The organism is Rhodococcus sp. TAF43 (assembly GCF_052113525.1).
GTDB lineage: Bacteria > Actinomycetota > Actinomycetes > Mycobacteriales > Mycobacteriaceae > Prescottella.
In genome coordinates this window covers 1-57,671 of sequence record NZ_JBFRDL010000018.1, presented here as the reverse complement: position 1 = coordinate 57,671, position 57,671 = coordinate 1, and the positions used below count along the sequence as shown (strand labels likewise).

Below are 57,671 nucleotides of genomic sequence, written 5' to 3'. Positions count from 1 at the left end.
ATTTCCTCGAACGGACCCCGTGGCCCGGTAGCTGTCTCCGCAGCAGGGGCGGGTACCGACGGTGTCGGCAGCGCCGCGAGATCGACCTTGCCGTTGGCACTCGACGGCAGGTGGTGGACCGCTACCACCGCCGCGGGAACCATGTAGTCCGGCAGGATCGTTCGCAATGCACGGATCACCGCGCGTGAGTCGATATCCGGGTCCTGCCGCCCGACTCGGGGCACCGCACCCACCACGTACGCGACCAGCCGACCGTCCCGCACGTCGATCGCGGAATCGACGATCTCCGGGAGCCTGGACAGTGCCGCCCGGATCTCGCCTGGCTCGATGCGGTGACCGCGAATCTGGAGCTGACCGTCCGCCCGGCCCCGGTACTCGAGCATCCCGTCGTTGCGTAGCCGAGCCAGGTCACCCGTCCGATACCGGAGTTTGCCGTCGACATCCGCCACGAACCGGACGGCACTCAGACCCGCCCGTCCCCGGTAGCCGCGAGCGACCTGCGGTCCGGAGACGTACATCTCGCCGATCGCGCCGCGCGGCACCGGCCGGAGGAGCCGGTCGAGCAGTTGCACGCCGGTACCGGGCAGTGGAACACCGATCACACTTCGACCTGCCGGCGCCGATCGGACCTCCGTCCACGTGGCGTGCACGGTGGTCTCGGTGATGCCGAACATGTTGACCGCTCGAAGGTTCCGATGTCGCTCGAGCCAGCCACGAACGCGGTCCCCGTCCAGCGGCTCACCGCCGAAGATCAGCAGACGCAGCGACAGGTCCGCCGGGTCTCCGCTCACCTCGGCCAACTGGCCGAACGCGGTCGGCGTCTGGTTCAGCACGGTCACCCGCTCAGCGACGAGCAGCTTCCGGAACTCCTCGGGGCTGCGGGCCACGAAGTGATCGACCACGACGACGCGTCCCCCGGTGGTCAACGGCCCCCAGATCTCCCACGCAGAGAAGTCGAAAGACGGCGAGTGGAACATCGTCCACACGTCGGAAGGACCGAAGCCCAACCCCGCGTATGTGTTGGTCAGGAGCGCGAGCACGTTCGCGTGGGTCACCGCGACACCCTTCGGTGTTCCGGTCGACCCGCTCGTGTAGATCACGTAGGCGGTGCGGTCGGGGTCGCATGCCACATCGATACTTCCGCATCGATCCAGTTCGCTTGCTGCGAAGTCCATGTCGAGGGTGATCGAGCGCTCCGGGGCGGCGAACCCGTCGTGGCACACCACAAGCGCAGCCTGCGCCTGGCGGATCAGCGCGTTCAGGCGCTCGGGCGGCTGGGTGACGTCGAGTGGGAGGTAGGCCGCGCCCACGCGGACCGCGGCCAGCATCGCGACGATCAGGTCGGGTGAGCGGGGCAGCGCAATCGCGACGACGTCCTCCGCCCCGATTCCCTCGCGCACGAGGCGGCGGGCGAAGGCCCTCGAACGCGAGTCGAGGTCGGCGTAGGTCACGCGATCGTCACCGCATACGATCGCGATCGCATCTGGAGACTCGGCAGCCCGCTGGGCGAAGAGCTCACCTAACGAGACTGCCGCGGTGGTGATCCCGGGATGCGAATGGTCAGCGTCCGCGCCGAGTGGGGCGCGACGCGCGTCCATCGGACGTGCGCTCAGGTCGATCGAACCGACGACGATCGTCGGATCGTCCGAGACCGCCTCCAAGATCCGAAGCAGCCACGGCGCCCACCTTGCTACGGACTCGTGGTCGAACAGTGCACGCGGGTACGTGAGGCTACCGTCGAGTCCCGCCGCCTCCCCCATGTCCGCGTCCCGCGCCCGCAGCCGGACCTCGAGATCGAACCGGGTTCGCTCACTGGACAGTTCACGGGTCGTCACCTGCAGACCGGGCAGCTCGACCTCGTCCGGCACGAAGTTCTCGTACGCGAGCATCACCTGGAAGAGCGGATGATGGGAGGTCGGGGGACGCCGCGTCAGGTGAGCGACGACTTCGTCGAACGGCAGGTCCGCATGGGCAAAGGCATCGATGTCGACGCGGCGGGTACGGGCGAGCAGATCGGCGAAGGACCGGTGCAGATCGACACGGGTTCGCAGGGTGACGGTTCCGACGAGCATTCCCACCACCTCGTCCAGGCGAGGATCGGTACGCCCGGAGACCGGCGCTCCGACACTGATGTCGTCTGTACCGGCCAACTTGCCGAGCAGCACGGCCAGCGCCGCGTGCAGCACCATGAACAGGGTCGAGTCGTACTCGCGTGCGATCTTTTCCAACGCCGCCTGCAGGTTCGCCGGCACCTCGAACCGCACGGTGCCGGAAGTTGCAGTCTCGATCGGCCCGCCACGCGGCCGGTCGCTGGGCAACGCGAGGGGCGGCGCATCCGCGTCCAGAACAGATCGCCAGTAGGAGAGATCCCGATGCGCGCGACTCTCCGGGGCGGCGGGGTCACCGAGCACGGTCCGGTGCCAGCGGGCATAGTCGGCGAACTGGATCTCGAGGGACGGCCAGTGGGGCGCCTCGCCTGCGCGGCGCGCGGTGTAGGAATGGGCCAGATCACGGGAGAGCAGCACCGCCGACAACCCGTCCACCGCGATGTGGTGGGCCACCACGGCGAGCGTGTGATGGTTCCCGTCGAGTCGGTACAACTGCAGGCGCACTGGATGTTCCATCGCGAGGTCGAACTCCGACGAGGCGAGCGCGTCCAGTTCCGATTCACACCCGCCCGGAGTGTCGACGACCGCCGGGACGGGCGCCGGGGCTTCCACGATCTGTACCGGGCCGTCGCCGTTGTCGGAGATCACGGTCCGTAGAGCCGGGTGCCGCTCCAGCACATCGCCGATGGCCCGGCGCAGAGCGACCGTGTCGAGGTCGCCCTCGAAGTCCAATGCGAATGCGATGTTGTCACTACCGGACCGGTCGACGCGGTTCAGCAGCCACATCCTCTGCTGCGCGGGGGCCAGCGGCGCGGGTCCCGACGACGCCGGCGCCGTCGGGAACTCCGGCAGATCGTCCCGGCCCCACAGAGTGGCCGCAAGTTCTGCGACAGTGGGATTCTCGAAAACATCGCGGACATCTACCCGCTTGCCGAGCACGCTGCCGAGGCGTGCGACCAGTCGAGTGGCCGACAGGGAGTCGCCCCCAAGTGCAAAGAAGTCCGTGTCCCGGCCCACTGCTTCGGCCGAGAGAACCTCCTGCACAACACGGCCGACCGTCTCCTCCGCCGGCCCGCGGAGGCCCGTGTCGGACGTCGACGGACGGGCGGGACTCGGCAACGCGGACCGGTCGATCTTTCCGGCCGTCGTGAGCGGCACTCCGTCGAGGACTTGGACGATGCCCGGCACCATGTGCCGGGGCAGTCGGTCGGCGGCGTATCGGCGCACCTGTTCGGTGTCGATGAGGCCGGAGCCGTGCACGTAGGCGACGACGATTCCCTCATGCAGGGCAACGACAGCGGCTTCCACGTCGGAGTGCCCGGCAATCGCGGTCTCGATCTCACCCAATTCGACACGGATACCACGGATCTGGACCTGATCATCGAGACGTCCCACGAACTCGAGTTGCCCGTCCGGACGCCGCCGGACCAGATCGCCGGTGCGGTACATCCGGCCGGGGCCGAACACCGAGGCCACGAAACGTTCCGCGGTCCGAGCGGGCTGCCCCAGGTATCCGCGAGCGAGTCCCGGACCGGACAGGTACAGCTCACCGACCACACCGACAGCAACCGCTCGCAACCCACGATCCAACACCGCTGCCGTCATTCCATCGATCGGCGCGCCGATCGGGGTGGAACCGCCGTTGTCGTCGAGTCGACCGATGGTCGCGACCACGGTCACCTCGGTGGGACCGTAGAGATTCAGAAGGGTCCGACCCGCGCCCCACCGGACGGCGACCTCCGCGGCGCACGCCTCTCCGCCGAGCCCGACCACACGTAGTTGGTCGAGTCCTTCGGGCGGGATACCCGACGCGACGGAGGGAGTGGTGAACCAGTGCGTGATGCGTTGCGACTCGAGAACTTCCGCCAGTGCGGGGCCGCCGAATGCTCCCGGCGGCAGGAGCACGACGGTCGCCCGGGTCCCGAACCCCAGCAGATACTCGAGGACGGATGCGTCGAACGACGGCGATGCACCGATCAACACCCGGGAGTTCTCGGTCACGGCGAACTCCCGGCGCAGCGCCGACGCGAGCGGCGCCAGGCCGCGGTGCGTCACGACGACACCCTTGGGCGCGCCCGTCGTCCCCGAGGTGTAGATCGCGTACGCCGGATTGTCCGGATGCGGGGGAACGAACCGGTACTCGCTGTTCGACGGTGCGACCGAGTTGTCCGCCTGGGGATCGATCCGCGTGACCCATTGCGGCAGAACCGCACTCCGATCGGCAACAACGAATCGTGTACCCGCGTCCGCGAGGATTGCCTCGATGCGTCGCCGCGGCTGGGCCGGGTCGACAGGTACGAACGCCGCACCGGTCCGAGCGACGGCCAACACGGCGGTCATCGCGTCGATCGAGCGTGGCAGGAGGACGCCGACGAAGTCCTCGGGACCGACACCGAGCCGCGCGAGACGGCGTGCCAGTGCCTCCGCCGCCGGACCGATGTCGACGAGGTTGCCCTCCTCGTCACAGATCCGGGTCGGACCTCCGAGCACCTCGCGCAACGTGGCAACGGCGTAGTTCGACGGCCCCCGGTCGACGGGCCCCGCGGGAAGCAGGTCGGCAATCCGCGCCGTCGGGTCCGCCACCGCAGACTCGAGCACTTCACGCAACAGCGCCGCCCACCCGCGGACGGTTCCGCCGTCCAGGATGCTCTCGTCGTAGGTGAGGCACAGTTCCACCTCGGTGCCCGGCCGCTCCCGGATGGCGACTTCAAGGTCGAATCGCGCGTCGGTCCCTGTCAGTTCGCGTCCGACGAAGTTCAGATCCGACACCCGCATCACCGGATCGTCGAAGTGCTCGTAGGTGAGCACCGCCTGAAACGCAACGCCCGCGCCCAGACKCTCCTGCACGCTGTCGAACGGAGTCGCGCTGTGCACGAATGCCTCGATGTCGTCGGCGCGGACCGCGTCGAGCAATCGGTCGAAGGTCTCCTCGGGAGTGACCTGGGCACGCAACGCGATCGTGCCGACGAACATGCCGACCAGCGCGTCCAGGGCGGGATCTACACGTCCCGCGTCCACGGTTCCGACCACGGTGTCGCGGGATCCGGTCAGAGCCGACAGGACCACGGCGAGGGCGGCGTGCACGAGCATGAAGACGGTCGTGTCGTGCTGTCGGGCTGTGCGGTGGAGAGCGTTTCGCACCTCGGCGCCGAGCGTAGTGGTGATGCGTCCGGCAGGGCCGGCCAGCGGGCCCCGGGTCCGGTCGAGGGGAAGGCCCGGAACGTCCGCGGCACCGGCCAGCGCCGACGTCCAGTGGTCGAGGTCGTCGTCCCGGACGCCGGAGTCGAGCACAGTCTGATGCCACTGCGCATAGTCCGTGTATGTGACCGGCAGAGGCGCCCATGCCGGCTCCTCGCCCGCCGCCCGTGCACGGTAGGCGCTCACCAGGTCGTTCACCAGGGGCCCGAAGGACAGACCGTCGAGGGCGATGTGGTGAGCCACGACGACGAGTACGTGATGATCGGCGTCGAATCGCTGGAGCCTGAATCGGACCGGCACGTCCGACGCGAGCGAGAACGGTCGGCTGACGAATTCTGCTGCATCGCTATCGGACTCGGCTCTTGACGTGACGTCGACGACGGTCGGAACCGTGAACGCCTCCTCGACAGGCAACACGTGCCGCTCCGGCCCGAGGTCACCGTCGTGGATCACCGTACGCAGCGGGGAGTGCCGAACCATCACGTCCCGTAGAGCCGAGGTGAGGGCATCACCTGACAGCGGTCCGCGCATCTCCACCGCGAACGGCACGTGATAGGCGGTACTGTCGCGTCGAGTCTGCGCATGTAGCCACAGCCGCCGCTGAGCGGGCGCGAGCGAGTTCGACTCCGTCGCACCCCCGACCAGCGCGGTCCGCTCGTCGACGCCGGCCACCGACCCCGCCAGCCCGGCCACCGTGCGCTGCTCGAAGACGTCCTTGACGGTGATCCGTCGACCGGTCGCAGATGCGAGGCGGCCGGCGAGCTGGGTGGCATCGAGCGAATTGCCGCCGAGCACAAAGAAGTCGGCGGACGCATCCCGAACCTCGGCGCCGAGCACCTCACCCATCGCATCGGCGATCAACGCCTCGAGCGGGCCGTGTACCGCGCGCGTGTCGGCGTCCTCTGCGGGCGGCGTCATCGCGGCCAATGCCGCGCGGTCGATCTTGCCGCCCGGCGTGAGCGGCAGGAACTCGACGACGAGGATCCTGTCGGGAACCATGTGGCGCGGGAGTCGAGCCGTCAGCCACTTGTGCAGGTCCCTCGCCGTCGGGGAGCGGCCCGATACGTAGGAGTGCAGCCGACCGTCACGTTGTACCGTTGCGGCGCCGTCGACGTCGGGGTGCGTCATGAGCGCGGCATCCACGTCACCCGGCTCGACACGGATGCCGCGGATCTGGATCTGGTTGTCGGCTCGGCCGACGAATTCGAGTTGACCGTCGACACCCCAACGCACCAGGTCGCCGGTTCGATACATCCGGTCGCCCCCGAAGACCGAGGCGACGAAGCGCTCGGCGGTGAGCCCCGGACGGGCACCGTACCCCCGTGCCAGGGCAGGACCGATCACATAGAGCTCGCCGACGACGCCCGGCGGCACCACCCGGAGTCGCCGGTCGAGCACCACCAGCGACGTTCCGTCGACAGGCCGCCCGATCGGCACGGACGGCAACCGCGTGAGGATCTCGGGATCGAGTTCTCCGCTGACCGATGCGAGGATCGTCGTCTCGGTGGGACCGTACGCATTGATCATCGTGCGGCCCTCTGCCCACCGACGTGCGACGGGAATCGGGAGCGGCTCACCGCCGGCGTCCAACATTCGCAGGTGCGGCAGCCCCACGCTGGACGTGGCCGCCAGCACGGCCGGTGCCGAAACCAGATGGGTGACGGCGCGGTCCCCCATCAGACGCGTGAGAGCCTCACCCGCAACGGTATCCGGATCGGCCACGACCAGGACAGCACCGGCGTCCGCAGCCGTCAGGATCTCCTGGATGGACGCATCGAACGTGGGAGACGCGATGTGCAGGACCCGAGAGTCCTCCGTGACGGCGTATCGCGAACGGAGCGTCGAGAGCAGTCCGGCGATCCCGCGGTGGGAGACCACCACGGGCTTCGGACGTCCGGTCGAGCCGGAGGTGTGAACGATCCACGCCGGATTGTCCGGCCGCAGAGGCCGGACGCGATCCGCGTCCGTGACCGGTTCGGTCGACCAGTCGTCGGCCGCGATATCGACGCGGATCACCTCGGGCGGCAACGCGACATCCTGCTCGGCGAAGACAACCTCGATGCCATCGAGGTGTTGCGTCAGGCGCAGCGACGGAAGATCCGGGTCGACCGGTACGTACGCCGCACCGGTCTTCGCCACTGCCCACAGCGCGAGTACCGAGGCGKGGGATCGGGGAAGTGCAACCGCGACGGCACCTTCCGGACCGCAGCCCAGCGAGATCAACCGCCGAGCGAGCGCCGACGAGCGGGCGTCGAGGTCCCGATACGTGAGTGTGGTGTCACCGCTGACGAGGGCGGCTTCCGCGCTCGCGGCGTGACGGGTGAGCGCCTCGGGGAGCAAGGTGATCTCAGCACCGATGTCGGCACCGCGGACAGGGTCGACGGGCGCCGACTCTCCAGGTCGCCCGAGGGGAAGGTCACCCACCCGTCGGTGCCCAGAGGAGACGAACTCCCCCGCGAAATCGAGGAACCGGGAATGGTGTCGCTCCAGTGAATCCTGCGAGTAGCGCGCTGGATTGGCCTCGAGATCCACTCGGGTCGCGCGATCGCCCGACCCTGGATACACGGTCAGCGACAGGTCGTCGACAGGCCCGGTCGAGAGAATATGCAGTTCACCTTCGGCCTCGCCGAACACCGAGTGCCGAGGGAACTGCATGATGTTCACGACCGGTCCGAACACCCCGCCCAACCCGGCCCCGTGGACCGCGGAGTCCGGCATCTCATCCAGCATCGCGTCGTAGCGGAAGCGCTGATGCCGCAAAGCACCGGTGATCTCCAACTGGACTCGTCGGACCAGGTCCTCGACGGTGCCCTCAGGATCGACGAACACCCGCAGCGGCACGACGYTCGAGACCGATCCTGCTGACCGGCGCAGCAAAGCGGTGGTACGGGCAGAGACCGGCAGGCTGAGAGCGATGTCATCGACGCCCGTCACCCGCGACACGTACGCGGCAAACGACGCAACGAGCGTGGGGACTTCCGGCACGGGTGCGGAATCCGCGTGGTCCAGCGCCTCGAGAAAGCGTTCCGGAAGAACACCGGCTGTGCGCAGCGCAGGTGTTGACAACGTCCCCACCCGGTCGGCCAGTGACACGACCTGCGGCAGCGCCGCCAGTCGCTCACGCCAGTACTCGCGGTCGAGTTCCTCGCGCCGGCTCCCGGAGTAGGCCTCGACACTCCTGTACAGCTCTTCGACCGGCGCGCAAGCACATTGCGGCGGCTGCACACCGCTGACCATCGCGGTGTAGAGCTCGGAGATGCGCTTGGTCAGGACTTGCGCGGCCGAGCCGTCCATCACGAGGTGGTGTGCGAAACAGTGCAGATAATGCCGGTCGTTTCCCAGCCGGATGAGCGTCATCTCCGCAAGCCGATCCGAGAACGGGTCGATCGGTCGGGACGTTCGGTCGGTCATCCACTCGATTGCCGCAGTGTGAGGATCGTCCGCACCACCGAGATCCAGAAACCTCGGCGCGTCATCGATGTCCGGGACAGGCCGCTGGTGCGGTTCGCCCTCTACGTCGACGAGAACAACCGTGCCGGATTCGATGTCGCGGGCGGCACGGTCGCATGCGGCCAGAAAGGCCGGACGATCGAGCGGCCCACGCAGATCCAGATACTGCGCGACTGTCAGGGCAGTGTCGGGCGTCAGCTGTTGAGCGAACAGAAGCGCTCTCTGTGATGGCGCAAGCGGAAACGAACGCAAGCGCGCGCACCCCCTCTTATCCGGCAGGTATCCCGACAGCTCCACCGCTGGCACGCAAGCGCGCTCGAGCGGAACCCACCCGATCCAACCTGCCTGGATCGGGTAGGAATAACTTACTGTGCGAGTGCACCATTCACCAGTTGAACGCCCGACCAATTCTCGATCCGGGTTAGCCTGCCCAGAGCACGCCGACCGAAGGGGGTCCACCACGTGGAGCAGTCCGAGCCCGAAGCCGCATCAAGGACGACGGAGATCGATCCGGCGCCCGCCCGTCTAACAAGCCGCCGCCGGACGTCACAACCTGCGGTAACGGCGCGGAAGCGGCGACGCCGCATCGCGATCGGCGCAACGTGCGCGGTCGCGATCGTCGGCGCCTGGGGCTGCTATCTCGCGTACGAGGCAACCCAGATCAAATTGAATCTTGAACGAGCATCGGATCACGCGACGCAATCGAAAGATGCACTACTGGCGGGTAACTCGGAGACAGGCACACGATCTGCGGCCGATGCGGACCGCTACGCAGACCGGGCCTATGACGCCGCCCACTCGGTCAGCTGGCGTGTCGCCGGAGCGATTCCGTGGCTGGGCAGTCCGTTCGACACGACCCGGCAGATATCCGACGTGGTTCGGGGGCTCACTTCTGATGTCCTGACCCCGGCAGCGCAGGCAGGATCGGCGATGGCACCCAGCCAGTTGATCCTCGACGGAGCACGAATCAACCTGCAGGCCCTGCGTGACGCCGCGCCCAGCCTTGCCGACACTGCCACCGCAGCCGAGGCGCTGGCTGCCGACGCTGCAGGCGTCGGCAGCACGTTCATCGGACCCATCGAGGACGCTCGCGTACAACTCCAACAGCAGACATCGGATCTGTCCACCCTCCTCGGAAACGTCTCGACCGCAGCGGAGATCGCCCCAGCGATGCTCGGCGCCGATGGTCCCCGCACCTACTTCATAGGATTCCAGACCAACGCCGAGGCCCGTGGCACCGGTGGGCTGCTCGGAGGGTTTGCCGAACTACACGCGGTCGACGGAACAGTCCGAGTCGACGAACTTGCCAGCAACCGAGATCTGCCGATCCAAGGAAAGCAACCCATAGATCTGGGACCCGATTTCGAGCGGCAGTACGGGCACAGCCGTCCCACGGTGGACTTCCGCAACAGCAATGTGAGTTCCCACTTCCCTTATGCAGCCCAGATCTGGCGCTCATTGTGGGAGCAGGAGTCCGGCGTGCAGGTCGACGGCGTGATCGGGACTGATCCGGTCGCGCTCAGCTACCTACTCGACGTGGTCGGACCGGTCACCATGCCGGACGGCGAGAAGATCACCGCCCAGAACGTCGTGGAACTGACAGAATCGACAGCATACTCACGGTTCGCGGACAACAACACCGCACGAAAGCGCTATCTCCAAACCGTGGCGGCCAAGGTGGTCGAACGCATGACCGGCAAGATCTCCCGGCCACAAGCACTGCTGGAAGCACTCGGAAAGGCCGCGAACGAGGGGCGAATCGCGGTGTGGAGTTCGGTTCCATCCGAGCAGGCGGCGCTGGCTCCAACCGCCCTGGGGCACACCGTCCCAGACGACGACGCACCCTACGCCAGTCTCGTGGTGAACAACTTGGGCGGCAACAAGCTCGACTACTACCTCGGCCGCGATCTCGAGTACGTCGCCGACGGCTGTGTGGGCAACACGCGAAAGTCCCGGGTAACCGCACGCCTCACGAACAATCTTCCCGACGGTGACTACACCCAGTACGTTGCGGGCATGTTCGACAACCCGATGGGCGCGCCTGTCGGCACCAACCTCACCAACCTATCCCTGGTTGCGACGCGCGGCGCAAAGCTCGACAAGGTAACAGTCGACGGCAAGCCCGCTTTTGCCTTCACCGGAGCCGAGCTCGGACACCCTGTTTTCGATGTTCAGTTTCCCATACCCCAAGGGCGGACTGTCGAAGTCGTGTTCGAGTTGACCGAGCCGACGAACTCCGGAGCACCACGAGTTCCGCTGCAGCCGCTGATTGATGTTGCCGCCGTCACCGTCGACGTCCCGACCTGCGATGCCTCCTGACTTCACGAACGCGCCGTCGCGGATTCACGCGCTGCAACGCATATCCGCGCGAACCTCCACCTCGAAAACTCTTGTGTTGCCATCTCTTTGTGCCGGACCAGGCCAAACGCACCGACGGCCCCCGAGACCGGAGAGTCGACAACGCCTCGACATGTGACACTCGTGCAGGAGCGATACTATGTCCGAACTACGCGGCGAGTTCCGCGCTGCTTGAATCTGCCGGGGGATCAATGAGAACTGCGATCGCAGACGACAACGCCCACGTCCATGACAGGCACAGACCCGGCACGACACTGGGGGGTGCAGTGTGGATCGCGATCGTGGCGATCACCCCGGTCCACCGGCTCCTCATGGTCTACGGCAGTCCCCAGCTGCCGTACCTGATTCTCGCCGTGATCGTCGCGTGCACACTGCTCGGTCGTATGAGACTCCCCCCTGCCGCCGGCGTCTGGATCTTTGCACTCGTATCGATCCCGCTCGCCTCCGTCATCGCCGGGACTTCTTCGAGTGTCCTGCAGAGCGCCTACGTTGGCGTGAAGCTCGGACTACTGGTAGGACTGACGCCGTTCATAATCCGCTACTACGCGATTGAAAGAAAAACGTTCATCCGCTACTCCGTCGTCGCATTCCTTACCGTGCAATCACTCTCGGCGGCCGTCGGAATTGTCCAGCTGACTGGCGGGTCAGTGGCAGGCCTACACGCCAACTCCGGTCGCGCGAACGGTCTCGCCATCCATCCCAATGTGCTGGGAATCATGGCCGGAATCGCCATACTTATCGGGTTTGTGGTAATTCACAAGACCACCGGTCGAAGTCGATTTCTCGCTTGGGCGGTGATCGTTCTCAATATTGCCGCCCTGGTCGGCAGTGGAAGCCTGAGTTCAATGCTGTCGCTGGCAGCAGGCGGAGTGGTGCTACTCGTTGCAATGCGCGCGACGGCAAAAACAGTCTTCCGGGTCGTCGCGGGCGCGGTAATTTGCAGCAGCCTCGCGATTGCACTCGGTTATGACCCGAGTTCGGTCGTCGAGCCGGTTCAGGGAAGAGTCGACACGGTTCTCGGTTTGTCTGACGGTGTTGCCTCTTTGTCGATCCGTCAGGCAACCTACGACTTCGCCATCGAGAGCATCCGCTCCGATCCTCTGATCGGCGTCGGAATGGACTCGATGCACCAGGGTACGTTCAACGGCCTGACGGTTGTCCACAATTACCTACTGAGGTCGTGGTACCAGGGCGGACTTCTACTCTTCCTCACTTTCGCAATCATCTCGATCGCGCTGCTCGTCCTGATCGGTAAGTCGCTTGCCTCAGGCCGTGACGGGCTACAATCTGCTGTCATCGCCGCCGTCATCGCATTCGGCCTGACCTCGGCATTCTACGATCAACAGCAGTACTGGCTTCCGTTGCTGTTCGCCGTTGCGGTCACGAACCTGCCTGCGACAAGAAATGCCATCCAAGAGAAAAATGCGGTCCCGTCGACCGCGGCACCACAAGACTCCAAGGAAGAAGTTCGATCATGACCGCAATCCGGCCACCACATGAGCTCACTGTCATCATCCCGGCGTTCAGAGCCGAAGGCACGATCCAACGGGCAGTCGACTCCGCCCTCGCAGCCGGAGCCGAGACCGTAATCGTCGTGGACGACGGCTCCGACGATGCGACTGGCCAGCGCGCAGAAGCGGCCGGAGCAATCTGCATTCGACAGGAGAATGCCGGCGCCGCCAAGGCTCGCACCACCGGTGCCACACACGCGACGAGCAAGTACCTGATCTTCTTGGATTCCGACGACGAGCTGATACCCACGGCCGTGCAGCGTTCCGTCCAGATCCTCGAGGAAACCCCTTCGCTCGCAGTGGCCGCCGGGACCGTGATCGGGGTCGCCGAAGGTGGAGCCGAACGTCCGTTTCCGGTGCGCTACAGCCCGGTGACCACCGAATCTCTACTGATCAACGGCTTCGGTCCATGGCCTCCCTGCGCGGCCGTCGTGCGCCGCGAAGCCTACCTCCAGTCGAAGCTGGCACAGCCCGAAGCGCTCGCTCCCCGGTTCGCGGAAGACTACGAACTCCTCATCCGGCTTTCCTTGGTAGGGGGCATTGACGTCAGAGATGAGCCGTCCTGCCGCTACAGCCTCGCCGGGGGTAAGTCCGTGCGCTCGGCGACTTCGGCGATCGAGGCCAAGGAACAGATTCGCGACCACTATGCCCGGCACCTGCATATCGAGATCGAGCAGATGTCCGAGCGCCGAATCAAGATGGCCGCGTCCGCGCGACGTGCGCGCGCGGAATGGGCCTCCGGCAACAAGATCGGCACCGCTGTGCGCTTGAGTGAGTGGTTTCTCGCCGACCCGGTCTACGCAAGTCGCAAGCTGCTGTCGAAGCCGTGGTCGCGGAACTGAATCCGGCTGATCAGGCAGCTACGACCTTCTTCTTGTCGAGGATCTTCTGCACAGCGCGGGAGGCAGTTCGGAAAGCCTCCCGCGCAAACTCCGATGTGACCCACAGAACGAGCGCATAGACCACCATCGAGACCAATCCGACGCCGATCGCGGCAATGCGATCGGAAATCGTCAACGCAGCCACTTGCCCGATAACACCGACCGGAACAGAAAACAGGAAAATACTCTTCAAGCCGGCGAGAAAGAGCGTGCCCATCTCCGTTCCAGTCACCCGTCCGCACCACCAGTACGACAAGATCCAGTTGACCCCGTAGCCCACCGAGTGGCCGACGGCGACGCCGACGGCACCCCATGGCAGTCCGGCCAGCATCGACAGGATGATCAGCGGTTGGGACACCAGGTAGAAACGGAACTGCGCACCAGTGGCACCCTTCGCCAGGAATACCCAGAACGTCACCTGATTGAGAGCTCGGAAGATCCCACCCACGGTCAATGCCTGGAATATCGGAACCATCAGATCCCAGGTATCACCGAATACGAGATTCACAATAGGATCGGCTAGGCCGAACAGGACACCATAGGCCACACCCAGAACAACTCCGCCCATGAGTTGGCCGGTCTTCAAGAAGGAATTGAATCTCTCCCGCTGGTCCGCCACTCGGGTGAGGATTGGGACCGCGACCCGGGTGAGTGGCGCCGAAATCTGGTTGATCGGGACCATCAAGAGTTGATACGCCCGACTGTACATGCCGAGGTCGGCCGGCMCCCAAAAGTATCCCAACGAAAGGTTGTCCACATTTCGTGTGAAATACGCTATCCCCTGGGTACCGAACAACCCCAACCCGAAGGACAACAGGTCTCGAACCGATCCTTTTCGGTTCGGCAGTCCGGGGAACCATTTGGCGGTGATCATCGCCAGGATCAGGCCCGAGACCGCAGTCACCAACTGCTGGCAGACCAGAGCCCAATAGTCGGCTTGCACCCACAGCACGAACGCCACTGCCGAGGCCAAGCCCAACGCCACAGGCAGTGTGTCGACCAGTGCCAGCATCTTGAAGTCGAGTCGGCGGTTCAACTCCGCGCGAAACTGGGTGGCGACTCCGTTGACAATGAACACGAGCGACGTCCATCTGACGATGTCGCTCAGTGCATCGTTCGAGAATGCCGACGCAACCAGTGGCGCAACGAGATACGTGACTGCCGCCAGGAGGAACCCGAGGACCGTGTTGATCCAGAACAGGTTGGACTGCTGCCCCTTCGAGAGGTTCTTCTCGCGGGCCGCAGCCGTCGAAAGCCCAAAGTCCCTTGCCAACTCACCGAAGGCAACCAACGACGCGACGATGGCGACAAGACCGAAGTCTTCGGGGCTCAACAGACGTGCAAGCACCACGGTGCCCGCGAACATCACGACAATCCGAATCAGCTGGCCGGCGATCGTATAGGAGGCGCCGCGCGCTGCGGTCGATGCCAGCGGCGCCGATTCAGCGTGACTGTCATCGACGAGATCTCTTGGACCCGCGCTCATCTCTTGCTGCCGAACATCTCTCGCCCGACCGACCCCAATCGGTTGCGCGCCTCGTCGACGGCTTGGACCAGACTCTCACGCATTCCCGCCAGATCGGTCTCGCTCAACACGTCGAACTCTCGCGCTGGACGTCCCTCTTGGTTCCCAGTCCACTCCAGACCGACTGCTCCGAAGTGCCGACGGATCTTTCCTGCTGACGTCTCGACCCAGCCGAGCGGCAGTGCACCCTCTGTCGCACCCACGATCAGTCCATGCAGCCGGTCTCCGACCACCAGTGCGCAATCCGCGTAGATTCCCCGAACCTCGGCCTCACGTGCCGAGTGATCGCCGTCCTCCCATCCCGACACCGAACCACCGATCTCGCCTGCCAACCACTCAGCCATTGCGGCGTCACGATGAACCTGAACCACGACGACCGGGGTGAGACCATGCAAACTGGCAGTCTCCTTGATCCACGAGATCCATTCGGAGGAGGGACGTTCACGATCCCCGCGGATCACGACGGCCAATCGCGAACGAGCGTCCGGCGCCTTCCACTCACAAGTGGCGGTGCCGAGTGCGAATGCCCAATCAGGAGCAACGCCACTTCTCGAGGCAACCACAGCCTGGGATTCGCTGTCTCGGAAGCGCACGTAGTCACAGAGACTGGCCACTAGTCGGTAGGGCCAAGCCAAGAACCTCCGGCGCTCCGGCTGCGGCACTCCGGCGCCGACCCAGATTCCGCCCCCTCCCCGAGGCTTCGTCCACAGGATGAGTATCGCGAGAGTGAGCATGCGGAGAGCTCCCTTGCGGGAGACCGGAACCTCCCCTGCGTTCAGGGCCACAACAGTCGGCCGGGACATGCCCGAGCGCAGTGCGGCCGAATACCAATCCCGATAGCTCCGAAAGACTCTCTCCGACGCTGCCAGTCCCAGTCCGGCAAGAAACTCGTCACTCGCCTGTCCCGTCCAGGGATTGACATCGCCGTGATCCCGCAGGCGCGCCAGGTACGCACGACGCAGGAGTGAGTCCCCGATGTTCTCGTCCTGCCCGGTGGCCCAGACGAAGACACCGGGGCCCGAGTGGCTCTGCTCGCGATCTCCAGTCATGCCCGCCCTGTCATCTCGAGGCCGTCGGACCTTACTGCACCGATCGACAGTTCTCGAATATCCGCCAGGAGCGCCTCACGCCCCACACTCGCCGATTCCAGTGCGCCACGCTGTCGCAGCCGATAGTCTTCTCGCACCGCGGCATCCGAGACCAGCTCGTCGATCTGCTTCAGGATCCGTTCAGGCTCGAACATGTTGACGTTGTGGACGTAGTCCGCAATTCCCAGATCGGCGAAGGCGCCAAAACCTTTGCGTTCGTATGCGAGATGGATCACGAAGTGTCCCGCCCTGAGCGCCATGAGAGCGGCGTGAAGTCGAACCGCGACCACGACGCGCGTTTCGGACGCAGAACCCATCAGTTCACTACGTGTCAAGATCCGTTCAGCACCAATCGAGTTCATTGCAGCACGATCGTCGTTCCCGCCGGTCTCGCTCTGAACGTAGCCGTCGAATGTTCCGATCTGACGGCAAAGGTCGAGAACCAGAGGCGGAACGACCCCCCTCACGGGGCGCGCACTCACGACGGGTACGGGTGCCGGCGCAGTGTCTCCGACCGCAGCACCGGCGCCGAGGATCGCAAGGTCCGAAGCGCGCACAGCGCCGTAGGCGCCATACTCGGCGAGGCTACGATCATCGCGGACGTAGAACCGCCGAACCTTGCTGACACCGTGCCCGATCATTCTGTACGTGAATGATTTCGCGGGACCCACACTCTGTGGAAGGTAGATCGTCGGTGTCGATGTTCGCGCCGCGGCCAGAAGTTGCGGTCCATGAACAAGCGACGTCTTCGCGGCCTCTTCCAGGTATCCCGCTCGCAGATAGCCTCCACCGACACCGACTACGAGGTCGAAATCATCGAGTCCACGCAACAATCGCAGATACGCGCGGTCGTACCCCCGCAGTCCCGGCGCCGAGTTGACGACCGTGATCCCGAGGTACTCGAATGTTTCCGGGTGTGATGCCGCAAGAGTGAATTCGACGTCCTGCCCGAGAGCTTCTCGGACGATCTCGAGCGATTCCTCCACCAGCAGTCCATCACCGGCATTCGACGCGCTGTAGCCGTGGAGCAGAGCGACCTTCACCTATCCACCACCGATCTGTAGACCTCGACGTGTGCTTCAACGCTCTTGTCCCACGAGAAGGTCGAGGCCCATGCTCGACCGCGGTCGGGTGCGGTCGTCAGCCATTCCTGGTCAGCCAACGCGTCCCGTACCGACCGCGCGATCGAATCGCGATCGATGTCTGCCGTAACCATCGCCGGTCCCGCAACTTCTCGCAGTGCCCCGCGCTCCGAAGTGATGACGGGGGCACCCGCGGCCATCGCTTCGAGTACAGGAAACCCGAATCCCTCGTACTTGCTCGGAAAGACAAAAGCGGTACAGCGCTGCATCAGCGCGATCTTGTCGTCCTCCGAGATGAAGCCGAGGTAGTGCACATTCGGGCTGGCGAGGATCGCAGCCATCGACTCGTCCGAGTCCCAGGCGGGCTTACCCGCGATCAGGAGTGGGAGCTTCGCGTCGGACAACGGCCCGCACGACATTGCCTCGACCAGTTCGACCAGATTCTTGCGAGGTTCGATGTTCCCGACGTAGAGCAGGAACTCGGCGGGCACCTTCGCCCGGAGTTCCTCTGACAACGTTCGCGGTTGGGCGAACTTCTCGCAGTCGATTCCGTGAAGAATCACCGAGATCGATTCCCGGTCCACCCCGAATACATCGGCAATATCGTCTGCGCTGGACTCGGAGACCGTGACGACTCGGTTCGTTCGCTTGATGGCCGCACCGACCCTTGCACGCCAGATCCTCTCGGCATGAGGTTTACGGACGCCCTCGACCCATTTGCTCGCCACGCCGTGAACTGTCACTACCGAGGGAGACCTCGTCGAGATCAAGGGCCCGGTATCTGCCACATAGTGGAGGACCTGGTCGGGAACCGGCGCGGCAAGCGCCTGAACAGTCTCGAGGGACAGCGTCGCGACGGGGTTGTTCGCGTAGCGCATCGACGCGACGTCGATACCGCGCTCGCGCAGGCCGGCAGCCAGCGTGCGTGCATAAGTCGTGTTGCCACCGACATGCCGCTCGAGAATGCGACCGGGCATCAGAATCTTCATGCTGCATCCTCCGGGGAGACTCCGTACAAGTGCGACAGAGCACGGTGCTGGACACTCGACGAATGGATATCGAGCGATCTTGCGGCCGTCGACTGGACCGACGCGCGGTACTCCGCATCGTGCGCGAACCGCAGGACGCTCCTTGCGGCATCGGCTGCCTCAGCACCGGCGGATGCGAACCCTAGACCACCGAGGGTGGCGATCTCCCGGGTGAGGACGGGAGTGCCCAGCGAGACTGCCTCCAGCAGTGTCATGGGAGCTCCTTCCCAGCGAGCGGGGTGAAAGTAGAGATCCGCCTCCGCCATCCGCTCGAGCGCCTCGCTGTTCGAAAGCCAGCCGGTGACAGTAACTCCGGCATCGATCAGCTCCTGCTTGAGGCGGGCATCTCCTTCACCGATCCACGTCCACTCGATCGACGTGTCCTCGATGCTGTCGACCACTCGGGCAAGAAAGGACGGGTCCTTCTGGGCCGAGATTCTTCCGACAGTCACGACGCGCGTTCGTGTGGACTTCTGCTGCTTGCCCGCGAGGGCGTACCGCGACACATCGCCCGCAACATTCGGCAGATAGGTCACGGATGCTCGGTCGGAGATCAGACGGGCCGCCGTAGCGGCTTCGTGCGGACTGATGGCAGCAATCGTGTGTGGCCTGCGACTGAGTAGGTACTCGGTGCCGAGATACCCCGCACGTACGAGCGGACGAATGTCACTGCGCAGGAACGAGTAGGAATGCGGCGTGTACACAACCCTCACGCCGGGAAAGCTGAACGCGCGAAGAGCCCCCGCGAAGCTCGAATGGAGGTGAACCACCCTCGGCTGCTTCTCTCGAATCGCTCGCCGCGCCGAGGAAATGAACTTCACCATCGATCCCTCGAGTCGAGACACTTCGACGTCGGGCAGTTCCCCGACGTCGTGTGCGCTCCTGGTCCGAACGACCAATTCGTGCCGGAATCCAGGCGAGTTCTCGATGTATCGGTTGATAGCTGTCTGGACTCCACCGCCGTAGGCTTCAGACACATGGAGCACGTCCAGGCTGTTCTGTGCGCGCTGATGTTCGACCTGCATGCCTTTCACTTTCGGACGCATCGAGCCGGCCCGAGAACCAACTCGGGGCCAGCGGATCGGGCTCGGTTCTCCGACCACCAGAATTCGAGACTTCCAGGTGAAGTCAGCATCGGCCCATCCCCCGGTAGGCCCATCCCGCGTCTCGCCACTCCTCCGGCCGCAGGCAGTTGCGTCCATCGATGATGCGCTGCTGGCGGACCAATGAGGCCAGCTTGGACGGCCGCATCTCGCGGAACTCCTTCCATTCGGTCAGGACGAGGATCACGTCAGCACCGGCTACCGCTTCCGTCACACTCGTCGCATAGCCGAGGGTCGGGAACAGCCGTCGCGAGTTGTCCATCGCCTTCGGGTCATAGACCGTCACGGTCGCGCCCTGGAGCTGAATCTGGCCGGCGACATTGAGTGCCGGAGAATCCCGCACATCGTCGGACTCCGGCTTGAAGGCGGCGCCCAGAACGGCTACGCGAGTCCCGAGGAGTGTTCCGCCGCAGGATTCGCGGGCCATCTCGACCATGCGAGTGCGGCGGCGCATGTTGATCGCATCCACCTCGCGGAGAAAGGTCAATGCCTGGTCTGCGCCGAGTTCACCGGCGCGTGCCATGAACGCCCGAATGTCCTTGGGGAGGCAGCCTCCACCGAACCCGACCCCGGCATTCAAGAACCGGCGGCCGATCCGGGCGTCGTGACCGATCGCGTCTGCCAAGACAGTGACGTCGGCGCCCGCGGCCTCACAGACCTCGGCCATCGCATTGATGAACGAGATCTTGGTGGCGAGAAAGGCGTTTGCCGACGTCTTGACCAACTCCGCGGTGGCGAGATCGGTCACCAGGAAGGGGATCTTCTCCTCCAGCAACCGGGCGTAAACCTCGCGTGCGACCTCTTCTGCGCGCCCCGGACGCTCACGGTMGACGCCGAGTACGAGCCGATCCGGGTGCAGGGTGTCCTGGACCGCGAAGCCCTCACGGAGGAACTCCGGATTCCATGCGAGATCGACGTCGACTCCCGCAGGCGCGAGTGCACGAGCCCGAGCGCCGAGTCGCTCGGCCGTACCCACTGGCACAGTGGACTTTCCGAGGATCACGGACGAACGGGTCAGGAGCGGGGCCAGCTTCTCGATTACCGCATCGACGTACGTCAGGTCTGCCGCGAACTCGCCCTTTTTCTGCGGGGTTCCGACACCGACGAAGTGCACATCCGCAAACTCCGCGGCTTCCTCGTACGACGATGTGAACCGCAACCGACCAGCCTCGATGTTGCGCTTGAGAACTTCTTCGAGCCCGGGCTCGTAGAAGGGGACCTCGCCGGCCTCGAGCTTCGCCAGCTTCGATTCGTCGACGTCCACACCGAGAACCTGGTGCCCAAGCTCTGCCATGCATGCGGCGTGTGTCGCGCCCAGGTAACCGGTACCGAATACCGCCATCGGAGTGCTCATGATCTGCCTCAATCTTCGAGTTTCGTGATCGACAAATACCGGCGTCGGACGATCGCCGGTATTTGCCGGTGGATTCGGGGATCGCGGAAGCTGCGACGGTTGGTCAGTACGCTCCGCTGCCGGCCGTGACGGCGCGGACGGTCTTGCCGACGATCAGGATGTCCTGCATCATCGACCAGTTCTCGACGTATGAAAGATCAAGTCGCACAGTCTCGTCCCAGGACAGGTCACTGCGGCCACTGACCTGCCACAGACCGGTCAGGCCCGGCTTGACGAGCATGCGGCGACGAACGGTGCCGTCGTAGGCCTCGACCTCGCGCCGCAGCGGCGGGCGGGGGCCGACGACACTCATCTCGCGGCGCAGCACGTTCACGAACTGCGGGAGTTCGTCGAGGCTGTACTTGCGCAGGAACTTTCCGACCGGCGTGATGCGGGGATCGTCCTTCATCTTGAACAGGACACCGGCGCCCTCGTTCTGGCCGAGTAGCGCTGTCACCTGCTTGTCGGCGCCGTCGACCATGGTGCGGAACTTCAACATCGGGAACGGTCGACCGTTGAGCCCGATGCGCTCCGACTTGTAGAGGACCGGTCCCTTGCTGGTGGCCTTGACCGCGATCGCCGCGACGAGCATCACCGGAGAGATCAGGATCAGCGCCGCAATCGCGAAGCACGCATCGAATGCGGTCTTCCCGAAGCGCTTCGCGCCGTGGTACCGCGGCTTCTCGACGTGGATCAGCGGGAAGCCGGCGACCGGACGCATCACCAGCCGCGGTCCGGCGACGTCCACGACTCCCGGTGCCACAACCAGGTCGACGTTCAGAGGCTCCAGATCCCATACGAGACTGCGGATTCCGTCGTGACCGAGCTGTTCGGTCGCGGTCACGACCACAGTGTCGGCACCACAGGCACGCAGTGCATCGACCACCGAGTACTCGTTACCGAGCACCGGGATCTCGCGACCGTCGACCACGACATGCTCGTCCTCGCGGTAGCCGTAGCCCGGCATGCAGACACCGACCACGCGATAGCCGGACGAAGACTCACGCTCGAAGTTTCGCGTCATCGTCAGCACGGATTGCTGGCTCCCGACAACGAGCACCGAAGTGTGGCAGTCGCCCTGGGCACGCTTGTAGGTGACGACCTTCCRCATGACCCATCGCCCGACCAGCAGTCCGGCGAGTCCGGCAGGGAAGGCGATCGCCAGGTATCCGCGGGCGATGTCGACACGGAACAGCAGGCTGAGCATGCCGATCAGCCCGAAGAGTTGGAACGTCGCGGCGACGATTCGGCGATACTCCTCGGCGCCGGCGCCGATGACACGAGTCGACCGCGTGCGGTGGATCGCGAGCATCGCGATCCACAGACCGGCCAGCGCAACGGACATCATCGTGTAGCTGAGACCGGAAATTGTTCCGGCTGCTACCGACTCGGTAGCCGTTCCGAATCGAACGACCTGCGCTGCCGCGACGGCCAATCCCACGATGGCCGCGTCGACCATCCGTAGTCGACTGACGTAGCAGTGCTGCCACAGGCTGCGCGAATTATGTTGCGGAGAAGCTTCATCCACTAGTCGAAGCGGAGCGGGACCTTCATCCAACCCCACCTCGGCTCCCGTTTCCAGGTAACGCGAAGCCGTCACGCCTTCACCTCCATCGACCATTCACATGACATGACCCCCGACGGGTCGATCTGTTGTCGAGCCCGAACTCCGCGCTCGACACGGTCGAGGCGCACAGTCCGCATCACCTGTCCCAGTCCCCCCGGCCCGGCGCACGAAGGCGACGACACCGGCTCGGGATCATCCCCCGACCCGCCGACTAGAGAGCCTGCGCGAGTCGTGAATTCACCCCTGGAACAGATGCGCATCGGGTGCGAAATGCCGCTGCACCCTCAGCTGTACGGAATCGTTCTAGCACGGCCCGATGCTCGCCAAAAGTCGAAGAGACCGACTGGAAGAGTTGGGCATTCGTCCGGTTCACGGACTCGAGGATTTGGACGAACGTCCACAATGCCGGCACACCAGGGAACAAAGTCCCTACCCGAAATTAACGGGGAGACTGACCTTTTAGCAACTACTGGTACAGCGGTACTACTCTCGGGTAACCGAATCGACCTGCGAAGACCATCCGCACCCAGTGCCTCATTGCAGCCTTCTCGGCCGGCCGTAGCAAGCCTTCCCTCCGCACAGGGGCGGCATGACCAGCCCCGCACGGACACGGAAGATCCTCTTGATTGATTCACCACCGCGGCCGAGATGGCGCCCAGCGACGCGAACCAAACGGTATGTCAATGTGTTGGAAATCACATCTTGACGATGGCGGGCGGAATGCCGAATCTGCCCACACGACGGACGCCTAGCCGCCACATACCTGAATGTTCAACTATCCCAACGGCGCTCAGAAAGCGGGCGACGAGGGCGTGGGTCAGCGCGTACGGCCGCCCGGATGCGTGGCGAAGTTCAGGTAGGCCTTGGACGGGGTCGGTCCGCGCTGACCCTGATACTTCGATCCGACCACCGAACTGCCGTACGGGTTCTCCGCAGCACTGGTGAGGCGCAGCAGGCACAGTTGGCCGATCTTCATGCCCGGCCACAGCGTGATCGGCAGGTTGGCGACGTTCGAGAGTTCGAGCGTGATGTGGCCGCTGAACCCCGGATCGATGAACCCTGCGGTGGAGTGGGTGAGCAGGCCGAGGCGTCCGAGACTCGACTTGCCCTCGAGCCGGCCGGCCAGATCGTCGGGAAGGGTGCACACCTCGAGGGTGGATCCGAGGACGAACTCCCCCGGGTGCAGTACGAACGGCTCCCCCGCCGTCGGCTCGACCAGCGACGTCAACTCGTCCTGACGGAGCGCAGGGTCGATATGGGTGTACTTGGTGTTGTCGAAGACGCGGAACAGTCCGTCGAGTCGGACGTCGACACTGGAGGGCTGCACCATCTCGGGGTCGAACGGGTCGATGCCCAGTCGTCCGGAGGAAATCTCGGCACGGATGTCACGATCTGAGAGCAGCACAGCAAGAGGCTACCGGGGCGACCATTGTGACGGGCGCGGACCTCGGCGATTGCCGGCCGACACCCGGACACTCAGTGGCATCGAACACGCACGCGGAGGCTTCTGCTACAGTTGCCGCTTGCAAGGGCCGGATCCTCGGATCACAGTAAAACCCCTGCATGCCGATGTAGTTCAATGGTAGAACATCAGCTTCCCAAGCTGAATACGCGGGTTCGATTCCCGTCATCGGCTCCCTAGGGTGTTCACCCATTTATGCCCGTTGTGTTTACCAATTGGAATAGCAACGCGGTCTCTGCCGCCCCGGTTGGTGGTTGCAGGCCTGTTTCTCGTCACCTGCGTAGATTCGACCGCTGACGGCCGGATCGTTGCAGCGGTATCCGAATGTTGGCGCCTGTCTTCTGCCGTGTTCCGTGAGGTAGGCGAAATGGGTCGGCGAGATCCGGAGATTTCGCTGGCGGGGCGGGCGGTTATCTGCCAGGCATCACATCGTCTGTGGCGGTGGGGTCGACGCGCCGCACACGCATCGACCGGCGTCGTCCGCGGTCGGTGTGGGCTGGTTCGGGTTCGCCGAGGCATCGATCCCACGGATCCGGGCGGCCGCGTTTGCTGTGCCAGTCGTGCAGGATGAGCAGGTTCAGTGCCGCGAGTGTGAATCCGGCGAGGAGCGTGTATCGGCGGAGTCCGAAGCCTCGAAAGTATCCACGGTGCACGGCCATCCGGTTGGCCTTCAGTTCAGCGAACACGCTCTCGATACCGACGCGGCGAAAGTACGAGGCTTCCCATGCGATGCTGCCGTGTTGGAACGGCATACGCCGATCGGGAAAGTCCTCGTCGGTCAGGGTGATCGTGGTGCCGCAGCCACACGGCTTCCCGCGGGTGCAGGATGTGGTCGGTCTCTTGTGGGAGGCGCGCATCGAGATGGGGTTGTTGACGCATCGGACGCGAGCTGGAGGAACCGCGGGGCCTCGGTAGCGACGTGTCCCGTCGGGTTGGCGAGCTTCGTGAGGGACGAATGCATAGGCCTGGCGTGCACGGTGGCGACGATCGACCCGGGCGCGTTCCGCTGCGCCCATGTCGTGGGAGATCGGGGTGATCTCGAGCAGACCGTCCGGCAAGCTTGTCGGGTAGAGGGTTCCGTCGACCCATATCATCAGGGTGTTCTTCCGGCTTGGGTGAAGGCCGGTTTGGGTGGAGTGCAGGTCGTAGATCGTGGTGTAGCCGAGCTGCCACACCGGTAAGGCGAACCGCTCGTTGCGCACATAGTTGTAGCCGCGGTCGGCGATCAGCTGGCGCGGCTTGGGGATCGCACCGAGCGCCCGAACAGCGCGCAAGCCCGCGACGCCTTTGTTCGAACCCGCTGGCGCGAGGGACACTGCTCGGGCAATGTGCGGCACCGGCAGATGCCTCGGCCCGGGTGTGGGCGGCACGTCGGTGATCACGTGCAGGTCGTAGCCGCAGAAGTAGATCGACTCTTCGAAGGAAGCACTGCGCCAGCCCATCCGCGCGTCCGGATCGAGGGTGTACACGTATCGTCCGTCAGCACCGACTGGCGCATTCGGCAAGTGGCGCACCGACCGGCGGGCATGCGGATGTCTCGGGTCTTTCGGCGCGAAGGGATGTTTCGGCGGCGGTGGGGCATCGGGATCGGCGTCGACGATGGGTTTGCGATACCGCACCCGCGCCCATGTCGACAGGTCGGTCGAATCCAACGCGACGGCCCCGGTCGGCGGATGGCACGACAGTGAGGCATCGAGCAGCGCCTGCGCGAACCGGCTCTCGTCCCAGTCGGGATAGTCCTCCGATGCGCACGCCCAGCGCAGTCGACGGAGCGCGTCGTTGACCATCTTGTACGAGACGTTCTGGTGGATAGGGACACCCACGTCTCGGCGCTGGGAATGGGTCCACCCGCGTACGACGTCGGTGACCTTCGTCTGCTCCATCGGCAGAAGCAGCATCGGTGTCAGGAGGTGGGCCGCAAGGAGCGCGTCAGCGGAGAACACGCGGTGCGCACCACGATGACGCTCGAACACCTCGCGCAGGAATTCACGGGCTGGAAAGTGCTCGATCACCGCGATCACGCGTTTCCACTGCCACGGTTCGCACCGATGCACCTCGGTGCTGATCTCGTGGAGACGACGGGCGCGCTGGGCTTTCACCAGAGCCTCACCTCGTTGCGCACATCCCGGCCGGCTCTGATCCAGGAGCGCCCGGCCCGTTCGTCGACGAAGGCCAGCACCTGCTCGAGCCTCTGGGCGGTTGTCAGGCCCGCGAGCGTCATGAACACCGGCAGCGGCACCGCCTGCACCACCGCAACTTCCCACGTCAGCCGCAGCCGGGCAGCGGTCAACGGCCGCAACCGATCCGGGATCTCGCATCGGTTCAACACCGTCGAGACGTACTCGACACGAGGCACCGGATCTCGGAACAGATGCCCGCCACCCGCCCGCCCGGCCGCCTCCGCGACCGCGTCCGCATACGGCGCGAGCACCGGAACCTGCCGCTCCCGCCGACCTCGAACACTGACAATCACTCGATCGCCGCGCACCCGGACATCGGAGGCCGTAACGGTGATCATCTCGGTGGCCCGCAATCCCGCTCCGAAGCCGAGCGCCAGTGCCGCGGACAAACGCTGCCTCCGCAGGGCAGTTCGCTGCCGCGGCGCCCACGCGCACAGGCGCGCAGCCTGCGCCCACGTGTACGGGCCCTGCAGTCGCGGGTACGGCAACACGTCCCGTTTCGGCTCCCACGGCGCGGTTCGGGTGATCCGACGCGAGAGCGCCGTCAAGGTTGCCCGCCGGGTACACCGGGTCGCGTCGGACAACCCCTCGACGGTGACGGCGTAGCGGTTGACCGTCGCCGGATGGAAGATCTCCTCGACGTCGAGCGGCAAGCCCTGCTCAACTGCCCATGCCACGATCGACGCCACCGCGCCGATCCGGACGCCGGTCACCTTCGGTGTCGCGGTGGAGGTAAACCCGCGGCGCGCGACATCACGCACGAACGGACCGATCGCCTCCCACAGCTGCGCGGGCATGACCGGCGTGTACCGCTCGATCACCTCATCAGGTGTCCGTGTCGCCGTCACGGGTATCCCCCCAACCGCTTCCATCCGGGTGACCCCGGCTGCGGCGCAGGAAGATGCGGAAGAAGATCCGACAACGCCTTCCCACTCGTGATCCCGGCCACCGAGAACACCTCTACCACACCGCAATCGGCCAACACGGCCGCCAGCCACGTCGACCGCAGCCGGGGCACCATCAACCGCGACAACTCCGCCGGATACTCCAACGACGCCAGCAACGCCGACGCCTGATCGCGGCCCGCCCGCCGTGACCCCACCAGTGGCCCGGACCCCGCCGCGTCTACCACCGCACGCAGGCGATCCGCCCACATGGCGCGTACCGGCACCACACGCACCGCCGCCGATCCCAACCGTACGGCGACCACTCCGTCGACATCGACAACATCGTCCGCCGTGACCGCGAACAACTCGCCCGACCGGGCACCCGCCCCCACCGTCAACGCCAGTGTCGCTTTCATCGCCTGCACCCGGAACGGCCCATTCTGCATGCCCGCGGCCTGCCAATATCCGGCGATCTCCTCGTCGGTATACGGCGGCGACAACCCCTGCCGAGAACCCTGTGCCCCCTCCGCCGGCCACGGCGCCTTCCGCGTCACCGTTCGCGCCAGGCGCCGCAACCGCGACACCTCYGCCGAGCGCGATGTGGGCGCCAATGCCCGCATCCCCACCAACCGATACCGGTCGACCACCTCCGGTGTCAGCACCGTCTCACGCTCGAGCACCATCCCCTCATCGACCGCCCACAGCGCGAACCGCGACAACACCTTCAACGCATTCGCTGCCTGGCTGTGCAACGTCGGGCCCGACAACGTCACCGTCTCCCGGACCCACGGCCCTACCACGGCCCACGCCGCGGCATCAACCGATCGCGGTTCAAAACACCTGATACACGCTGCAATCGACGCGGAATCATCGGCACGCCGCCGATAGGACGACATCACCGATCACCCGCGGACCAGACAGATCGAGGCTCGCCCGATCAGGGCGCAAAGGAGTATCGTCATGAGTGTTCACATCCTCATGAGTCACATGAGATCCAACCAAGGATCCGAGCTGACACATTTGAGGGACACCGAAGCCGACTCGGGGTCCCTCGGCGTGTGAAATCGCGCTAAGAACCACCACCCGTAAGAGGCGAACATCTCCCCACGTTCTGGCAGACGCAGAACGGGTCAGCGGTATTCAGGTGGCATTACAATCACGGTAACCCTCGCGGACCAGCGATGGAACGGTCGAATACTCATTCATGCACGGCAGCCGAAGTGCACGCCCGGCCTTGTCATGGGGCCTGTCCACGGCGGACCCTCACGCCTAGAATTGAGGGTGCGGGCCGAACGGTAAGCACCGTAGCCCGAAGCGCCACAGCAGTGGTGTAGCGCGCCTCGCGACCTCAACGGCGTCCCATCCGACACCACGGGGTCATACAGCGGGGTTAGGCATAGATGTGGCGCCGAGAAATTGGCGCCACGTATGCCCGACACGTAACACGGTGACCGGACGGAGACCAGCGTCATGGTCGGGTCACGGTCCACCACCGAAGCCGCAGGGCGAGCACTCATCACCGAACTACGATCACTTCTCGGTGCCAGACTCGTTGCATACCTGGCCAACACCAATAACACCCGCACCGTCCGTGATTGGGCAGACGGCACCAGCGCCCTCCCCAACCAGGCAATCCTCGATCGTCTCCAAGTCGCGCTCGAAGAGGCCCAACTACTTAGCGAACGAGACAGCCCTGCGGTCGCCCAAACCTGGTTCCAAGGGCGCAACCCCGCCCTCGACGACCGCCCACCCGCCCTGCTGTTACGCGAGGAGCATCTCGACCAAGCACGAGCCCTCGTTCTCGACGCAGTACAGGTATTCAAAGCACACGGCACTTGAGGAACCCTCCGTCAGGCACCGCATCATTGACCAGCTTCCGAAGTCGATGCTTGTCCTGCCTATCTACGTTGAAGGATCGTGCCGAGGCGTCCTACTACGCCGGTCGATCACGAGCGAGATGCAGACAACGGCCCGATCAGGATGCAGTTGCTGTTGGCGTTGCACCGCCGGTCCAAGGTTGCTTCGGTCAACGACAGCCCAGTCTTTGTCCTTGGTAGGCCGAGCTGCTCAGTCCTGGGTGAGCGAAGCAAGGGCAGCAATCCCGATGGGCCGATTGTGAGCAGAGGAACGAGTGCGTGACGGTCTGGACGCTGGTGATGGCCTCGCTTTCGGGGAGGTCGGTGTCAGCGCGGCGTTGAACTAACGGTTATGCGGGCGGGCTGCGGCGGTGGAGTTGTTGACGCCCCCAGACTGGGGTGGATGCGGTCGCGTTCGAGTTGGTGCGACGATCGTCAAGCAGGACAACGGAACCAGGGAAGCGTCTGCACGCCGGGTGCAGCTTCAATGCCTAGAAGTCAGGCGCTTGTCCTATCAATGAGTTTCACTTATGTTGTGTGGCAAGTAACTTGGTCATCCAGGGGAYGACCTGCCGTGCATGAGTAATCACCCCACCGTGCCCCACTTCCGGGATCACACACAGTTCGCCGTGTGGGACCCGTTCCACGACTCTCCAGGCCTGAGTGGTTCGAGAAGTGGGTCGAACGCGACGACCGAGACCGGAACCGCGATGTCTGGCAGTCGCTCCGTTCTGTGTCGCGGAGCCAGGTATGAGAATCTCATACGCGAAGGTCGCCAACTCAGCCGTAACTGCAATTCCGGGGATCATTGCGAGGCGGGTTCCGCTCCCTGCTGCGCCGCCATCCTCCAGTTGCGCGCGCTGACGCCGAAGTGTTCTCGGAACCAGCGGGAGAAGCTGTTCGGGGTGGAGAAGGCGAGCATCTCGGAGATCTCGGTCAGCGAGTAGCGGTTGTCTGCAACCAGGCGTTCGGCGAGTTCGACTCTGGTCGAGTTGAGCACGGAGGTAAAGGTTTCGCCGGATTGGGCGAGATGGCGGTGCACCGTCTTACGGTGGACGCCGAGGCTGCGTGATACCTGGTCGAGAGAGCATCGCCCAGTGGGGAGCAACAGTTCGATGAGTTCGCGGACCCGTGTCAGAACGGTTGGCGGATCGGCGGTCTCGACGGATTCGAGGAGTGCGCTCGCGTACGATCGCATCATTGGATCCRACATGCGGTTCGGTTTCCTGAGGTCGGCTGTGGTGGCGACTATTCCAGTGAAATGTTGATTGAATCGGACGTCTGAGTCGAAGACCTTTCGGTGAGTGCTGGCATCGCTGGGCGGTCCATGCTGGAAACAAACCGCGACAGGGCGCCACGAATCTCCGAGGATGGTGCGCAGCAGTTGGTAGCCCACCGTCGTCGCCAGTTCGAGAGCCTGTCGGGTTCCCACGTCTGTCTTCGTGTCGTAGTCGACGATGAGTGTCGTCAGATCTCGTCGCTCCGAGAGGCGAACATGTAGAGCCTCGTTGTACATGTGCTGGTAGCGGATGAGCGTTTCGAAGGCGCTCCGTGCGTCCGGGGACTCTCTGATACTGACGCTGAGTGGGCCGAGGTTCGAGAACCGGCGGTGCTGCGCAAGTAGAAGTGCGAAATCCTCCCGCTGGGCGGCAGTGGCCGACGCCTCGAGCACGCGAGAGATGGCCGCGGCGGGCACCCATCGGTCCTGGACATTCATTCCCGCCGGGTCGAGTCCGGCGTCGCGCAGAAGCTTGATCGAATCGATCCCCAGCGATTCTCCGAGGTCGATGTAGCCGTGAATCGCCGCGTAACGCGCGAGTGGACGGGCGTCCAAGAGAGGCCTCCAAATGGTAAGTCAAATGCCACATAGGGGTAAGTGTGACGCCGAGCTTACCGATACCTTTATGTCGTCCGCATCACACGTTGGCTCTGAGTCAAGAGTTTGTTCGAGCGAGTGTGAGTGCTGACCTGCAGGTAGAGGCGCCCCCTCGCGGTGCGTCGATGGAGTGAGGAGTCAGGACAATGGCGAAATCGATTCGCTTCTACGAGACCGGCGGACCCGAGGTTCTGAAGTGGGAAAGCGTGGAGGTAGGCGATCCGGGCCCCGGAGAGGTACGGATCCGTCACGAGGCGGTCGGCTTGAACTTCGCGGACACGTACTTCCGCACCGGTTTGTACCCCGCGCCCCTTCCGGCCGGCATGGGTGTCGAAGCGGCGGGTGTCATCGAAGCGGTCGGCCCCGGAGTGGCCCGATTCCGAGAAGGGGACCGCGTCACGTACACGGGCAGCCCACTCGGCGCCTACAGCACCGACCGCGTCATGCCCGCGGAGCATCTCATCTCCCTCCCGGACGGCATCGAGTTCGAGACCGCTGCAGCGATGACGATGCGCGGACTGACAACCTCCTACCTACTGCGTCGGATATACCCGCTGCGAGCAGGGGACACGGTCCTGCTGCACGCCGCCGCCGGCGGCGTCGGCCTCATCTTCTCCCAGTGGGCAAAGTTGCTGGGTGTCAACGTCATCGGCACGGTGTCCAACGATCAGAAGGCCGAAGTGGCCCGTGCCCACGGATGTGACCACGTGATCGTGTACACCCGGGAGAACGTGGCGGAGCGGGTGCGTGAGCTGACCGACGGAGCAGGGGTTCCTGTTGTCTACGACAGCATCGGGGCGTCTACGTTCGAGACCTCGCTGGATTCCCTTGCGCGCAGGGGACTCCTCGTGGCATTCGGGACAGCATCCGGCCCGATTCCGCCCATCGAGCCGATGAAGTTGGCGCTGAAGGGATCGCTGTTCTTCACGCGCCCTGCGCTTGCGGATTACATCGCCGAGCCGGCCGAGCGGGCAGATCTTGCCAGCGAGTTGTTCGGACATGTCGCGGCCGGGCGGATCAAGATCGAGATCAACCAGCACTACGCGCTCGAAGAAGCCGAGCAGGCGCACCGCGACCTCGAGGCGGGCAAGACCATCGGCTCGTCGGTGTTCTCCTTCTGAACCTGAACACCCTGCTTCGCAACGTAGTCGGCGCGCACCGCGAGCCTGGCGACGGTGCTGCCACCCATCACTTCCCACTTGACTCACTACTTCCAGCTTGCACAGGAGAGCGTCATGACCACCGTTGAATTCGCGTCCAGCCGAGCGGCGACCGCAACCCCGATGGACGCGCGGCCGTTGACCTGCAGCATCGGCGCCGAACTCCACGGAGTCGACCTTGCCGCGGTATCCCGCGACGACGATCTGTTCGCCGAACTGAAGTCTCTACTGCTGAAGCACAAGGTGCTCTTCTTCCGCGACCAGGGGATGAGCCGGGCCGAGCACGTCGCGTTGGCGGAGCGGTTCGGCTCGCTCGAGGACCATCCGGTGGTCGGCAGTGATCCGGAGAACCCTGGCCTGGTCCGGATCTACAAGGACCTCGACAGCCCGCCCGAGCACTACGAGAACGCCTTTCACTGCGACGCGACCTGGCGCGAGAACCCGCCGATGGGATCCGTGCTCCGCTGCGTCGAGGGCCCTGCGGTCGGCGGCGACACGATCTGGGTGAACATGGCGCTCGCCTACGAGCGACTGCCCGAGCGGGTCAAGGAACAGATCGAGGGGCTGCGCGCGCGGCACAGCATCGAGGCGACCTTCGGTGCCGATATGCCGATCGAGCAGCGCCTCGAACTCAAGGAACGGTTCCCTGACGCCGAGCACCCGGTGGTCCGCACTCACCCGGAGACGGGCGAGAAGGTCCTGTTCGTCAACGTCTTCACCACTCATTTCACCAATTTTCACACTCCCGGGAACGTGCGCTGTGGGATCGATTACGCCCCCGGCGCCGGAGACCTGTTGCGCTACCTGATCAGCCAGGCATCGATTCCCGAGTACCAGGTGCGCTGGCGATGGACGCCCAACAGCGTCGCCATCTGGGACAACAGGTCGACCCAGCACTACGCCGTCCAGGACTACTGGCCGGCGGTCCGAAAGATGGAGCGCGCCGGGATCATCGGCGATCGCCCCTTCTGAGCTCAGCACCGACACATCACGCCCGATATCCAGAAACGGAGTTACGCAATGCATTTCCATGACGATTCGTTGTTCCCGGAGGTCCAGGAGAAGCTGGTCATCACGGTGGCCCCCTACGGTCCGGAGTGGGAGGTGGACGACTTCCGCGAGGACCTGCCGCTGACGATGGAAGAGCACATCCAGAAGGCGGTCGACTGCTACGAGGCCGGCGCGACGGTGCTGCACATCCACGTGCGTGAGCTCGACGGCAAGGGCAGCAAGCGCCTGTCGAAGTTCAATGAGCTGCTCGCTGGGCTGCGCGAGGCGGTGCCGGACATGATCCTGCAGGTCGGCGGCTCGATCTCGTTCTCCCCTGAAGGTGAAGGCGCAGACGCCAAGTGGCTCAGCGACGACGCCCGCCACTTGTTGGCTACGTTGGATCCGGCTCCGGATCAGGTGACGATCGCGATCAATACCAGTCAGATGAATCTGATGGATCTGATGACCGCCGACGACCTTGCCGGCACGTCGATGGAGCGGCCCGAGCTGGCGGCGGCGTACCGGGAGATGACCGTGCCCGCCGGGCCGGAGTGGGTCGACGAGCACCTGCGCCGGCTGCAGGCCGCAGGGATCCAGCCGCAGTTCCAGCTCGGTTCGCTCGCTCAGTTGGAATCGGTCGAGCGGCTGATTCGCCGCGGCGTGTACACCGGCCCGCTGAACCTGACTTGGGTGGCCATCGGCGGCGGACAGGAAGGCCCGAACCCGTACAACATCATGAACTTCGTCCAGCGAGTTCCGGACGGGGCGATCCTCACCCTCGAGACCCTCATGCGGTCCGTGTTGCCGGTCAACGCGATGGGAATCGCGATGGGCCTGCACACCCGCTGCGGCAACGAGGACACCCTGTGGGGCCGCAAGGGCGAGAAGATGACCTCGGTCGAGCAGGTCAAGCAGCTCGTCCGGATCGCGAACGAGCTCGGCCGCGAGGTGGCCACCGGCAAGGAGGCCCGCGAGATCTACAAGATCGGCGAGACCTACCGCAACGCCGACGAGACCCTCGCCAAGCTCGGCTACGCCCCCAACCGTCGCCCCGGCCAGGTCGGCTTCACCGGACACGCCTGACCAGCACAGCTGGCACACCTGGGCGGCGTGAGCATACGAACTCACGCCGCCCAGGGCCGTTCGCGTCCGTGGACCGAGTATCCGAGATACATCGTGTCTCCACCGGACAACGGCCCAGAACCGTCTCCACCCATACCCGAATGAGCGCCGATATCCAGACGGTCCAAACATCGAGGAGAACCAAGCATGGGCCTTCCAGTCGCCGATGCCGACAAGACGGACGATCTGGCTCCACCGACCAGATTGTCCGGCATCTATCCATGGGTCGTGTTCGTGCTGACCTTCGCCCTGATGCTGTCCGACTACATGTCGCGGCAAGTCGTCAGCGCCGTGTTCCCGATCCTCAAGTCGGAGTGGGATCTGTCCGATGCAAACCTCGGATCCCTGACCGGCGTCGTGGCGTTGATGGTAGGCATGCTGACTTTTCCCCTGTCGGTCGCGGCCGACCGATGGGGTCGCGTGCGAATGCTGGTCGCATCCGCTGCACTGTGGAGTGTGGCGACGTTGTTCTGCGCGTTTGCAGGCAGCTACAGCCAACTGCTCGTAGGACGCTTCTTCGTCGGAGTCGGTGAAGCTGCCTACGGCAGCATCGGCGCTGCAGTCGTCGTGGGACTGTTCGCACCGCACCTGCGTGCGTCGCTGACCGGGGCGTTCATGTCAGGTGGGATGTTCGGCTCTGTCGCCGGCGTGGCGCTCGGCGGCGTCATCGCCGTCAACTTCGGCTGGCGTTGGGCCTTCGGAGCTATGGCGATCATCGGTCTGGTCCTCGTCGTTGCCTTCCGATCCTGTGTCAGCGAGCGACGCCTCGCCCTGTACCAGCATCCGGACGACGGGGTCCAGACACCGAGTGACGCGGGCGATGTCCGAGTGCCCTTGTCGAGTCTGTTCAAGGGCACATCGGTCATCAGCGCATACATCGGTAGCGGCCTGCAAATGTTCGTCGGCGGAGCGTTGATGACCTGGCTGCCGAGCTACGTCAACCGGTACTACGACCTTCCCCCGGACAAGGCAGCCCTGATGGCCTCAGCCTTCGTCCTGATGATCGGCGTCGGAATGATCGGCTGCGGGATGATCTCCGACAGGGTGAGCCGTGTCGACCACAGCAACAGGTGGACGGCCTCGATCGCCTTCTGCCTGGCCTCCGCAGTGCTCCTCCTCGCGGCGTTCAGTTTCGAACCTGGTGCGCTGCAGCTGATTCTCCTGGGCTGCGGTGCGTTCTTCGCCGCGGGCATCGCGGGACCTGCCGGCGCGATGGTCGCCAACCTCACCCACGCGTCCGTCAGGGCCTCCGCGTTCGGAACCGTGACGCTGGCCAACAGTCTGATCGGACTGGCTCCGGGACCAGTCGTGGCCGGCGCTCTCGCCGACCGTGTCGGACTCAATGGAGCCCTGCAGATCGTTCCCATTGCATCGGTATTCGCCGCGATCGCGCTGATCATCGGAAAGCGCTACTACGCAGCGGGGTTGAAGAGGCTCACTGCTCTCACCCAAAACTCGATCGACGATCAGAAAGTGAGCACACGATGACACTTGCGGGCGGACTCACCGTCGTGATCGTCCCCGGGCTCCGCGGACACGTCGACGACCACTGGCAGACGATCCTCGCCACCAGAATCGCAGGCACACGCACCGTCCCGCCGAGCAGCGACAGCAGCCTCAGCTTGGACGAACGGTTGGCGGCACTCGACGAGACCTTGGCCACCGTCTCTGGCCGCATAATTCTCGTCGCGCACAGTGCAGGTGTCCTCACCACGGTTCACTGGGCACAACGCCACCCAGACACCGAGCGCATTGCCGGCGCGCTGCTCGCCACGCCTCCGAACTTCGACACTCCGCTTCCGGCCGGATACCCATCCCCCGACACTCTCGCCGAGTTGGGCTGGACCCCGACGCCCCGCGGACCGCTTCCCTTCTCGAGTGTCGTTGCCGCCAGCCTCGACGACCCGCTCGCCGAGTACGCGGATGTCACCCGCCTCGCGGACTCCTGGGGTAGCCGGCTGGTGAACCTCGGAGAAGTCGGGCACCTCAATCCCGCGTCGGGATACGGCGAATGGCCCGCCGCCATCGAACTGATCGAAGAACTTGCAGCTGCTGCGGCGACTGTCGACCCGTAGCACCCACCGGCACAACGATGAAACAACCTCATCCGGAAAGGACACCCATGCTGCCCACTGATTCACCAGGTGGAATCCTGTGGAGCCCCGACTCGACTGATCGCGCCAACACCGCCCTGGCACGGTTCACCGAGTACGTTCGCGACGCTCGGGGCATCGAGATCGACGACTACGAGGATCTCTGGCAGTGGTCCGTCACCGATCTCGAGGCGTTCTGGTCCTCGGTGTGGGAGTTCTTCGGCCTCGAAAGTGAAAGTGGCTACGACGCAGTACTTGTCGATGACCAAATGCCCGGAGCGCGCTGGTTCCCGGGAGCTCAGGTCAACTTTGCCCGGGCCCTGCTCGACAGGGGAGATCCGGATGCCGCTGCAATCGTGGCCGCCGAAGAGTCGGGCGTCGTCCGGACCCTGACCAGGTCGGAACTACGTCAGCAGGTGCTCGTACTAGCGGCCGAACTCGAAGCGCTCGCAGTCGGCAGAAACGATGTGGTTGTCGGCTATCTGCCCAACACCGCCGAGTCCGTCATCGCCTTCCTTGCCGCGGCGACACTCGGAGCAACCTGGGCCTCGGTCGGACAAGACTACGCGCCGGATGCTGTCGTCGACCGGTTCTCGCAACTGTCACCGAAGGTCCTGATCGCTGCTGACGGATACACCTATGCCGGCCGTCGGCATTCGCGCATCGACGCGGTCGCACAGATCGCGGCCGGACTGCCATCCGTCACGGATGTCATTGTCGTACAGGGTCTCTCTCCGGAAGACACACTGGTCGGCACTCGGTCCGGCAGCTCGTCGCAGACGTGGCACGACTGGACAGCGGCGGTGTCCGGACGGGAGCCCCGCTCCGGCTTCGTCGATGTCGACTTCGACCACCCGCTGTGGGTGCTGTTCTCCTCCGGTACGACAGGTAGACCGAAAGGGCTCGTGCACGGGCACGGCGGCATCCTGGTCGAAACCGTCAAACAGATGGGTCTGCACTGGAGCCTCACGTCGGACGATCGAGTGCTCTGGTACACCTCGCCGAGCTGGATGATGTGGAACATGCAGGTCGCGGTCCTGCTCTCGGGAGCGTCGATCGTGTGCTACGACGGCGCCCCGACCTACCCCCGCACGGACTCGCTGTGGGAACTCGTCGCGAACACCGGCACCACATTCCTCGGCACAAGTCCCGGTTACCTCCAGGCGTGCGCCGACGCCGACGTACATCCGAAGGCCGATCACCCGCTGTCGAGCCTTCGCGCAATCGGCAGCACCGGCGCCCCGTTGAGCGAGCACCTGTACCGGTGGGCGCACGACGAAGTCGGTGACATTCCGCTGTGGTCGATGAGCGGCGGCACCGACATTGCCGGAGCCCTCGTCGGCGCCGTTCCGACTCGCCCGGTCCGCGTCGGGCGGATCTCCGGGCGATGCCTCGGTGTCGCTGTCGAAACATGGGATATGCACGGCAATCCGGTACGGGGGACCGTCGGCGACCTCGTCGTTACCAGGCCGCTCCCGAACATGCCCGTCGCGCTGTGGAACGACCCCGACGGAACGAAGTACCACGATGCATACTTCGATACCTACCCCGGTGTCTGGCGGCAAGGTGACTGGGCCACCATCTACGACGACGGAACAGTCGCAGTGCACGGACGGTCGGACTCGACCCTCAACCGCAACGGTGTCCGGATGGGAAGCTCGGATATCTACTCTGCCGTCGAAGCGCTCCCGGAGATTGCAGAAGCACTGGTTATCGGCGTCGAAGAAGCCGATGGCTCGTACTGGATGCCACTGTTCGTCGTCCTCCACGAGAGTCACACCCTCGACGATGACCTGATCGGCAAGATCTGCTCGACCATTCGCGAACGCGTTTCGCCACGCCACGTTCCGGATGACATTTTCGGCGTTGCCGGGATTCCGCACACCCGCACGGGAAAGAAGATCGAGGTGCCGCTCAAGCGGGTACTCCAGGGCGCACGTGTCGAAGACGTGGTGAACCGCGACGGCATCGATGACCCATCACTACTCGGATTCTTCGAACGCCTTGCAGAACAACGTCAGCTCGACTACGCCTCGGCGCATTGACCAATCGAATCCACTTCTACTTCAACGGCACTGAGAGAGACTGATGCTCAACCTGTCTATGTTCCTGGAAGACTCCGCCCGTAAGTACCCCAGCCGCGACGCGCTGGTGTCGGGCGAAGATCGGTTCACCTACGCCGAGACCGACACGCTCTCGAATCAGATAGCGAACCTCCTCGTGGCGTCCGGGATCGAGGCCGGCGACCGGGTCGCGTTTTCCTGCCCCAACCTGCCGTGGTTTCCGATCGTCTACTACGGGATCCTCAAGGCGGGCGCAGTAGTCGTGCCACTGAACATTCTGTTGAAGAGCGGCGAGATCGCCTATCACCTGCAGGACTGTGGAGCCAGCGCCTACATTTGCTTCGAGGGTGGACCCGATCTGCCGATCGGCACCTATGGACGAGAGGCCTTCCACCAGGTGCCTTCGTGCCGAACGATGTTCGTGATCGGCGGGGACGACAGTACTGACGTGGAGGGGATCACGCCTCTGTCGAAAGTACTTCCCAGCCAGCCCACGGCGTTCGAGTCGGTGGTCCGTGAGGCCACCGACACCGCAGTCATCCTCTACACGAGCGGAACAACCGGTCGGCCGAAAGGCGCCGAGTTGACCCATTCGAACATGGTGATGAACGCCATCGCGTCCAACAGGCTGTTCGACAGCACCTCAGGCCGGCCCGATACCCACCTGGTGACCCTCCCACTGTTCCATTCGTTCGGGCAGACAGCCAACATGAACGCCGGGTTCGCGGTCGGTGCAACGTTGGTTCTGTTGCCGCGCTTCGAAGCCAGCGCGGCGCTGGAGATCATGGAACGTGAGTCGATCACGATGTTCGCGGGTGTTCCGACGATGTACTGGGGCCTGCTGGGAGCGGTCGACGATTCGGTCGATGTCAGCAGGATCGCCGACAACCTCCGCAAGGCCATCTCCGGTGGCGCCGCCCTACCGGTGGAGATCCTCGACCGCTTCGCAAACCGCTTCGGCGTCCAGATTCTGGAGGCCTACGGGTTGTCGGAGACGTCGCCGATCGCCCTCTTCAGCGACCCCGAACGGGCCCCGCGCCCCGGCTCGATCGGCATCCCGATCTGGGGCGTTTCGGTGAGGCTGGTCGACAGCGACTGGAACACCATCGAGGGCGCCGATACGGTCGGTGAGATCGCGATCCGCGGCCACAACATCATGAAGGGCTACTACGGCCGCCCCGAAGCAACCGCCGAAGCAATGCACGACGGGTGGTTCCGCACAGGCGATCTCGCCCGCCGCGACGCCGACGGCTTCTACTACATCGTCGACCGCGCCAAGGACATGATCGTCCGAGGTGGGTTCAACGTCTACCCCCGCGAGATCGAAGAAGCACTCATCACCCACCCCGCAGTGTCCCTCGCCGCCGTCGTCGGTGTCCCCAGCGAGCAGTACGGCGAGGAGATCAAGGCGTTCGTCATCCCCGAACCCGGTGCGCAGATTACCGAGCCGGAACTGATCAACTGGTGCAAAGAAAGAATGGCCAGCTACAAGTACCCTCGCTCCGTCGAGTTCGCCAGTACACTGCCGATGACCGCCACGGGCAAGCTCCTCAAACGCGAGCTCTCCTCCGCGGCCGCTGCAACAATCGGCTCCGGGCGGCACCAGTGAATCCGGCGCAGCGAGACGGTGCGCCAGGGGTTGTTGCGCGCATGAAGGACGCCGGGACGTGGAACCCGCTGTGGAATGGCCTCGAGGAACTCGATCCTGAGTGGGCCGAGCAGTACATGACTGCGACGATGCAGCCGTACGAAAGCGGGATCCTCTCGCCGCAAGTGGTCCAGATGCTGTGCATCGCCATCGACGCGTCCTGCACCCACCTGTACGAACCAGGCGTTCGCCGGCACGTTCGCGCAGCCCTCGAACTCGGAGTCACCACTCAGGAGATCCTCGAGGTACTGAAAATCGCTACCACAGTGGGGATCCACGCGTTCAACATCGGACTCCCCATCCTTCAGGAAGAGTCCGCTGCGGCCCGTTCAGTCGATCCGACGTAGCCTGTCTGTCCCAGTTTACGTGATTTCGTAAATGAAGGATCCTGGTCCCGACGCCTATGCGTCGGGGCCAGGATCGGTCCAGACGCCGGGAACAGACGGTGCACCTCTACTGGTGCCGCCGGGCTGTTCGGCGCGCGCTGCACGATCCGGTGAAAGACCGTGGGTACATGCGTGTAGGGCTACATTTCGACTGACATTCGCGGATCACGCTAGCCCCGAATTGGAACTCACGAAGATACTGGAACATGGGCGCGAAACGTTTCAGTGACAGTGGCCGTACATCCCGTGGCACTTCCAGGCGCGGGCACGCGGACGTACGTCAGCCCGCGCCGATAGGATCGCCCCTCGTGACCGAGAATGACGAGCTGCCTGACCCTGGTGCCCACTACGACCTGGTGATCTCCACGCGAGACGCTCTCTGGCAGGACGACCGAAACTACTCAGACGCAGAGCTCCTGGTCAGGCGGTTTGGCTTCGAACTCGTCTACGACGAGCACGACGGCACTGACTGGGGCCGGACGCTTATGGGCGGCAATCACGAAAATCTCATCAAACTCGCCCAATACCTTGGGACAACTCCAAAGCCAGAAGCACCCGATGTCGAGCCGCCCGCCACTGTGGTGGATGCCTACACCGAGTTGGCAGCGGCCGAGACTGCACTGCGCGAAGTCGTCCGGACCGCGATTGGCACAGCGTGGATCGAAGACTTCGACAAAGCTAAGCGCGAGGGCCTCGTGGCGAAGCGCGCCGAGGAAGACAAACGGCGAGACGGCGTCACTGTCAGCCAAGACCTCCTCGACTACACCGAGGCATATCACCTTGAAACGCTAATTGCGAAACATTGGGAGCAGGTCCAGCCAATCCTTCAGGACAAGAAGCGGACTGAGAGCCACTTGAAGACGATGCTGAGCGTGCGGAACACGATTGCTCACGCACGACCCGTTGCACCATTCGAGAAGCACCTGCTAGCAGGGATAGCAGGCCAGGTCCAAAACCTTCTTGCGCTCTACCGGAGTTCGTCATCTGGCCCAGAGGCCTTCTACGCGTCCATCAACTATGTTCGGGACTCCTTTGGAGATGAACTGGCCGGCGGCACCGACAGGAAACAGGCTACAGTTCCCCGCCTGAGTCTTGGCCAGACAGTCTCCTTCGAATGCTCAGCAACCGATCCACACGACCGTGGCATCTCATGGCGCTTCGTGCTCGTCGGCAACTCCAGCGGCATCTACCCCCAAGAGATCGGTACCGCTTTCGGCACAACGACCACATTCGACTGGACCATCACGACCGACCATGTCGGCGAGGGCCGCGGCGTCACCATCTATATGAGCAACGACAGTGAATACCAGCGCTACAACGGCGCCGACGACAGCGTCACATACCACTACAACGTCAGCCCACCCGTACCGACTCCGCGCTGGTAGCAACACTGCGCTTCACGACCAACTGGAGCCGTCACGACGGATCGGCAGCACGTTGCAGAGCGCTGTGGCGGAGTTTGTTCGCCGAGTGGGCTGCGCAACTGGCTCGATCCGAACACCCCGCAACCTTTCCAACGGTGTCCTATGGGCCTCGCTCTTCATACGCGTCGACCTCTGCGAGTAGAGCGTTAACCGCATCCATCAACGTCTCGGGGTCACTGGCCGCAGGCTCAAGCATCGATGCACGTTTGACGACTTCATCGTCACCAAGCAGGTTTACCCACTGGCTGATGACGTCGTTAGCCGCGCCATTCGACCACGTCGCCAGTATCTCCCACACCAGCCGCTCAGGCTGCGTGACCGAATCTGTCACCGGATCGTGCAGCAGTCCCGGGAATCTTGCACCCCGCATCTACTTCTACGTCGACAACATCGCGACGAAGGTCCACTTCTGGTTCTTCGGGCCGCACAAGCACATGCCGAATACGAAGACGTAGACGCCGCCGAAAGACGAGATGCGCCTCCGGATCCGACAAGATGTCCAGGGTCTCCACAATCCTGTCGTACTCGGTCGCCACGATCAGGACCGCTGCGCGGCTCTCTTGCGAGTGAACGCGAATCGGCGCCCATCTGGATCTGTGGCCGCGACCGGCTCAGCGATCCAAAGTCCCGGCCTTGGCGAGAGAGACCGCGAGCTGTTCTTCACCGAGAGAATCGTCATCGCTACTGCGAGGGCATCGAGGCCCCGTCGTCCCGGAGCCCCGTTCCGCGTCTCGAGCGATCGATCTACCGCGTCGATCGTCACTGGCGCTCAGAGCCCGGGAAGTCCTTCTCTTGACAGACATTCATCGGAAGGAACGAAAGGGGCAAGACACCGAAAGTCTTCGAGATCCGATGTGAGACCGCGTCAGTGGGCTGTGCGCCGACCTCTCCTGGAAGGGGTTGTCGCGTGACACATGACGAGCCGTCCTAGTATGCGCCTCTATGCGCTCCACAGGGCCAGAGGTGAGAGAGTTGGGGTCGTCGACAACTCATCTTCAGAGTGAGTTCACGCAGTCGCTGCACACACCCCGGCCGTGTTCGACAATGGCAGGACACCGTCCGCACCGATCCAACTCGAGATACGCCGCCGTCATACCGCAGCCGAAGCAACCCCAGTAGGCCACGACTGGGGCGTCACAGTTCAAAGAGCCAGCGTCGTGCCCAGCTGGGGACGGTCGCAGCTGAGCAATACCTTCGACCAGCGCGTGCTCCCCGCATCGAGGACACCAGTCGATAGGCGGCCAGTATCCACCGTCTTTCACAACGGTCCTGTACTCGGAGAGCCCCAGGCACCCTTCGATGTATTCGAGCGCGGCGTCACTTCCGCGGGGAGCCCAGAGGCAAAACGCGCACCGCACTGTCTCGCCCTTGGTGAGCTGCAATGCCGATTGGTGACAGCGAGGGCACTCTACGCACGCTGTCGCCTGATCAAGTTCATCTGCAATGGTCTGCATGCGTTCAGCCACAAGATCGTCGAACTCTCCGACCTTCCGAGTGAGCGGATCGATTGCGTACTCGACCAGAGCGTTCGTATCGGCTGACAGCTGCCCGCGGAACTGGGTATCAAGAAGCCACAGCACAAAGTTCAGGGCACGACCGTATTCAGCCTTAACTGCAATGGTCAGCTGACCCCCCGAGGTCAAGGTGAAATGCACTGCCCTGTTTCGGAGTTGGCCAATCTCCTCAACCCGCTTGGGGTGGCCCTTGGCCTTCATCGGCAGCTCAACAATACCCTCCAATCGATCAACGGCTTGCGAAGGCGTAACCGTCTTGAGGCTGCCCCCCAGAAGCTTTCCGGGCGTCGCCTTGTCTGGCTCGGAACAGATCAGGCTCCAGTGCTCGCGGGAGAGTCGGGCCTTCAGTAGGACCTCGACCGCGACGGCCAGGTCGACGACGGCAAAGGCCGCTGCATGATCGTCACCTGAACTTCCGTGCATCCCGTCCACCGAGCGCCGCAAAAAGGCCAGGCCATTCTCAATCAAATCATGCTCAAGCCCGTCGATACCCTCGCGCGTCATCATGGTCAGGACCTTAACCGGGAGGTACATCGGGCGTAGGTTCGACACGTCGAAGGCTTCCAGAATGCGCGCAACTCCAACGAGCCAGGCTGCATCTGGGTTCACTCTCGCCGGAGCGACAGGTGGACCGTGAGGGTGCCCGCCAGCCCGGGCTTTACGGATCGTTACGTCGGCTCGCCGGAATGTTCTGCTACAAAAGTGTTCTGCGACAAGAACTCGATAAAACAGTTGGTCCTCGTGCTCGGCTTTGCAGGGATCGCCACAGTTGTTTACTCACAGGGCATCTCGGCCGACACCACCCCAACGTCATCGACATCATCAGCATTGGTCGCCTCTTCGACTACCGCCGCTCCACTCACGGCTCCCTCAGAGCTCCACGAAGGCTCAATCAAGCTCACCCATTGATCCGAAGAGCCGCATCAGGACGTCGACGGATCTAGCGCAATGTTGCGGAAGCTGATCCGCAACGCAACGGCAGTCCGTTGTAATCGCCTGACAGGTTGACTTGTGCTCGTTTGTATCCCAGATCCGCGCCACATATCGTCATCGTCCGTGTAGCAGAAGCTCGGCAACTTGCATCGAAAGACCCTGCACTAGAGAGGTGTAGACCGTTGACTGAAAAGCTTGAACTGACAGCAATCGATCCGCTGGACTCGGTACTCGCCTCCGCATCGGAAGTTGCTCCGCAGGGGGTCGATCCGCTGACAGAGACGCTTCCGACCACGTCCGTGAAATGGGAGAACTTCGAACGACTACTCCTTCGGATGGGACATGACGTACTCGGGTTGCGCGACGTCAAGCGGTTTGGCAGCGCAGGACAGGCCCAGAAAGGTATCGATATCGTTGGTCTCGACGCTGACGTGAACGCTGTCGCCATCCAGTCGAAGCGATACCAGAACTTCACCAAGGCAGACCTCGAGAAGGCAGTCGACAAGTTCCTCAACTCAAGCTTCTCATTTACTGTGAACCGCTTGATTATTGGCGTTGCCTGCACGGTCACCGAAAGGTCAATAATTGAGCGACTCACCGAGCTGAACACAACGCATCATCCGTTGCACATCGAGATCTGGGACCAGGAGCGGATAAGCGAACTGCTGCGTGACCAGCCTCGGATCGTGATCGAGTTCTTTGGTCCGGCAACGGCAGAGAAGTTCTGCCTTCCTCACGTCATCACCCCGATCATGGTGCCTTCGAACGATGCGGTTGTCACAGCCGACGCAATGATGCGTGGCCCCCTCCGATCAGCGAAAGCCGAGCAACAGCTCGCACAAGCACGAACGAAGTCTGAGGCTGATCCCGACGAAGCTCTACGGCTGTACGGTGAGGTCCAGGAGAAGCTGCGGCAGCATGGATTTCCCGGTCATGCTGCAGAGTTGGATACGGACATTGTCCCGTTGCTCGTGCGGGTTGACCGAGCCGGCGATGCTCTCAAACTGATAATGCGCATGCTCTGGCAAGCAGAACGAGCTGGAGATAGTAATGCTGCGGGACGTTGTCAACAAGACCTCCAGACCCTGCTCAAGGATCACAGCGGCCTGACTGACGATTCAGCATGGCAGGCAGTCGAGTGGGCTGTCAGTCTCGTTGTGGAGTCTTTGGCTTCGCCTGTGCCTTACCGGGTAGGTGCCGATCTCAACGCACTAGCAAATCTCCACTCGTCTGATCGAGCACGGCTGCTTTTGCTGATTGTTGAATCAGACCTCGGCGACGACCGCACCGAAAGAATCACCGAGCTCGCTGATGATCTGCGGTCGTCCGCTGCCGAGGTATCCGACGACGCAATCCTCCAGACGCGCATCCTGATTGCCGTTGCCGACGCGGAAGGCGATTGGAATCAGCTTGTGCGCGCCGCCAGGATCTCCCTGCCGAAGGAGGCTGCAGCGTTGGTTCACGCCCGCTACGCGCGCCACCTCGTCAGTAGGGGTGACTACCAGACTGCACAGGACGAATTGAGTGAAGCAATCGACTACGCCTGCCTGACGCGCCGCCACGAAGATGCGGTCAAATGGCTATACAGCCAGCGCGCGATCGCGATCAGATACTCGGGAATCCTTACCGATAGGTGGCATCCACTTGCTCGCGAGATAGCGGACCTACCAGGCGAGCCGCGACTAGCAACACCTGCTCGACGAAGTCGAGAGAATGGCTTGGCGGCGCTGAACGCTGGACACGAACGAGTAGCGGCGATCTCCATCAGGCGATACCTCCGTGACTCGATAGTCAGCGGTGCCGTCGCTGACGAACGAGACGCACGAAGCCTGCTGGGCAGCGTCTTCATGAAGTCAGGACACCCCGAACTCGCTGCCCAGCAGTACGTTTGTGCCGGCCAGCCCAAGGACTCGGAGCGCGCAGCGCGCACCCTCGGCGATACCTACTACGACGTCGGCGAACTCGTCGAGAGCCCGCATCAATGGATCGCCGCGACTGCCTTGCGCTTCGCCGCGGCGCAGGCCGACTTGATTCCCGACAGTCAAGTACCAACGATCGTCGACGGCGCCTTGCGTGCCATCGATGCAGTCTTGGCAGAAACTCGGGCTGACTCGATCTTTGATCCGGTGCTTACGCTCGCCGCCTACACACTCATCGCATCGGTCGCTGATCGTCTGACGGATCCTCAGGCGCAGAGAGCGATTGACCTACTTGCTGGTCGAGTGACCGCACCACCCAACGCAGGTTGGCACACCGACAAGCAACACGTTCAGATCATGTCCGGCGTCGTGCGAAGCCACGACTCACTGCGCGAGACCGCGATAGAACAGCTGCTCGGTCTGTTCGAGCGGGAATCGCACTGGTTCGGAACTGCGGAGTCTCAAGTGTTGACGGACAACTTGGACACCACCGGCCCAAAGCTCCGCGAACTCGCGGATCACGCGAAGCACCATGATGCGGCAGCGCTGCTAGCACTACACGATGACCAGGAACCGTCAGAACCTCGGCTAGTTGCAGCCGCGGAGTATCTACAAGCGAGCACCAATCARGGCCCGGGTCGGTACGGAGTCGGCACTCGAGCGGTCGAGCAGTCCCTCGTGGCGCTCCGTCTGCCGGTTGAGGATCGCATTCGCTGCATCGAAGTACTACTCACGAACGCCCAGTCACCCTATGAAGGGGCAGAGAATCGTTGCGATTACCACCATGCGGCATCGAACCTGGCCGACGACTTGCCGGGGGGAACAACGAACCTCGTTCTTCAATAAGGCAATCGATCTCGCTCGGACAGTGCCGTTCTCGGAGCCTGACGTCCTACATAGATCACTCGGCGATCCTCTCGGCTTCATGCGATGGAACGGCGCCTCCGACAGCCGGCCCTCTGCCCTTCTCCTCGCTGCCCGGCTGGCCAAAACGGACGCCGAGCAGGAAGCGGTACGTGACCTAGCTATCCGACTGGTAACGACCGTTGCTGCAGGCCACCGGGACCTCGCGCAAGCGTTGATCCTCCTCGACGAGCACATCGTGGAATCCCTGCTAGGAGTGCTTGCCGCGGCAGAGCAAAAGGAACTGCGGTGCGCGGCCGCGATCATGTGCTCGCGCACCTCGGACGACGCCGTTGCCGAGCGACTTGCCGTTGACAAGGAGCCGGTCGTCCGAAAAACACTCGCCAGAGAGATGCGCGGCCGAGAGCAGAACCGCGCCGTCCTCGCTGTGCTAAGAGGGGATTCTCGTTGGTCGGTGAGGCAGCTCGTGCAGGAGGTGGGTACCTAAAGGCTGGAGCCATGCCCGCAGCATCGTCGAGCCCGGGCTATCAGCGTATGGAGCGCGACCAGGAGGTACGAGTTGAGATACGACTAGCCGCAACGAGGCCACCGCTGTCCAACGATCTGCAACACACTCGCCCCACACCGACCTGGGGCAACGCAGATCAAACAGCTTCCCAAGCTGAATACGCGGGGCGTACGGCTGCCGTTGGCGTCGCTGCTGCTGCGCGTGCTCGCGTTCTTCGCAGGTCATGTCCCGGGTGATCGGGGTGATCTCGACCAGGCCGGGAGGAATACACGTGGTGTAGAGCGTGCCGTCGATCCACATCGTTCCAGGGACTTGTCCTGGATGAACTCCTCGCTGGTTGGGATGGAGGTCGACGATCAGGGTGCACCCCTGCCCGAGCAACGGACGTGAGAAGGTGGCCGGACGGGTGTAGTTGTAGGCGCGGTCACACAGGACCTCGCGGGGTGCGGGCAGGTCGCCGGCCCGCTCGACCGCGACGAGTCCGGCAGCGCCCCTGTGGGATCCGGCGGGAACGAGATGAGGTGCTCGGGCGACATGCGGCACCTGATCACCGTTGGTTCCGGGGACGTCAGTGACCACGTGCGCCTCGAAACCGAGGTAGTACTCCGACTCCCCGAACTTCGGACTCCGCCAATCTATTCGGGCATCGACGTCCAGGCTGTAGATGCACCTGTCGTCGGGACCGAGTGGTGTATCGGCCCGACGGCCGTCCGAGGTATGAGGGCGGGCTGGATCCTGCGGTGCCGCCGGACTGTCCGGTGGAGGTGGCGCGTCCGGGTCCGCGTCGACGACCGGGTTCGAGTACAAGAACTTGGCCCAGGTGGTGACATCGGTTCCGTCGACGGCGACGGAGCCGCTGAGTGGCTGACCCTGCAGGGAGGCGGTCAGCAGCGCCTGCGCCACCGTTCCCGAGTCCCAGAGCGGGCCGCGCGCGTCGTCGCATGCCCGGCAGAGCCGGTGGAAAGCATCACACACCATCTTGTAGGTGACCTCCGTGCCCGGGTCGAGGCCGACGTCTCGGCGTTGCGAGGGACTCCAGCCGCGGATGGTGGCGGTGAGCATCGTCAGATGCATGTCCAAGCCCAGCATCGGCGTGAGCAGTGCCGCCGCCAGGAAAGCATCCGCCGTCAAGACCCTGCGAGCTCCCGCCGCTGCGTCCGAACCGGCAAACTCGCCGGCCGGGTGGGACGACCCGTACCAGGCGGGGACCATGACCGGGTAACGGAGACATCTGCAGTGTTCGAGGCGAAGGGGCGGCAGAAATACTTCCAGCTGCGGCCGGGCGCTACCGACTTCCTACAGACCTGCTCATGAGCCGGAGCCTAGGGCCAGCGGCTGCGAACTGTCGGACGGGGAGTATTCAACGGTCACCCCATGCAAACCATGAGTGAACCGGTGCGACATCCGAGAAACGGGCTGATCCAGCAGTGGCGCCCGGGGATGCGATGTGTGTGAGCTCGCGACAGCAGGTCAGTCAGGGAGATCGGTGATCGCTGCTCTCAGCGGGTGCCGTCCTCGTCCTGCGGGTTTGTACCGGTACCGGAGGCGGAGGTGTGGAGGCGGTAGGTGGCACCGTTGTCGAGTTCGTCGGACGTGACGGACTGCTCCGTGAAGTTGTTCATCCAGAGCACGTAGTTCCTCTGGTTGGCGGGGACGGCGTCAAAGTGCGCGGTGTAGGTGCATGAGCGCGTGCCGTCGGGCCGTTGATCGATGGACTCGACCGCCAGCGCCGAAGCGGCGTAGGCGGATCCGCTGTCGCCGAGGATGACCACCCGGTCGCCAGGGGCAACCGACGCTGTTCCGACACCGCACCCACCGGTATCCGTCGATATGCGGTCGGCCTCGCCGACGACGGTCACCGTGGCGGCGAAGGTCGCCGGCACATCGGAATTGGTCACGCAACTCGTCAACGTCAGCGCTCCCGCAACCGCTCCTGCCGCGCTCCGCCACTGTCGTGCACTCATACGAGGTCACGATAGACGGCTCATCTAATCCGGCAGATCTACTCCTCACGAACGGAGTCGAAGAACAAGGGCTGGCCCGGGGTAGCCGGCGACAAGCCTGGACTGAGTACGGTGCGGAGATGTCGATGTTGCCGAAGTACGCCGAGATGCGTGAGTACCTACTCGACGAGATCCGCTCAGGCCGGTATCGAATCGGAGATCAACTCCCGACCCTCGATGCCCTCAACATCAAGTTCGACGCAGTTGGACCCGCGACGGGTGCCAGGGCCTACTCAGAGCTCGTCAAGCTCGGGATGGTGGAGCACCGCTACGGCGTTGGGCACTTCTTCCTCTCCGCCAAGCCACTCGAGATCGAACTGGAACGTCACCGAATCCCGGCCCTGGTGCGCCTCGATTCGATCGAAGCCGCACTCAGATCGGCTTTTACTGAAACGCAGAGCCTCCGGGAAGACACCCGGCCAGCGACGTATGTAGTGGAGTTCCAGGACAAGCGGACCGGCGAACGGTTCGGTGAGAGCTTGCACCCCTCGCGTGTCGCAGCGGAGCGGTTCGCCGTCGAGATCCTCACCCGACTGGGCGAAGACGCCTCTGCGGCTACAGGTCTGGCGAGTGCGGCCGGGTCGACCATCTGCGACGGCGACCTGTACGGAGTGCAGATCTCCGGCCGGACGCCCACCGGGGCGAACATCGACATCCGCCACGGGCACCGCGAAGACCGCAGCAACGACTAGAACGCGAGCAGGTCTCGCGATGTCCGAGAACGACAGCGCGCGCCAGGGCAGGTTCTTCGGCCCCGTCACCGTTCCGGAGGGCAACGTGTGGGTGATGGGTGACAACCGCGCGAACTCCAAGGACTCGCGGTTTCATTTGGACGACGAACTGCAAGGAACCATCCCGGTCTCGAACATCATCGGCAAGGTCCGCTTCATCGTTCTGCCCCCCGTCTCGATGGGACGCCGTCCACGCCGTCGATCCGCAGCAGTAGCAGCCGCGGGTGACTCACAATCCTCGCCGCTCCTCGACGAGACGGAGGTAGGTCGAAGACGGCGGATACCTGCCACTTACAGCTGTCAGAACCACGCCACTTACAGCTGAAGATCACAATAGGAGTCATCCGACACCCGATCTGTATGCCCGGCAATCCGTCTAATTTCCTTCCAACCGAGACGGTCGGAAACCGCAAAGAGACGTTGGAAAACCCCAGGTCACAGCGTCTCATAAGTTGATCCCGAAACTTGGTCCCGAAACCTTGTCACTGGGACAACTTTCGATACCCCTCCCGGCGGGGATTGGGATCTCTCGAGCGTCGACGAAGCAGACCTCGAGCCACAGGTCGACGCCCTTACCACGGTCGGCATCAGCACGGCTCGGCCCGAACCGCGGGCGTGACGGGCCTGGCAACCGAGGCGCGCGGGCCTACGAGCGAACTGCCACCAAGACGTGGAATCACTCCAGATTAGGTGTGATCAACAGCCCTCACTCAGTGTGACTACCGACGGGTCAGGTCAACGACTCCGCGTGGAGTGCCGTACCACCCGCCATGGGTGAACACCCTGAGAGAACAGAAAACTCTCACGGAACACCGCTGGTCACACCGCATTTCATGCGGGGTCGACGTTACGGCAGCGGGAACAAGGCACGACGCGAACACGTCGCCGTGCCCACTATGTGCCACGCCGACCGGAAAGACCCTGATGCCATGCCCACGCGACGCTCCCGTTCGTTCGGTTCCCTTCGCCGCCTGCCGTCCGGCAAGTGGCGAGCGCGCTACTCGACGCCGGATGCCCTGCATCACGTGGGCGATGACTCCGACGACGTCGACAATCTTGACATCCGAGGCGAACTGCCCCTAGCTTCAGCGACATTCGTGCAGGTGCAATCGGGTCCGAGGATGTCGGTGAAGGAATCACCATCTTCGATGTGCCTCTTGAGGTAGCGCGAGCGCTGACCGGATTCCGTCGAGACGCTGATGACATCCCGCAACTGACCAGACTTGACTGACCCAGACCCCAGTCAGTGCCCGTACGGGTGCCCACGCTCGGCATGAGCGTGCGTCGTCAGACACACGCTCATGCCGAGCGTGGGCACTTGTGAGGGTTGGATGCGGTTCGAGATCAGTCCCTCATTGAATCGTTGCGGGCAAGCCCCAACTCGACCTCGAGATAGGACATCGCGGCTCCCCAGGAGGAAAAGGTGATTTCGCTCGGACTGGCGACACCGAGAACATCCCGGAACGTGGCGGCCGTCCGCTGTGCCACATCGCCCAACGAGACATGCTGCCGATGACGCACCCGCGGTCCGATCCATTCTGGGACCTCAAAGCCGTTGGCCTGCTGAGGTGCCCACTTCCAGCCCAGCCGTGTCATCCTCTGATGGAACTCGTCCCGTGTCAGCCCTGCCGACTCCCACATGACCCATCCATTTTCGATGGCGAAGTTGTGGTTTATGAACCGGACGAAGCATTCGCCGCGATCGGCACCTGGCGCTGAGAGCGCCAGGGGCTCACCCCGGGGCAGGGTCGTGAGAACCCATTCGAAACGTTCGACGAAATCGAGCCAATCGACACATCTGTCGACGGCACCCCGGTCACTCGGACGATCCGGGGCAATCGAGGTCAGTCGGCGCGTTATTCCATAGAGAGCTTTCACGGGTCCTGCATCGTCGAACGTGCTGTAGCGCAACCGCGCCGGTGTCGCGCCCAGCCCATCACGCAGAACCTCGATCACCGCAGCAGCGATCTTCAAGCGTTCGGCGTGGTCGTCCGGCCAATAGGTCTCCCATTGCAGCGCTGTTTCCGGTCGCCGGGCGACTCGTTCGTATGCTCGGTGGTCGGCAGGCCGTGCCAGATCTTCGGCTGACCATTCTTCGGTGGCTTCCTCAGCCTGGGTGACCCACAACGGCTCAGGGTGCCAAAGGGCAACTTCGGATACGATTCGGGTGCTCGGGGCGTCGGGGTTGGTCCTCACCGATGACCTTCGATGCGATCGAAGCACCGATACCAACTGGTCCCGGACGTCGGGGTCGGCAGGGACGGGAACCTTGATCTGCGGCTCGTCGCCGTCGATGTAGAACAAGACCTCGTAACCGGTCGCGGCGTCGTGCAGCCGAATACCGTCCCCGTTGCCGCGCGGTTCGTCCTCCTCGCTGAAGTTGAACAGGTAATCCGGCATCTCCTCGAGCACCCGCGCCCAGCTGTATTCAGTCATCGCTGCTTCCCCTATCCCGTTGTCGACGCGAACCATACCGGCCCTTACCGACGACCTTGATGCTGCAGGTCAGCGAGGCCAGGGTGGCTCATCTTCACTGGCACGGGACAATGTGCCGACGACCTCTGGCACCCCGGTCATGTCATGAGCGTGCGGCCGCGCGATCACCCTTGCCGATGCCGACTACCCCCTCACATCCGGCGGCCATACCAACACGACACCCTCGTCCAGGAACCGTCCTACTGCCGCTGGGTTGGCATCGAGCGCGTGGTTACGGATCTGGCAGCGCGGATCGCCGCCGGAGCGCGGCTATGCGTGGTCCGACCCCCTATCCCGGACACTAGCGGCCGCACGCCGTCGAATGCGGATTCCATGCCCAGCGCGTGCCCACGCGGACCATGCAAAGGGCTGTAAACCGCTGTATAGCGTCGTGGTACGTTTGGCCTGGTAGATGCCCCAGATGGGTCGTCTACCGGCGACTAGGGTGTGTCTCCTAAATGTGGGCGATTTGATCGGCGACACTGTTCATCGTGTCGCGCACTGAATACCTGACCGATGAGCAGTGGTCGTTGATCGAGCCGTTGCTTCCTTCCTCCGACGGATGTCGGGGGCGCCCGTTCCGGGATCATCGGCGGGTCGTGGAGGGCATCGTCTACCGCTACCGGACCGGGATTGCGTGGCGGGACGTTCCCGCGGATTTCGTTCCGTGGCAGACGATCTGGAAACGGCACCGCCGTTAAGCCGGCGACGGGACCTGGGACAAGATCCACGAGGCCCTGCTGATACACGCCGACGCGAACGGGTTGGTCGACTGGACCGTGTCGGTGGACTCGACGATCTGTCGGGCCCACCAGCACGGCACCAACCTCGCGCGTGACACAGGGGGATCTGTCGAATTATACGAACCTTCTCCTCGAGCCGGCTGACCACGGGCTCGGGCGGTCGCGGGGCGGGCTCGGCACGAAGATCCACCAGCTCGCCGACGGGCACGGCCGACCTCTGGTCCTGCTGGTCGGGCCAGGTCAGGCCGGTGACTCGCCGATGTTCCCGATCCTGATGCAAGCACTGTCGATACCGAGGATCGGCCCTGGACGGCCTCGAACCCGCCCGGACGCCGTTCTCGGCGACTAGGCCTACTCCTCGAAAGCGAACCGCGCCCACCTCCGATCTCGGGGCATCGAAGTGGTGATCGCCGAACCGGATGACCAGAAACGACACCGACTCCGACGGGGCAGCCGCGGTGGCCGCCCCGTCGGGTTCGACGCCGATAAGTACAAGGGCCGCAATGTTGTCGAGCGATCCTTCGCGGCCCTCAAGCAGTGGCGCGGGCTGGCTACTCGCTACGACAAACTCGCACTCACCTACCGCGCGGGCGTGATCCTCTCAGCGGTCTGCATCTGGCTGAGGTCTCTCACCAAATAGGAGACATGCCCTAGTTGGACAGCATCGACATCATGCGCACCGCGCAGGCGACTCCATCAGCCGACCCGGCATGAATCAACGCACTTGCGCCTGGCCGGTCCCGCATGACATCGATGTCGGCACGCCCGGTTAGGGTTCGTCACCTCACGAAAGGACTGAACACCGACAATGGGTTTCTCATCGAATTGGATTGCGTTTCAAGACCTCACACACGAGGAGGTACACCGCCGTTTGGGGCTGGCGCCGACCGGTATCTGGGCGGACTCTCCCGCCGAGCCGTTCGTGGGTCGGCAGCTGCCGGACGGGCGATACCTGATCGTCGAGGACCGCGCCACGGAGGAGGTGGCCGACACCTGGGACTTGGCAGCGCTGTCGCGTGGCGGTGGACTGTGGGCAGTGTCGGAAATCGACGGCCCCGGCTACGCCTATCTGTCGAGGTGGCACGATGGCGAGCAGCAGTGCGAGGTACTCAGCGACGGTGGCGAATGGGTACAACAAGGGGCACTGCCCGCGGAATTCGATCCCGAAGTCCAGCAGCTGCGGGACGAGGAGGACGACGGCGAAGATGTCCATGCGGCGGACCTGATTCTCTCGATCGCCAAAGAGCTGACCGACTACGTGTGTGGCGACGTGCTGGACGAACGGCACTACGAGCTCTTGGCGCCGGTAGCGCAGGCCGCCGCCCTCCAGCAATTCCGCCTCGCGGTCACAGAGGCACTGAGCGTGCGCGGGTTCGCCCCGATGGAACCCAACAACAGCCGCGCCTCGCTGTGGTTTGCGGCCGCGACGGGCCTCACAGGCGTACAAGTCGCGCTCGAGCTCACCATGGACTTCAATCTGCCGGCCGGTGTTCGGTTCGGTTGGGCGGCGCAGCTGTTGTCGCAGCCGGTCACGGAGTTGTTCCGCACTCTGCCGAGGACAGCCGCGCCTCTCGATTGGTCTTCGCTCGTGATGCCGATTGACGAGTTGTTCACCGGATTGCCACGGTCGATCGTCATCGACGATCCGGACCGAATCGCCGAGGGTGTCGGCCAGTTCGTCGAGTTCGTCGACGGGCCTGTGGCCGATTGGCTGGCCGAACGGACCACCCTCACAGAACTCGTTGCCGCAGCGAGGCAGCCACAACGGCGGTCATACGGGATGCACATCAGCCCCCGGCTCCTGCAATCAGCCGCAGCGTTGTGTGTGCTGGAATACTGCGATGAGCTGGCCTCCGATCTGATGGCGTGGTTCCTCGCGGACTACGAGTTCCGCAACGACCAAGATCGTGACCGGGCAGAAGAATTCGACCGGGCTCTGCGCGATCGATTTCCCAGCTACGACGCTGCGCGAGCAGAGCAGCGCACTGATTTTGCGCCGTTCCTCGCCGTGCTACCGCGAATCGCGAACGCGCACTTGGGGTCGTGGTCCCGCTCCGATCTGGATCCGTTGTTCGAGGCGGTCGGGTGGCCGATCGCCATCAGTGAAGGACGCCTATTCCGAGAGGATCTGGTAGCCAGACTGAACGGGTACGCGGTGCGGGCCTCGTTGCATGCCAGTAGAACTGAGGACTACATGGATGCCGACCGGTGGGGTTTCGGAAAGTACTGGCGACTGACTCTGCGCCAGTCGCTGTCGTGGCGAGTCATGCCGGAGGCCTACGCTGCCGCACTCCGGTCGTGCGTCGAGTTGCTCGGTCCACCGCCTGTCGTCGGAGGCCCGCACGCGCAGGCGATCTGGCGCGGAGCGAACGTCACCTACACGCTATCGACCCGCGGTGGTGGGCTGAACTTCTCCGCAACGCCGACCGAAGCCGTCGAGGGGTTGGAGTACTGGGAGTGGAAGTGGGGTGACGACTGGAACCCGCCGGAGAGTTGGCGGGTGACCACTGGTGCCGAAGGAGTTCGCTTCGGGACCCAGGATTGGTGGGTCCCGGAACGACGCGCGGAGACGTGGTCGATGCTCGACGACTACATCACTGCATTGTTCCCGTCGCTCGCGGGTGACCTGGCGCTGCTCGCTCCGTATGCGACCCGGGTTGTGTGGGGATTTCGGGTGGCCGAGGACCCCGGAACCTTCATTCGAGGTTGGTTCTCCGACGAAAGTGCGGGTCTGGACATTCATCTTCCGGGAGCCGAGCCGTTCGTGCGGGCGTACCCACCCGCATTCGAATCGGGCCGCCGGATTGCCGCGGAGACCACAGCGGCATTGCGGAAGTTCGGCGTAGAGTCCCCCACCGACCTGGAAATGGTGGCGCTGGCCCCAAGCGGTACCCAGAAGCTGGACACGATCCGGCTGGGATTTACAGGATGAACCGAGCGCAGGTCCATCATCTGTCCGATCCCCATGTCGACACCCCGCGGTGCCTCGGTTCCCTGGGCGCAGGCGGTGATCTGTGCTGGCAGGTCCGCTGCGTACCTCGCCGCCCTCCACGCGGCACAGCGTCGGGACGACTGTCAGTTTCAGAACTCGACTGCACTGTCACCTGGCGTTTTAGGGTCGTGTGCTGTCGACTTCCGACATTTGGGTGTCAGAAGTGTTGTGCACTGTTCGACGCTGGTCTGCCATGTGCGTGTTGATGTAGCGGTAGAGAGTGGCACGACTGAAGCCGAGGACTTTGGCAATCTCGGCCTTGGGGGTGCCGTCGTCGAGCATCCGTTTGACCTGGCGGGCCTTCTCGGGCGTGACCTTCGGGGGTTGACCGCCGATCCTCCCGCGGGCGCGGGCAGCCACCAGCCCGGCGAGTGTGCGTTCCCTGACCAGCTCGCGTTCGAACTCCGCGAGCGCCCCGAACACGTGGAAGGTGAAGCGTCCGTTCGGGGTGGAGGTGTCGATGCCGTCGGAGATGCTGCGGAGAGAAGCGCCGGCATCCTCGATCCGGCGGACGGTCTCGATCAGGTGGCTCAGTGACCGGCCGAGCCGATCGAGCTTCCACACCGCGATCTGGTCACCCGGCCTCAGTGCGTCGAGCACCTTCTCGAGCTCGGGTCGGTCCCGGCGGGCACCGGAGGCCGTCTCCTCCCAGATCCGAAAACAACCGATCGCCCGTAGCGCGTCCGTCTGCAGATCGACGGACTGATCGGTGGTCGACACCCTCACGTACCCCAGAATCGCGTTCACAGGGCAAGACCGTCTCAGAAACGTCCGACACCCGCCAGCGGGCGCCACAGAGCGTGAAACACGTTTCTGAGACACATCACGAATTGGTAACACAGTCGGTCGATTCGGGTGAGTCGAACTGGTCGACGCCCTCGCGGCCGCCGGACGGGGCCGCCGGCGCCCGAGAGGCGGGTGTCTCACGAGACCGTGTCGCAGAATCGGTCGATTCTGCGTCTGGATTGCTGCCGGATCTACACCGGTCCGGAAGTGCAGACTCGGCGGGGCCCGACATCGCGACCAGGATCGATCACGCCAATTCGCAATACCTTCGTTACCGAAACGATGCTTCTGAAATTTGCGTGGTTACGGCGTTTTGCCCGAGTTCGGGGCGATGCTGTGAACCGGCGCCAATGGGGTGCCGAGGGACTCACGGAAAGTCGGAGGGGAAAGTTGAACCGATCTGAACCACGAAGCCGGAGGGCAGTCGGCAGATGCCGCGGCGCAGTCCGTGCATTCGGTGCCATTGCCATTGCTGGAGCCCTGGCCGTGACCGGCGGATCCCTGGTCAGTGCCGCACCAGACGACGTATCGCCTTCGACTTCCGGCGGTGCGACTACAGCACCTCCATCGGCGTTTGAGAAGGTCGAGAACCGCCCCGTGCGGGAACCCGAGAAGCTAGCCTGCCGCTTTCACGGTAATTCGGCTGAACACCTGTGTCACTGACGAAGAAAGGTGCTCCGACCTGCGATAATTCGACTTGTCTAAGGTTGAACAATCGCGTGATCAAGGAGCACCTTTCAGGTGGCCAAGTCTACGTCCCCGTA

At 63.9% G+C, this 57,671-nt stretch carries 36 protein-coding genes, 1 tRNA gene and 1 pseudogene (1 of these 38 running past the window's edge); 21 read left to right on the top strand and 17 right to left on the bottom strand.

Annotation, left to right across the window (positions count from 1 at the left end):
• Nucleotides 1-9,053, bottom strand: the 5' end (the start) of a protein-coding gene (locus tag AB4Z09_RS13750; RefSeq protein WP_442239971.1) for an amino acid adenylation domain-containing protein. Its footprint begins 9,766 nt before the window's first position; the window shows 9,053 of its 18,819 coding nt (coding positions 1-9,053); it begins with the start codon at nt 9,051-9,053; its stop codon lies beyond the left edge, outside the window.
• A 207-nt stretch (nt 9,054-9,260) separates the two neighbouring features.
• Between AB4Z09_RS13750 and AB4Z09_RS13745 the strand changes: the two genes are divergently transcribed.
• The 3 genes from AB4Z09_RS13745 to AB4Z09_RS13735 all read left to right on the top strand — a co-directional run bounded on the left by AB4Z09_RS13745 (nt 9,261) and on the right by AB4Z09_RS13735 (nt 13,467).
• Nucleotides 9,261-11,075, top strand: coding sequence for a DUF4012 domain-containing protein (locus AB4Z09_RS13745; protein WP_442239976.1), 1,815 nt, complete (start codon nt 9,261-9,263; stop codon nt 11,073-11,075).
• 320 nt (nt 11,076-11,395) lie between these two features.
• Nucleotides 11,396-12,592, top strand: a complete 1,197-nt coding sequence (locus tag AB4Z09_RS13740; RefSeq protein WP_442239970.1) for an O-antigen ligase family protein — start codon at nt 11,396-11,398, stop codon at nt 12,590-12,592.
• A complete protein-coding gene (locus AB4Z09_RS13735; protein WP_442239969.1) occupies nt 12,589-13,467 on the top strand; it encodes a glycosyltransferase family 2 protein in 879 nt (292 codons plus the stop codon). The genes AB4Z09_RS13740 and AB4Z09_RS13735 overlap by 4 nt, the downstream gene beginning before the upstream one ends.
• Before the next feature lie 10 nt (nt 13,468-13,477).
• Here AB4Z09_RS13735 and AB4Z09_RS13730 read toward each other — a convergent pair whose 3' ends face one another.
• From AB4Z09_RS13730 to dcd, 8 genes are all read right to left on the bottom strand, one after another.
• Nucleotides 13,478-14,992 (bottom strand): lipopolysaccharide biosynthesis protein, encoded by a 1,515-nt coding sequence (locus AB4Z09_RS13730; RefSeq protein ID WP_442239968.1) that lies wholly within the window; start codon nt 14,990-14,992, stop codon nt 13,478-13,480.
• Nucleotides 14,989-16,080 (bottom strand): polysaccharide pyruvyl transferase family protein, encoded by a 1,092-nt coding sequence (locus AB4Z09_RS13725; protein ID WP_442239967.1) that lies wholly within the window; start codon nt 16,078-16,080, stop codon nt 14,989-14,991. The genes AB4Z09_RS13730 and AB4Z09_RS13725 overlap by 4 nt, the downstream gene beginning before the upstream one ends.
• The gene (locus tag AB4Z09_RS13720) at nt 16,077-17,162 is read right to left on the bottom strand and encodes a polysaccharide pyruvyl transferase family protein (RefSeq protein ID WP_442239966.1); all 1,086 of its coding nucleotides are present in this window, start codon (nt 17,160-17,162) and stop codon (nt 16,077-16,079) included. The genes AB4Z09_RS13725 and AB4Z09_RS13720 overlap by 4 nt, the downstream gene beginning before the upstream one ends.
• Nucleotides 17,159-18,190, bottom strand: coding sequence for a glycosyltransferase family 4 protein (locus AB4Z09_RS13715; RefSeq protein WP_442239965.1), 1,032 nt, complete (start codon nt 18,188-18,190; stop codon nt 17,159-17,161). Before AB4Z09_RS13715 ends, AB4Z09_RS13720 begins: the two co-directional genes overlap by 4 nt.
• On the bottom strand, nt 18,187-19,254 hold the full coding sequence (locus AB4Z09_RS13710; RefSeq protein WP_442239964.1) for a glycosyltransferase: 1,068 nt from the start codon (nt 19,252-19,254) through the stop codon (nt 18,187-18,189). The genes AB4Z09_RS13715 and AB4Z09_RS13710 overlap by 4 nt, the downstream gene beginning before the upstream one ends.
• Before the next feature lie 103 nt (nt 19,255-19,357).
• The gene (locus tag AB4Z09_RS13705) at nt 19,358-20,686 is read right to left on the bottom strand and encodes a UDP-glucose dehydrogenase family protein (protein WP_442239963.1); all 1,329 of its coding nucleotides are present in this window, start codon (nt 20,684-20,686) and stop codon (nt 19,358-19,360) included.
• Nucleotides 20,687-20,789: 103 nt separating this feature from the next.
• A complete protein-coding gene (locus AB4Z09_RS13700; protein ID WP_442239962.1) occupies nt 20,790-22,346 on the bottom strand; it encodes a sugar transferase in 1,557 nt (518 codons plus the stop codon).
• Between the two features lie 763 nt (nt 22,347-23,109).
• Entirely contained in the window at nt 23,110-23,697 is a 588-nt protein-coding gene (gene dcd, locus AB4Z09_RS13695) for a dCTP deaminase (RefSeq protein ID WP_114721457.1), read from the bottom strand.
• Nucleotides 23,698-23,857: 160 nt separating this feature from the next.
• Between dcd and AB4Z09_RS13690 the strand changes: the two genes are divergently transcribed.
• Nucleotides 23,858-23,928 (top strand) — tRNA-Gly (locus AB4Z09_RS13690).
• 236 nt (nt 23,929-24,164) lie between these two features.
• On the opposite strand, the gene AB4Z09_RS13685 is transcribed toward AB4Z09_RS13690, so the two are convergent.
• The 4 genes from AB4Z09_RS13685 to AB4Z09_RS13670 form a co-directional block, all read right to left on the bottom strand.
• Nucleotides 24,165-25,853, bottom strand: a complete 1,689-nt coding sequence (locus AB4Z09_RS13685; protein ID WP_442239961.1) for a hypothetical protein — start codon at nt 25,851-25,853, stop codon at nt 24,165-24,167.
• Entirely contained in the window at nt 25,850-26,782 is a 933-nt protein-coding gene (locus AB4Z09_RS13680) for a hypothetical protein (RefSeq protein WP_442239960.1), read from the bottom strand. Before AB4Z09_RS13680 ends, AB4Z09_RS13685 begins: the two co-directional genes overlap by 4 nt.
• Nucleotides 26,779-27,621 carry a hypothetical protein gene (locus AB4Z09_RS13675; protein WP_442239959.1) on the bottom strand — a complete coding sequence of 281 codons (843 nt, stop codon included), beginning with the start codon at nt 27,619-27,621 and terminating at the stop codon, nt 26,779-26,781. Before AB4Z09_RS13675 ends, AB4Z09_RS13680 begins: the two co-directional genes overlap by 4 nt.
• 1,861 nt (nt 27,622-29,482) lie before the next feature.
• A complete protein-coding gene (locus AB4Z09_RS13670; RefSeq protein WP_442239958.1) occupies nt 29,483-30,511 on the bottom strand; it encodes an AraC family transcriptional regulator in 1,029 nt (342 codons plus the stop codon).
• A gap of 188 nt (nt 30,512-30,699) precedes the next feature.
• Between AB4Z09_RS13670 and AB4Z09_RS13665 the strand changes: the two genes are divergently transcribed.
• From AB4Z09_RS13665 to AB4Z09_RS13620, 10 genes are all read left to right on the top strand, one after another.
• Nucleotides 30,700-31,674, top strand: coding sequence for a quinone oxidoreductase family protein (locus AB4Z09_RS13665; protein WP_442239957.1), 975 nt, complete (start codon nt 30,700-30,702; stop codon nt 31,672-31,674).
• Nucleotides 31,675-31,788: 114 nt separating this feature from the next.
• Nucleotides 31,789-32,685, top strand: coding sequence for a TauD/TfdA dioxygenase family protein (locus tag AB4Z09_RS13660; RefSeq protein ID WP_442239956.1), 897 nt, complete (start codon nt 31,789-31,791; stop codon nt 32,683-32,685).
• 48 nt (nt 32,686-32,733) lie between these two features.
• Entirely contained in the window at nt 32,734-33,786 is a 1,053-nt protein-coding gene (locus tag AB4Z09_RS13655; protein WP_442239955.1) for a 3-keto-5-aminohexanoate cleavage protein, read from the top strand.
• 186 nt (nt 33,787-33,972) lie between these two features.
• Nucleotides 33,973-35,313 (top strand): MFS transporter, encoded by a 1,341-nt coding sequence (locus tag AB4Z09_RS13650; protein WP_442239954.1) that lies wholly within the window; start codon nt 33,973-33,975, stop codon nt 35,311-35,313.
• Entirely contained in the window at nt 35,310-35,900 is a 591-nt protein-coding gene (locus AB4Z09_RS13645; RefSeq protein ID WP_442239953.1) for an RBBP9/YdeN family alpha/beta hydrolase, read from the top strand. The genes AB4Z09_RS13650 and AB4Z09_RS13645 overlap by 4 nt, the downstream gene beginning before the upstream one ends.
• A gap of 47 nt (nt 35,901-35,947) precedes the next feature.
• Nucleotides 35,948-37,963 carry an acetoacetate--CoA ligase gene (locus AB4Z09_RS13640; RefSeq protein ID WP_442239952.1) on the top strand — a complete coding sequence of 672 codons (2,016 nt, stop codon included), beginning with the start codon at nt 35,948-35,950 and terminating at the stop codon, nt 37,961-37,963.
• A 43-nt stretch (nt 37,964-38,006) separates the two neighbouring features.
• The gene (locus tag AB4Z09_RS13635) at nt 38,007-39,590 is read left to right on the top strand and encodes a long-chain-fatty-acid--CoA ligase (protein ID WP_442239951.1); all 1,584 of its coding nucleotides are present in this window, start codon (nt 38,007-38,009) and stop codon (nt 39,588-39,590) included.
• Nucleotides 39,591-39,631: 41 nt separating this feature from the next.
• Complete coding sequence (locus AB4Z09_RS13630; RefSeq protein WP_442239975.1) at nt 39,632-39,976, top strand: carboxymuconolactone decarboxylase family protein; 345 nt, start codon at nt 39,632-39,634, stop codon at nt 39,974-39,976.
• A gap of 347 nt (nt 39,977-40,323) precedes the next feature.
• Nucleotides 40,324-41,400: a hypothetical protein gene (locus tag AB4Z09_RS13625; protein ID WP_442239950.1), complete on the top strand. Its 1,077-nt coding sequence runs from the start codon at nt 40,324-40,326 to the stop codon at nt 41,398-41,400.
• A 353-nt stretch (nt 41,401-41,753) separates the two neighbouring features.
• A complete protein-coding gene (locus tag AB4Z09_RS13620) occupies nt 41,754-41,894 on the top strand; it encodes a hypothetical protein (RefSeq protein WP_442239949.1) in 141 nt (46 codons plus the stop codon).
• Between the two features lie 540 nt (nt 41,895-42,434).
• Here AB4Z09_RS13620 and AB4Z09_RS13615 read toward each other — a convergent pair.
• A complete protein-coding gene (locus AB4Z09_RS13615) occupies nt 42,435-43,460 on the bottom strand; it encodes a hypothetical protein (protein WP_442239948.1) in 1,026 nt (341 codons plus the stop codon).
• A gap of 608 nt (nt 43,461-44,068) precedes the next feature.
• Between AB4Z09_RS13615 and AB4Z09_RS13610 the strand changes: the two genes are divergently transcribed.
• From AB4Z09_RS13610 to AB4Z09_RS13600, 3 genes are all read left to right on the top strand, one after another.
• Nucleotides 44,069-46,651, top strand: coding sequence for a hypothetical protein (locus AB4Z09_RS13610; protein ID WP_442239947.1), 2,583 nt, complete (start codon nt 44,069-44,071; stop codon nt 46,649-46,651).
• Nucleotides 46,652-46,730: 79 nt separating this feature from the next.
• Nucleotides 46,731-47,156 carry a hypothetical protein gene (locus tag AB4Z09_RS13605; RefSeq protein WP_442239946.1) on the top strand — a complete coding sequence of 142 codons (426 nt, stop codon included), beginning with the start codon at nt 46,731-46,733 and terminating at the stop codon, nt 47,154-47,156.
• A 1,093-nt stretch (nt 47,157-48,249) separates the two neighbouring features.
• Nucleotides 48,250-48,399 carry a hypothetical protein gene (locus tag AB4Z09_RS13600; RefSeq protein ID WP_442239945.1) on the top strand — a complete coding sequence of 50 codons (150 nt, stop codon included), beginning with the start codon at nt 48,250-48,252 and terminating at the stop codon, nt 48,397-48,399.
• A 277-nt stretch (nt 48,400-48,676) separates the two neighbouring features.
• Here the strand turns inward: AB4Z09_RS13600 and AB4Z09_RS13595 are convergent, their stop codons facing one another.
• The gene (locus tag AB4Z09_RS13595; RefSeq protein WP_442239944.1) at nt 48,677-49,075 is read right to left on the bottom strand and encodes a hypothetical protein; all 399 of its coding nucleotides are present in this window, start codon (nt 49,073-49,075) and stop codon (nt 48,677-48,679) included.
• A gap of 185 nt (nt 49,076-49,260) precedes the next feature.
• On the opposite strand from AB4Z09_RS13595, the gene AB4Z09_RS13590 reads away from it, so the two are divergent.
• Both AB4Z09_RS13590 and lepB read left to right on the top strand, forming a co-directional pair.
• Nucleotides 49,261-49,872 (top strand): GntR family transcriptional regulator, encoded by a 612-nt coding sequence (locus AB4Z09_RS13590; RefSeq protein WP_442239943.1) that lies wholly within the window; start codon nt 49,261-49,263, stop codon nt 49,870-49,872.
• A 19-nt stretch (nt 49,873-49,891) separates the two neighbouring features.
• On the top strand, nt 49,892-50,236 hold the full coding sequence (gene lepB / locus AB4Z09_RS13585) for a signal peptidase I (RefSeq protein ID WP_442239942.1): 345 nt from the start codon (nt 49,892-49,894) through the stop codon (nt 50,234-50,236).
• Between the two features lie 1,019 nt (nt 50,237-51,255).
• Here lepB and AB4Z09_RS13580 read toward each other — a convergent pair.
• Nucleotides 51,256-52,347, bottom strand: coding sequence for a TY-Chap domain-containing protein (locus AB4Z09_RS13580; protein WP_442239941.1), 1,092 nt, complete (start codon nt 52,345-52,347; stop codon nt 51,256-51,258).
• 530 nt (nt 52,348-52,877) lie between these two features.
• Here AB4Z09_RS13580 and AB4Z09_RS13575 point away from each other — a divergent pair.
• Nucleotides 52,878-53,769: pseudogene (locus AB4Z09_RS13575) on the top strand (IS5 family transposase).
• A 231-nt stretch (nt 53,770-54,000) separates the two neighbouring features.
• Nucleotides 54,001-56,061: a hypothetical protein gene (locus AB4Z09_RS13570; protein WP_442239940.1), complete on the top strand. Its 2,061-nt coding sequence runs from the start codon at nt 54,001-54,003 to the stop codon at nt 56,059-56,061.
• Between the two features lie 180 nt (nt 56,062-56,241).
• On the opposite strand, the gene AB4Z09_RS13565 is transcribed toward AB4Z09_RS13570, so the two are convergent.
• The gene (locus AB4Z09_RS13565; RefSeq protein ID WP_442239939.1) at nt 56,242-56,868 is read right to left on the bottom strand and encodes a recombinase family protein; all 627 of its coding nucleotides are present in this window, start codon (nt 56,866-56,868) and stop codon (nt 56,242-56,244) included.
• Between the last annotated feature and the right edge of the window lie 803 nt (nt 56,869-57,671).

What these genes read in the sequence shown, in the direction of transcription:
- AB4Z09_RS13615 (WP_442239948.1), bottom strand. Translation starts at nt 43,460, where the DNA reads ATGATGACGCGCGAGGGTATCGACGGGCTTGAGCATGATTTGATTGAG.
- AB4Z09_RS13605 (WP_442239946.1), top strand. Translation starts at nt 46,731, where the DNA reads ATGCGATGGAACGGCGCCTCCGACAGCCGGCCCTCTGCCCTTCTCCTC.
- lepB (WP_442239942.1), top strand. Translation starts at nt 49,892, where the DNA reads ATGTCCGAGAACGACAGCGCGCGCCAGGGCAGGTTCTTCGGCCCCGTC.
- AB4Z09_RS13725 (WP_442239967.1), bottom strand. Translation starts at nt 16,080, where the DNA reads ATGACTGGAGATCGCGAGCAGAGCCACTCGGGCCCCGGTGTCTTCGTC.
- AB4Z09_RS13645 (WP_442239953.1), top strand. Translation starts at nt 35,310, where the DNA reads ATGACACTTGCGGGCGGACTCACCGTCGTGATCGTCCCCGGGCTCCGC.
- AB4Z09_RS13660 (WP_442239956.1), top strand. Translation starts at nt 31,789, where the DNA reads ATGACCACCGTTGAATTCGCGTCCAGCCGAGCGGCGACCGCAACCCCG.
- AB4Z09_RS13655 (WP_442239955.1), top strand. Translation starts at nt 32,734, where the DNA reads ATGCATTTCCATGACGATTCGTTGTTCCCGGAGGTCCAGGAGAAGCTG.
- AB4Z09_RS13735 (WP_442239969.1), top strand. Translation starts at nt 12,589, where the DNA reads ATGACCGCAATCCGGCCACCACATGAGCTCACTGTCATCATCCCGGCG.
- AB4Z09_RS13600 (WP_442239945.1), top strand. Translation starts at nt 48,250, where the DNA reads ATGTCCAAGCCCAGCATCGGCGTGAGCAGTGCCGCCGCCAGGAAAGCA.
- AB4Z09_RS13640 (WP_442239952.1), top strand. Translation starts at nt 35,948, where the DNA reads ATGCTGCCCACTGATTCACCAGGTGGAATCCTGTGGAGCCCCGACTCG.
- AB4Z09_RS13665 (WP_442239957.1), top strand. Translation starts at nt 30,700, where the DNA reads ATGGCGAAATCGATTCGCTTCTACGAGACCGGCGGACCCGAGGTTCTG.
- AB4Z09_RS13710 (WP_442239964.1), bottom strand. Translation starts at nt 19,254, where the DNA reads ATGCAGGTCGAACATCAGCGCGCACAGAACAGCCTGGACGTGCTCCAT.
- AB4Z09_RS13630 (WP_442239975.1), top strand. Translation starts at nt 39,632, where the DNA reads ATGAAGGACGCCGGGACGTGGAACCCGCTGTGGAATGGCCTCGAGGAA.
- AB4Z09_RS13715 (WP_442239965.1), bottom strand. Translation starts at nt 18,190, where the DNA reads ATGAAGATTCTGATGCCCGGTCGCATTCTCGAGCGGCATGTCGGTGGC.
- AB4Z09_RS13590 (WP_442239943.1), top strand. Translation starts at nt 49,261, where the DNA reads ATGTCGATGTTGCCGAAGTACGCCGAGATGCGTGAGTACCTACTCGAC.
- AB4Z09_RS13635 (WP_442239951.1), top strand. Translation starts at nt 38,007, where the DNA reads ATGCTCAACCTGTCTATGTTCCTGGAAGACTCCGCCCGTAAGTACCCC.
- AB4Z09_RS13650 (WP_442239954.1), top strand. Translation starts at nt 33,973, where the DNA reads ATGGGCCTTCCAGTCGCCGATGCCGACAAGACGGACGATCTGGCTCCA.
- AB4Z09_RS13580 (WP_442239941.1), bottom strand. Translation starts at nt 52,347, where the DNA reads ATGACTGAATACAGCTGGGCGCGGGTGCTCGAGGAGATGCCGGATTAC.